45 protein-coding genes and 2 pseudogenes are annotated in these 52,816 nt (G+C 66.4%); 23 read left to right on the top strand and 24 right to left on the bottom strand.

Annotation, left to right across the window (positions count from 1 at the left end; translation table 11 throughout):
* The 9 genes from AC1DS3_RS09190 to AC1DS3_RS09230 form a co-directional block, all read right to left on the bottom strand.
* On the bottom strand, positions 1–757 hold a 757-nt coding region (locus AC1DS3_RS09190; RefSeq protein ID WP_477127072.1), incomplete at its 3' end, for an AraC family transcriptional regulator.
* 402 nt (positions 758–1,159) lie between these two features.
* Positions 1,160–1,498, bottom strand: a complete 339-nt coding sequence (locus tag AC1DS3_RS09195; RefSeq protein WP_441637216.1) for a hypothetical protein — start codon at positions 1,496–1,498, stop codon at positions 1,160–1,162.
* Between the two features lie 360 nt (positions 1,499–1,858).
* The gene (locus AC1DS3_RS09200; protein WP_441637376.1) at positions 1,859–2,611 is read right to left on the bottom strand and encodes an ABC transporter permease; all 753 of its coding nucleotides are present in this window, start codon (positions 2,609–2,611) and stop codon (positions 1,859–1,861) included.
* 38 nt (positions 2,612–2,649) lie between these two features.
* On the bottom strand, positions 2,650–3,840 hold the full coding sequence (locus AC1DS3_RS09205) for an ABC transporter substrate-binding protein (protein ID WP_477127057.1): 1,191 nt from the start codon (positions 3,838–3,840) through the stop codon (positions 2,650–2,652).
* Between the two features lie 43 nt (positions 3,841–3,883).
* Positions 3,884–4,726 carry an ABC transporter ATP-binding protein gene (locus tag AC1DS3_RS09210; RefSeq protein WP_441637220.1) on the bottom strand — a complete coding sequence of 281 codons (843 nt, stop codon included), beginning with the start codon at positions 4,724–4,726 and terminating at the stop codon, positions 3,884–3,886.
* Positions 4,723–5,832 (bottom strand): acyl-CoA dehydrogenase family protein, encoded by a 1,110-nt coding sequence (locus AC1DS3_RS09215; RefSeq protein ID WP_441637223.1) that lies wholly within the window; start codon positions 5,830–5,832, stop codon positions 4,723–4,725. Before AC1DS3_RS09215 ends, AC1DS3_RS09210 begins: the two co-directional genes overlap by 4 nt.
* Positions 5,833–5,858: 26 nt before the next feature.
* Positions 5,859–6,419, bottom strand: a complete 561-nt coding sequence (locus tag AC1DS3_RS09220) for a carboxymuconolactone decarboxylase family protein (protein ID WP_441637225.1) — start codon at positions 6,417–6,419, stop codon at positions 5,859–5,861.
* Positions 6,420–6,558: 139 nt separating this feature from the next.
* Positions 6,559–7,503, bottom strand: coding sequence for a cupin domain-containing protein (locus AC1DS3_RS09225; protein ID WP_477127058.1), 945 nt, complete (start codon positions 7,501–7,503; stop codon positions 6,559–6,561).
* 656 nt (positions 7,504–8,159) lie between these two features.
* Positions 8,160–9,086 carry a LysR family transcriptional regulator gene (locus AC1DS3_RS09230; protein WP_441637229.1) on the bottom strand — a complete coding sequence of 309 codons (927 nt, stop codon included), beginning with the start codon at positions 9,084–9,086 and terminating at the stop codon, positions 8,160–8,162.
* 114 nt (positions 9,087–9,200) lie between these two features.
* Between AC1DS3_RS09230 and AC1DS3_RS09235 the strand changes: the two genes are divergently transcribed.
* Genes AC1DS3_RS09235 through AC1DS3_RS09245 form a run of 3 tightly spaced genes read left to right on the top strand, consistent with a single transcriptional unit; the run spans position 9,201 to position 12,740 of the window.
* Positions 9,201–10,118, top strand: a complete 918-nt coding sequence (locus AC1DS3_RS09235; protein ID WP_477109570.1) for a ferritin-like domain-containing protein — start codon at positions 9,201–9,203, stop codon at positions 10,116–10,118.
* Positions 10,119–10,161: 43 nt separating this feature from the next.
* Positions 10,162–11,112, top strand: a complete 951-nt coding sequence (locus AC1DS3_RS09240; RefSeq protein ID WP_477127059.1) for a Bug family tripartite tricarboxylate transporter substrate binding protein — start codon at positions 10,162–10,164, stop codon at positions 11,110–11,112.
* A 32-nt stretch (positions 11,113–11,144) separates the two neighbouring features.
* Entirely contained in the window at positions 11,145–12,740 is a 1,596-nt protein-coding gene (locus AC1DS3_RS09245) for a gamma-glutamyltransferase family protein (RefSeq protein WP_441637237.1), read from the top strand.
* Between the two features lie 808 nt (positions 12,741–13,548).
* Here the strand turns inward: AC1DS3_RS09245 and AC1DS3_RS09250 are convergent.
* Positions 13,549–15,159, bottom strand: a complete 1,611-nt coding sequence (locus tag AC1DS3_RS09250) for an IclR family transcriptional regulator domain-containing protein (protein ID WP_477127060.1) — start codon at positions 15,157–15,159, stop codon at positions 13,549–13,551.
* Positions 15,160–15,346: 187 nt separating this feature from the next.
* Between AC1DS3_RS09250 and AC1DS3_RS09255 the strand changes: the two genes are divergently transcribed.
* The 5 genes from AC1DS3_RS09255 to AC1DS3_RS09275 all read left to right on the top strand — a co-directional run bounded on the left by AC1DS3_RS09255 (position 15,347) and on the right by AC1DS3_RS09275 (position 19,694).
* A complete protein-coding gene (locus tag AC1DS3_RS09255; protein ID WP_477109569.1) occupies positions 15,347–16,168 on the top strand; it encodes an RraA family protein in 822 nt (273 codons plus the stop codon).
* Positions 16,169–16,195: 27 nt separating this feature from the next.
* The gene (locus AC1DS3_RS09260; protein ID WP_441637243.1) at positions 16,196–16,648 is read left to right on the top strand and encodes a nuclear transport factor 2 family protein; all 453 of its coding nucleotides are present in this window, start codon (positions 16,196–16,198) and stop codon (positions 16,646–16,648) included.
* Positions 16,645–18,150 carry an aldehyde dehydrogenase (NADP(+)) gene (locus tag AC1DS3_RS09265; protein WP_441637245.1) on the top strand — a complete coding sequence of 502 codons (1,506 nt, stop codon included), beginning with the start codon at positions 16,645–16,647 and terminating at the stop codon, positions 18,148–18,150. Before AC1DS3_RS09260 ends, AC1DS3_RS09265 begins: the two co-directional genes overlap by 4 nt.
* On the top strand, positions 18,144–18,449 hold the full coding sequence (locus tag AC1DS3_RS09270) for a Dabb family protein (protein WP_441637247.1): 306 nt from the start codon (positions 18,144–18,146) through the stop codon (positions 18,447–18,449). Before AC1DS3_RS09265 ends, AC1DS3_RS09270 begins: the two co-directional genes overlap by 7 nt.
* 231 nt (positions 18,450–18,680) lie before the next feature.
* Complete coding sequence (locus AC1DS3_RS09275; protein ID WP_441637249.1) at positions 18,681–19,694, top strand: SMP-30/gluconolactonase/LRE family protein; 1,014 nt, start codon at positions 18,681–18,683, stop codon at positions 19,692–19,694.
* An 83-nt stretch (positions 19,695–19,777) separates the two neighbouring features.
* On the opposite strand, the gene AC1DS3_RS09280 is transcribed toward AC1DS3_RS09275, so the two are convergent.
* From AC1DS3_RS09280 to AC1DS3_RS09295, 4 genes are read right to left on the bottom strand one after another with little or no spacing between them, the layout of a single operon-like run.
* Complete coding sequence (locus AC1DS3_RS09280; RefSeq protein WP_441637251.1) at positions 19,778–20,959, bottom strand: L-talarate/galactarate dehydratase; 1,182 nt, start codon at positions 20,957–20,959, stop codon at positions 19,778–19,780.
* Positions 20,960–21,011: 52 nt separating this feature from the next.
* Positions 21,012–21,995: a Bug family tripartite tricarboxylate transporter substrate binding protein gene (locus AC1DS3_RS09285; protein ID WP_441637253.1), complete on the bottom strand. Its 984-nt coding sequence runs from the start codon at positions 21,993–21,995 to the stop codon at positions 21,012–21,014.
* Positions 21,996–22,052: 57 nt separating this feature from the next.
* Complete coding sequence (locus AC1DS3_RS09290) at positions 22,053–23,597, bottom strand: UxaA family hydrolase (protein ID WP_477127061.1); 1,545 nt, start codon at positions 23,595–23,597, stop codon at positions 22,053–22,055.
* A gap of 23 nt (positions 23,598–23,620) precedes the next feature.
* Positions 23,621–25,159, bottom strand: a complete 1,539-nt coding sequence (locus AC1DS3_RS09295; RefSeq protein ID WP_441637257.1) for a UxaA family hydrolase — start codon at positions 25,157–25,159, stop codon at positions 23,621–23,623.
* A gap of 250 nt (positions 25,160–25,409) precedes the next feature.
* Between AC1DS3_RS09295 and AC1DS3_RS09300 the strand changes: the two genes are divergently transcribed.
* Positions 25,410–26,456 carry a LacI family DNA-binding transcriptional regulator gene (locus AC1DS3_RS09300; protein ID WP_441637259.1) on the top strand — a complete coding sequence of 349 codons (1,047 nt, stop codon included), beginning with the start codon at positions 25,410–25,412 and terminating at the stop codon, positions 26,454–26,456.
* Between the two features lie 8 nt (positions 26,457–26,464).
* Complete coding sequence (locus AC1DS3_RS09305; RefSeq protein ID WP_441637261.1) at positions 26,465–27,508, top strand: LacI family DNA-binding transcriptional regulator; 1,044 nt, start codon at positions 26,465–26,467, stop codon at positions 27,506–27,508.
* Between the two features lie 151 nt (positions 27,509–27,659).
* On the opposite strand, the gene araD is transcribed toward AC1DS3_RS09305, so the two are convergent.
* Positions 27,660–29,402: an L-arabinonate dehydratase gene (gene araD / locus AC1DS3_RS09310; RefSeq protein WP_441637263.1), complete on the bottom strand. Its 1,743-nt coding sequence runs from the start codon at positions 29,400–29,402 to the stop codon at positions 27,660–27,662.
* An 18-nt stretch (positions 29,403–29,420) separates the two neighbouring features.
* A complete protein-coding gene (locus tag AC1DS3_RS09315; protein WP_477127062.1) occupies positions 29,421–30,509 on the bottom strand; it encodes a mannonate dehydratase in 1,089 nt (362 codons plus the stop codon).
* Positions 30,510–30,941: 432 nt separating this feature from the next.
* Here AC1DS3_RS09315 and AC1DS3_RS09320 point away from each other — a divergent pair, with 432 nt between their 5' ends.
* Positions 30,942–32,342 (top strand): MFS transporter, encoded by a 1,401-nt coding sequence (locus AC1DS3_RS09320; protein WP_441637267.1) that lies wholly within the window; start codon positions 30,942–30,944, stop codon positions 32,340–32,342.
* Positions 32,343–32,422: 80 nt separating this feature from the next.
* Here AC1DS3_RS09320 and AC1DS3_RS09325 read toward each other — a convergent pair whose 3' ends face one another.
* Both AC1DS3_RS09325 and AC1DS3_RS09330 read right to left on the bottom strand, forming a co-directional pair.
* Complete coding sequence (locus AC1DS3_RS09325; protein ID WP_441637269.1) at positions 32,423–33,025, bottom strand: nitroreductase family protein; 603 nt, start codon at positions 33,023–33,025, stop codon at positions 32,423–32,425.
* Positions 33,026–33,354: 329 nt separating this feature from the next.
* Positions 33,355–33,804 (bottom strand): thiolase C-terminal domain-containing protein, encoded by a 450-nt coding sequence (locus tag AC1DS3_RS09330; protein ID WP_477127063.1) that lies wholly within the window; start codon positions 33,802–33,804, stop codon positions 33,355–33,357.
* Between the two features lie 284 nt (positions 33,805–34,088).
* Here AC1DS3_RS09330 and AC1DS3_RS09335 point away from each other — a divergent pair.
* A pseudogene (locus AC1DS3_RS09335) lies at positions 34,089–34,781 on the top strand (zinc-binding dehydrogenase); the annotation flags it as partial.
* Between the two features lie 98 nt (positions 34,782–34,879).
* Entirely contained in the window at positions 34,880–35,827 is a 948-nt protein-coding gene (locus tag AC1DS3_RS09340) for a PDR/VanB family oxidoreductase (RefSeq protein ID WP_441637273.1), read from the top strand.
* A gap of 290 nt (positions 35,828–36,117) precedes the next feature.
* Here AC1DS3_RS09340 and AC1DS3_RS09345 read toward each other — a convergent pair whose 3' ends face one another.
* The 6 genes from AC1DS3_RS09345 to AC1DS3_RS09370 all read right to left on the bottom strand — a co-directional run bounded on the left by AC1DS3_RS09345 (position 36,118) and on the right by AC1DS3_RS09370 (position 41,149).
* Positions 36,118–36,888 carry an Ldh family oxidoreductase gene (locus AC1DS3_RS09345; RefSeq protein ID WP_477127064.1) on the bottom strand — a complete coding sequence of 257 codons (771 nt, stop codon included), beginning with the start codon at positions 36,886–36,888 and terminating at the stop codon, positions 36,118–36,120.
* Entirely contained in the window at positions 36,885–37,760 is an 876-nt protein-coding gene (locus AC1DS3_RS09350) for a transporter substrate-binding domain-containing protein (protein ID WP_441637275.1), read from the bottom strand. Before AC1DS3_RS09350 ends, AC1DS3_RS09345 begins: the two co-directional genes overlap by 4 nt.
* Before the next feature lie 203 nt (positions 37,761–37,963).
* Positions 37,964–38,776, bottom strand: coding sequence for an ABC transporter ATP-binding protein (locus AC1DS3_RS09355; protein ID WP_441637277.1), 813 nt, complete (start codon positions 38,774–38,776; stop codon positions 37,964–37,966).
* Positions 38,777–38,787: 11 nt separating this feature from the next.
* A complete protein-coding gene (locus tag AC1DS3_RS09360; RefSeq protein WP_441637279.1) occupies positions 38,788–39,654 on the bottom strand; it encodes an ABC transporter permease in 867 nt (288 codons plus the stop codon).
* Between the two features lie 2 nt (positions 39,655–39,656).
* Positions 39,657–40,676 carry an aliphatic sulfonate ABC transporter substrate-binding protein gene (locus tag AC1DS3_RS09365; protein WP_477127065.1) on the bottom strand — a complete coding sequence of 340 codons (1,020 nt, stop codon included), beginning with the start codon at positions 40,674–40,676 and terminating at the stop codon, positions 39,657–39,659.
* Between the two features lie 2 nt (positions 40,677–40,678).
* Positions 40,679–41,149 carry a PhnD/SsuA/transferrin family substrate-binding protein gene (locus tag AC1DS3_RS09370; protein ID WP_441637283.1) on the bottom strand — a complete coding sequence of 157 codons (471 nt, stop codon included), beginning with the start codon at positions 41,147–41,149 and terminating at the stop codon, positions 40,679–40,681.
* 282 nt (positions 41,150–41,431) lie between these two features.
* Between AC1DS3_RS09370 and AC1DS3_RS09375 the strand changes: the two genes are divergently transcribed.
* The 10 genes and pseudogenes from AC1DS3_RS09375 to AC1DS3_RS09420 all read left to right on the top strand — a co-directional run.
* On the top strand, positions 41,432–43,186 hold the full coding sequence (locus tag AC1DS3_RS09375; RefSeq protein WP_477127066.1) for an ABC transporter ATP-binding protein: 1,755 nt from the start codon (positions 41,432–41,434) through the stop codon (positions 43,184–43,186).
* Positions 43,187–43,238: 52 nt separating this feature from the next.
* A complete protein-coding gene (locus AC1DS3_RS09380) occupies positions 43,239–44,936 on the top strand; it encodes an ABC transporter substrate-binding protein (RefSeq protein WP_441637287.1) in 1,698 nt (565 codons plus the stop codon).
* 13 nt (positions 44,937–44,949) lie between these two features.
* Positions 44,950–45,957 (top strand): ABC transporter permease, encoded by a 1,008-nt coding sequence (locus AC1DS3_RS09385; protein ID WP_477127067.1) that lies wholly within the window; start codon positions 44,950–44,952, stop codon positions 45,955–45,957.
* Positions 45,954–46,796 (top strand): ABC transporter permease, encoded by an 843-nt coding sequence (locus AC1DS3_RS09390; protein ID WP_477127068.1) that lies wholly within the window; start codon positions 45,954–45,956, stop codon positions 46,794–46,796. Before AC1DS3_RS09385 ends, AC1DS3_RS09390 begins: the two co-directional genes overlap by 4 nt.
* Before the next feature lie 53 nt (positions 46,797–46,849).
* A complete protein-coding gene (locus AC1DS3_RS09395) occupies positions 46,850–47,941 on the top strand; it encodes an acyl-CoA dehydrogenase family protein (protein ID WP_477127069.1) in 1,092 nt (363 codons plus the stop codon).
* 1 nt (position 47,942) lies between these two features.
* On the top strand, positions 47,943–49,193 hold the full coding sequence (locus AC1DS3_RS09400) for an SfnB family sulfur acquisition oxidoreductase (protein WP_441637295.1): 1,251 nt from the start codon (positions 47,943–47,945) through the stop codon (positions 49,191–49,193).
* Entirely contained in the window at positions 49,194–50,555 is a 1,362-nt protein-coding gene (locus AC1DS3_RS09405) for an LLM class flavin-dependent oxidoreductase (protein ID WP_477127070.1), read from the top strand.
* Between the two features lie 39 nt (positions 50,556–50,594).
* Positions 50,595–51,404, top strand: coding sequence for a MetQ/NlpA family ABC transporter substrate-binding protein (locus AC1DS3_RS09410; protein ID WP_441637299.1), 810 nt, complete (start codon positions 50,595–50,597; stop codon positions 51,402–51,404).
* Between the two features lie 4 nt (positions 51,405–51,408).
* Entirely contained in the window at positions 51,409–52,584 is a 1,176-nt protein-coding gene (locus AC1DS3_RS09415; RefSeq protein WP_477127071.1) for a methionine ABC transporter ATP-binding protein, read from the top strand.
* A pseudogene (locus AC1DS3_RS09420) lies at positions 52,565–52,816 on the top strand (ABC transporter permease); the annotation flags it as partial. The gene AC1DS3_RS09415 and the pseudogene AC1DS3_RS09420, both read left to right, overlap by 20 nt.

Below are 52,816 nucleotides of genomic sequence, written 5' to 3' on the forward strand. Positions count from 1 at the left end.
GCACGGAATAGTGCAGGTCCTGGGCAACCACTTCCAGCGTCGGCATGGCGGGAAGGCAATCGGCGAGGAATTGCCTGACCCGGTGGCAAACCATCTGGTCGGCAAAGGAGACGAAGATCCAATCTTCCGGGGCGCGCGCCAGGAATCTCTGCAGGTCGGCCTTGCGTTGCCGCACGGGCATATCCAGGTAGGCCGCCTCGAAACGCATGCGTGTCTGTGCGCTACCGAACTGAACCGGCCCCGGAAAGAGAAAGAGGTAGTCCGTTGCGTGCGCGGGACGCGCAAAATCGAACTCCGCCGCGATCAGCGGGATCCGCTTCCCAACCAGCCATGACGCGATGCCGTGCACCAGCTTCATGATAAGTTCGCGACCGAGTTCGGTCACGCTGGGGCCCGCCGGATCCACCACCATGGCAACCCAGGCGCCTTCGCCGTCGCGGCCCGAATCCAGCCGGAAATCATCCAGGATCAGGTGGAAGAACTGGCCGAACCGGTGCAGCGCGACTTCCAGCCGCGGGGCGTCGAGCAGGCTCAGGCAAAGGTATTTCAGCGTGCCGTTGCGCAAGGGGCGGCTGAAGATGCCCGGCATTTCGTCGTCCAGTTCGGTCGCGAGCAGGCGATATAGCGTGGAGAACTGCTCCTCGGTCACGCGGGAGCCAGGGCGGCGCAGCAAGCCGTGGGGGATGCCAGAGCACTCCGCCAGCCGCTCAATGGCGGCGGGATCGGCACCCGACAGGAAGCCGTTGACCAGCGAAATGGGAACCGTGCCAGAAATATGACTCAAGGGTGCGTCGACGTCCGGACCGCAACGTCATTTCCGGTGTGACCAGGGGGCATTTATTTTGTCATAAGCTGGACTGGCTCGTCACTTTTTTGGCTTTCCGACGATGAGGGCTCTGTCGCAGTCAGGGAGCGAGGCAAGCAGCGCCCCTGGGGTACAGCTGGCTTATGCTGCCAGTGATTAAAATTGCTCTGCAGCGGACGGATTGGTCCCTTCGCTGCGCCACAGTATCAGCACCGAATCGGATGGACCCGTTAAGGCGGCCCCGCCCTCCTGCCAGCGGGTCAAATTTGCTTGATTATCACCGCAAGTGATTAATTGCATCCCTTGAGAGCGGATATGGATTGCGAACACCGTCGCGCGGGCTCAAATCCTGGCTCAATCTAGCGCAGCGCGAATGAGTTTCTGCACAAGCAATTCATGTTGCTCCAACGCCTCATCAAGCGTGCAGGCTCCATAGCTCTCGTTTTCGTCCGCCACCTTCCCGACAACACGAGTCACGAACAGTGGCGTGTCCCTATGTGCTCGCTCAGACACTCCGCGGAAGCGGGTGGTGACCACGACGCCGCAGTCTTCCAACAGCGTGCGGCGGAAGATCAGTTCGTTTTCAGCCATCCAGCGCGACCACTCGCCCTGGTCCAACACCTGGACAGGCCGGTTCTTCGCATCCAGGATATAGAAACGACTCCATCTGGGTGGTACCGATCGGGATCTCATAGGAAAATGATCGGGGGCGTCGCAGCCCGTCGATACTGAATGATCTTCCTAAAGGGTAGTGGAGAACATGCCCCCACCGAACACTCACAGAGGATATTCGGCACGCTCCCGTGCATCTTATTCGATAGGCGCATGGCTCGGGACAAGTGACCATCATCGAAGCGGATGTGCTGCGAGCACGGGTCCGTACAGGATGTGCCTAGCAACCCGAGCCCGAGGGAAGCCACCGGAGCGCTAGCTTGCGCACCTTCCCCGGCTGCGCGAGGATTTCCTGGCGCCCCTTGATAGTTGATCTGTCACTGATTGAGATGGCGGCCACCACGAGGCAGCGGGGCTCCTCCCCCGCCCCGCACTGGTCTGCTATGCAGGAGCCCACCAACGCTGCAGCCAGCGCGCGCAGCTATCGAGTAGGAAACCCAGCAGCCCGATCATCAGCACGGTGGCAAGCAACTCCGAGTACGCCAGCCGATCGCGCGTATCAAGGATGAAGTAGCCCAGGCCGGCATTCACCCCCAGCATTTCAGCCGGCACCAGCACAATCCATACGACGCCGATCGACAGCCGCAGCCCGGTCAACACGCTGCCCACTACGCCCGGTAGCACCACCCGCATCAGCATCTCCCAGCGCGTGGCGGCCAGGCTGCGGGCGAGCGTGATCCAGCGGGGGTCAAGGTTGCGCACCCCGGCGGCGGTATTGAGCAGAATGGGCCAGACTCCGGCGAAGGCCAGCAGGAACAGCACCGGGCGGTCGCCCACGCCCAGCACCATCACGACCACGGGCATCCAGGATAGCGGCGAGATCATGCGCAGGAACTGGAATGCCGGCGACACGGCGGCATCCACCAGCGCCGCTCCGCCAACCAGCAAGCCCAGCGGCACGCCCACGGCAAGTGCCATCCCCAGTCCCAGCAACACGCGCCGCAGGCTCACCAACGTATTCTGGGCAAAATCGGGCTGGCACAGTAGTTCCGCCACGCTGGCCAACGTGGCGCCCGGCGTGAAGCGCGTGGCCAGCCCTTGTGCCTGCCCGGCACCAGTGGTCAGCCACCACAGCAGGAGCAGCACCGCCAGGCCGGCCAGTCCCGGCCACAGCCGCGCCGCCACCGAGCGCATCATGCCGCTGGCGGACCAGGCATCGTTGGCAGGCTCGTTCACGCTGCAATCTCCTCCTGCCGCAAGAAGCCCTCGCCGAAGCCGAAGGCCTTGAGCCCACCCACCTCGGCCAGGCTGCGGCGCACGAAGCGATCGTCCACCAGCTCACGCGCGGCGCGCTGCGGCTCCAGCCCGGCCAGGAAGGCACTATTGCCCTCGATCAGCGTGCCCTTGAGCCGGCGCACGAGTTCTTCCGTGTAACTGGGGTAGGGATAGGGCTGGAAATCGATGCGCTTGTCGTTCCAGTCGGCATGATGAATGGCGCCGCTGGCCAGATAGCGGGCACGCTCGCCCGCATCGGGAACCAGCACCCGGCGCAACGCGTCCAGCGTGTGTGGCGTGTAGCGGTTGGCGCCATCCTTGGACAGGAGCGCKGCCGCCTCGGCGCGGTTGTCCTGAGTCCAGCGCTGCGCCTTGACAATGGCATTGACAACCTTCTGCGCCCACACCGGGCGCCGCTCCAGATCCTGCTGGTGCATGAACACCACGCAGCAGGCATGATTGCGCCACACGTCGCCAGTGAAGCRCAGTATCTTGCCGATCTTCATCGTCTCCGCTGCGGCGTTGAACGGCTCGGCTACGATATAGCCCTCGATCTGGCGTGAGGCCAACGCGGGCGGCATATCGGATGGCGCCATCACCACCAAGTTGACCTCATTGGACGCCAGCGCCCCGCTCTTGCGGCTCACCGGCACCAGGCCGTCCTTCTTCAGCATCGTCTGCAGCACGACGTTGTGAATCGAATACCAGAACGGGATCGCTACCGTCTTGCCACCCAGGTCGCGCAGCGATCCGACCTGCGGCGCCACCGTCAACCCGGAGCCTCCGACGTGATTCCACGCCACCACCTTGGCGGGAACCTGGCTGCCAAAGCGCGCCCAGACGGTCATCGGCGACAGCAGATGCACCACATTGACCTGGCCGGAAATGAAGGCCTCCACCAACTGTGCCCAGCTGCGCAGCAGCGTGGGCTTCTCGGCTTGAATGCCTTCCTTGTCGAAATAGCCATTGTTGTGCGCCACCAGCAGTGGCGTAGCATCGGTAATCGGCAGGTAGCCGATGCGCACAGGTGCATCCGGCTCGCTGGCCGCGCGTGCGTTCAGTGCATTGAGCAGCGGCAGAGCACCGCCAGCGGTAAAAAGCGCGGAGAGCTTCAGCAGCTCGCGCCGGGACATCGGAACCTGGCACATCGTTGACCTCGTCTTGGTGTTTCGTGGTGTGTGTCGCGCTGCCTCAAATGGTGGCGGTCTGGTGCTGCGGCGCTGGATGCGCTGCCAACGCGGTGGAAGTCCTGCCGCCGGGCCGCAGCAGGCTGCGCAGTGCCCGTACGATCTCCACGCGTAGGGCACCCAGGGCCTCGACCTCCGCCTCCCGCGGATGGGGCAACGCGATGCGCCATTCGCGCAGCACGCTGGCCGGCTCGCCGGGCGCGGCCCCCAATAGGACGATGCGGTCGGACAACAGCAGCGCCTCGTCAATGTCGTGGGTGATCAGTAGCGTCGCCGGGCCGTACTCGCGTACCATGCGCAGCAGCAGCGCCTGCATGTCGGAGCGCGTGATCTCGTCCAGCGCGCCGAAAGGTTCGTCGAGCAGCAGTGCCAGCGGTTGGCGCGCCAGACAGCGCGCCAGGGCCACCCGCTGCGCCATGCCGCCGGACAATTGCGCGGGAAAGAGGTGCTGCGCATGGCTCAGCCCGACGGCAGCCAATGTGCGCGCCACACGCTGATGACGCCCTGCGCACGCCAAGGCTGGCTGATGCCGAAAGTCCAGGCCGAACCCCACGTTGCGCGCCACGGAAAGCCATGGCAGCAGGCAGGCATCCTGGAATGCCACGGCAATGCGTGGATGCGGTGCGTCCAGCACCTCCCCCTGCATGCGCACCCAGCCTCGCGTGGCCGGCTGCAGGCCGGCCAACAGGCGCAGCACACTGGACTTGCCGGCGCCGCTTGGGCCGATCACCGACACCACCTCGCCGGCTGCCAGCCGCAGGTCCACCCCACGCAGCACCGTGCGCGACGCCGCGCCGCTGCCGTAGACCAGCGTCAGGCCCTGCCCTTCCAGCAGCGCTCCGCTCATGCCGCCACCCGGGGGCCTAGCACCGCTTGCCTCGCCAGCTCGGTCTTCAGTTGCACCAGGCTGGGCGTGACGATGGGCAGGAACGCCGCCTCGCGCCAGCGCCGCGCAAAGCCATTGGTACGCGCGTGCAGGTAGGCTGCACCGCCGCGCGCTTGCAACTCCAGTTGCATCGCCGACGCGGCCAGCTCCACCAGGCGAATACGGATGCCAAACAGCGTGCGGGGAGCAGCGAGGAAGTCGCCGACTCCCAGTCCATCATGCAGCGTGCGTGTCTCGCCGACGAGCGCGGCGGCAAGCGCATCGAGTTCTTCATCCAGTACGGAACGACCGCTTTCGACACCGTCGCGTGCCGCCGCAATGCCGCGCCGGGCCAGACCGATCGCCAGGCCGCACTGCAGGCCCAGGAAGGCCGGCCGTACACGCGGCAAGAACTGGTGCGCGTCTTCATGCAGCAACCAGCCGGCATCCAGTGCGACGCCGTCGAAGCGCACCGACGCGGTATGACTGCTGCGCAGGCCGATCAGGTCCAGGTCTTCGCTGCGCGCCACACCCGGCAGGCCCGAAGGAATGGCATAGACGGCGGCACATCCGCCGGATGCGCTGGCCGCAGTCACTGCCACCGCAAAGCCCGCGGGATGCAGATTGGTGGCCCAAGGCACCACGCCATCGATCAGCCAGACGTTGCCCGCCTCGCCGCCGCGCGCGGTCACCTGTAGCGATTCGATGCCGCCAAGGAACTTCATGGCATTGGATAGCCCGGTGGCGCCGGCAAGGCGGCCATCCAGCAGCGCGCGCAGGCAGCGCTGCGCCAGTGCGCGGTTGGGTGTCTGCAGCAGGTATTCGACGAAAGCGCGCTGGCCCCACAACACGAATGCCGCCGTCTGCGAATACTCGGCCACTGCCGCCACTGCCTCGACAGCATCCGAGAGGGTGCCACCATTGCCGCCCAGGATCTGCGGCACGCCGACGCCGAATAGGCCGGCCTGAGCCAGGCGTGGCAGTACCTCGCCCGGGTCGACGGTGCCGTTGTCCAGCCCGTCGGCATGGGCGGCCAGCCATTGCGCCAGATCCGGCGGCAGCACGCTTGAGAATGTGGAGAAAGTCATCGGCGTTCCTCTGCGATTCAGTGACGTCAGGCCGCGGCAGGTGTCCACCGGTACGCTTCCAACTCGGGGTTCAAGGGTGTCTGCGCCAGGCTGTTGCCGAAGTTGCACAGCGTGGCCAGGCTCACGCCCAGCACCACATCCAGTGTCTGCGCCGCGGTGAAGCCTGCTGCCAGGAAGGCATCGAACGCGTCCTGCGGCACCGCGCCGCGCATGCTGATCACGGCGCGGGTGAAGTCGGCCAGTGCCTCCAGCCGGGCTTCGGGCAACGCGGCCTGGGCGCGCAATGCGCCCACCGTGTCAGCATCCAGCTTGGCCTTCTTCACCGCGATTGCCGTATGGCCGGCCACGCAGAAGCCGCAGCCATGCGTGGTGGCAGCGGTGAGCTGCACCACCTCTCGCTCGGCCAGTGTCAGTGAGCCGCGGCTATTGATCTCCGACACGGTCAGGTAGGCCTCCAGCGCCGCCGGCGCGTTGGACAGTGCGGCGATCAGGTTGGGCAGGTAGCCGTTGTTGGCGATGGCGCGCGCCACCAGAGGGCGGCTGGCTTCGGGGGCGGTCTCGGCGGATTGCAGCGGGATACGGTTCATGGCGTCACGTTGGGATTAGGTGGAACACCAGCCGATTTTGCGACGAGTGGCTGCCAGGCGCCATGCGCGAGCGTCGCGATTCCCTGCCATTTCGTCTGCGTTTCGCTGGCCGGTGCGCCATGCCCGCCCAGGGGGAGTGCTACGACAGCGACAGCCGCTGCCCCTGTCGCCGCATGGCTCCCGGCTGCAAGCCGGTTACCTTCTTGAAAGCGCGCGCGAAGGCCGCCTCCGAGCGATAACCAACACGCTCGGCCGCCTGGGCGATGCTGCATCGGCTGCCCAACAGCTGCTCGGCCACTTTCATCCGCAGCAACAGCAGGAAGGCAGCCGGCGACTGCCCGCTAGCCTCGACAAAGCGTTTGCAGAAGGTGGCGCGGGACATATGCACCAACGCCGCCATGGCCTCCACCGTCCACGCCCGTTCAGGATGCCGGATCAGCGCCAGCATCAGGCCCGAGAACTCAGCGCTGCGCAACAGCGGCCACAGCCCCTGCGCCACGTCGTCGCGCGCGGCGAGGTGGCGCACCACATAAAAGAACAGCAGATCGATCAGCCGCGCGATCAGCGGCGAAGGCTCGCTGCCGCCACGCCGTGCCTCGGCGAGGATCAGATCAAACAAGGCGCGGGTGGCAGCCAATCCGTCATCGGCATCGTCACGCTCGCCGCCCTCGCCTCGTAATACCAAGTAGTCGGGGAACGGTGCCAGCAGCACCTCGCTCAGGCCGGGGCGGAAATCGAAGAAGCCGCAGGCGAGTCCGGTCGAGGACAGCGATGGCGGCAAGAGCGCATCCAATGACAACATCTCGCTGTCTGCCACGCAGGCCTGCGGCTCGGCGTGTGGCCCCAGATGGTGTGGCACGTCGCGTAGGAAAAACACTGCATCGCCTGCCCGCAGCTGCACGGGGGCCATATCGCCGGGCAGGTGCAACCAGCAGTCGCCATGCAGCACCAGATRAAACCCTGCACGCAAGCGTCCAGCAACCGAGGCGCGCCAGTTGCCACAATACTGCCCTAAGTGAAAGAGGGTGGTCTCGAGTTCGAGGCTGCTCAGAACCCAATGGACCACGCGATCCGTGTGGTTCATGACGTGCTACAAAGTTTGCCGCGAAGACGAGCGCAGCATGCCTGCCGAACATAACGCAGGCGCCGTGCGGCACGGAAGGTACTTATACGTATTTGCTTATGCGGACTAGCGATAAGGCCAGCTTCGAATTCGAAATCAGAGTTGGCTAGAGAGCCGAAGCCCGGTGTATTCCATACTCCGCCCCTAGTACACACCCGTCCGAGTAAGCGTCTACACAAGTATTCGTAGGAACGTCGTGGGGAGGCCATGCTGGAATCGGCGCTGGAGCGCTTTCCGATTCCAATCGCTCGCGGCGCTGGACGATGCGATCGTTGCTTAGGCGGCGCCGCTAACACTCGGCGTTTCCCTGAGCAGTATCGTGATTCCGAGTGATCCTGCTGGCGGTGAGATTGAGCTGCCGACGTTGCTTGCCGGCGCGCTGCCATTCTCGCCGGGGAAGGAAGAGCCAAGGAAGAAACTATGAGCAGCAAAAATCGCCACTACTTCATGTTCCACTGTGGGTCGATCGGGCCGTGCCGCGCGCCTGTACCTCGACGACACCGTCCCCACCGAACCGCTGCTCTCCCCGCCCTACGCCGACCTGGTCGCGCTGGCCGCGAGCCGAGTTGCACGTCAGACGCGGCGTGCCGCATGCGTGGCGGCGCGCTCTGCCATCATCACGTTGCCATAGGCGCATGCAGAGAACACTCTCCCGCAAGTGACCGCTTAGCCACCGCCCCGAACGCCCCCACCAGTGCATTCTCCGTGTTGGTCAGCGAGGCCATCACCAGGGGATATCGCAACGAAGTACGGGATTCCGTCACGTCGATATAGACCACGCCCAGTGCCTGCACCCTTGTCATGGCCCTGGGCACAATGGCAATGCCCAAGTTCCCGGCAACCAGCGTGATGATGGTCTGCATCTGTGACGCTTCCTGAACCACGCGCGGAAAAAATCCCGCGCGCTGGCAAGCCGCCAGAATTACCCCCGAGTAGCCCGGCCCTTCCGCGAAGGGGAACGCGACGAAGGCTTCGGCCTTCAGCTCTTCCAGTCGCAGGCGCTTGCGCCTGGCCAGCGCATGCGCCGCCGGAACGGCGACCACCAGTGTTTCCTCGCACAGGATATCCAGGCTCAGGTCCCTGGGCTCATACACCGGCGGCACCACGATGGCGACATCCGTATCGCCGCGCCGCAGCAGCTCCAGCTGTTTGCCGCTGCTCTCGCCTGTCAGGATCAGCTTGACCGCGGGGTACTCCTGCTGGAATCGCCTGAGGATGTCCGGCAGCACGTCAAGCGCCGCGCTCGGTACGAACGAAAGCCGCAAGGTCCCGAACATGCCGCTAGCCGCACGCCGCGCCGATTCGACCGCGATCTCGGCCTGGGCAATCGTCCTGCGCGCCTCCACCAGGAAGACTTCCCCGGCCGGGGTCAACCGCACCATATGCCGGTTCCTCTCAAGCAGTTCGGTGCCAATGGTTTCTTCCAGCTTCTTGATGGCCACTGTCAGGGGCGGCTGGGACATGTGCAACGCCTCGGCCGCGCGCCGGAAGCTCAGCAGCTCGGCCACGGCGACAAACTGTTGAAACTGGCGCAAGTCGGTCACGGTGATTCACTTTATGTATCAAGGACAGCTTTGAATAGTATTTGGAATATCAGGGCTTTGCAAACTACAGTGAGCCCATAGAGCAAAAACGCAATAGCCCCACAGGACCACACAATGCGCCCCTCCCTGCTTGAAGAACTCACTCCCGTTCCAAACCCGTACCCCATCGTCTCCACCCTGGCCTACGAAGATGTCTGGGGCCTTTGCGAGCAGGCCCGTGCGCTGGCGTGGGACCCGACGCAGATCGACTACTCGGACTTGGAGCAGGCCGACATTCCTGCGGAAGTGCGCGAGGCTGGCGGCGAGTGGTGGAGCCTGCGCGCCTGGATGGAGCACGGCGCCATTCCCTACGGCGCCGAGCGCTTGCGCGATGCGATCTTCGAGCACCAGCCGTTCGAGGTGAAGCAGCACGTCGTCAACTTCATCGCCGAGGAACTGCGCCACCACGAGGCCTCGTTCCGCGTAGCGCGTGCCATATCCGGCTACCAGGAGTCGCCGCGTTCGGACTACTTCCGCGCCATCATCCCCCGCTTCCACGATGAGCGCGATGAGAAGCAGATGAGCTTTTTCGCCGGCCTGGCGGTGAACACCTTGTTCGAGCAGCTATCCGGCGAACTGCTGCAGGCCCGCTACGAGAACGCGCGCTTTACGTCCATTAGGACGGCCTGCAAGCTGATCCTGCGCGACGAGGCGCGGCATATCCAATTCGGACGCATCATCATGCGGCGTTTCTTCTCGGAAATATCGGCGGACGACAAGGCGCTGCTCGGGCAGAAATTCGCCAAGAAGCTGCGCGGCAGCCTGCTCAATGGGGTCTACGCTGTCGTCAACCTGCCAGAGGACGAGCAGCGGCGCGCGGGCCGGGCACGCGCCCTCGCTGCCGAATACGGCCTGGGCGCCACGCATCCCGAGCAAGAGATGGCGATCATTAAGCGCTCGCTGGATGAGATCCGCGAAGACGTCGGCTGCCATGGCGTGGAGATCCCGGCGATTGCCGAAGTCGACGAAGGCAAAGCCCCGCTGCTGTCCTGAGCGTTCCGCGCCGACCGCGCGTCATTCTTCCTCTGCCTTGCTTATGCTGACATCTCTTTACCGGCTGCTTGCACTCGCCGTAGCAAGCACCACACTGGCCTTGCCAGTGCCCGCCGTCGCGCAAGTTTTTCCGGACCGCGCCATTCACCTCGTCGTGCCCTATCCGCCTGGCGGCACCGCCGATATCCTGGCCAGGTTGCTCGCGCAGCGGCTCGCCGAACGGGTGGGCAAACCTGTGGTGGTGGACAACCGCGCGGGTGCCGGCACCGCCATCGGGAGCAAGTTCGTGGCCCAGGCAGCACCCGACGGCTATACGCTTCTGATGGGCACGGTCAGCTCACATGCGATGAACCCCGCGCTCAATCGTGGCGTGGGCTATGATCCGCTCAAGGACTTCACGCCGATCTCCCGCGTGGCATCCGTGCCGTTTGTCGTGCTGGAGAACCCGTCCGTGCYGGCAAAAACCATGGGCGAACTGATCGCACTGGCGAAAGCCCGCCCCGGCCAGATCACCTATGCATCGGCTGGCGCCGGCACTTCGAACCACCTCGCGGGCGAGCTGTTGGCCAAGGCCGCCAACATCCAGCTGCTCCACGTCCCATACAAGGGTAGCGCGCCTGCCCTGGCCGACCTGCTTGGCGGCCAGGTCAACCTGATGTTCGACCTTCAGGTCACCGCCAAGGCCCAGATCCAGGCCGGCACCGTCCGCGCCCTGGCCGTCACAGGAGCGCACCGCAGCAGCTTGCTGCCGGGCTTGCCCACGGTCGCCGAGTCTGGCGTGCAGGGCTTCGATGTGACCGCCTGGTTTGGAATCTTCGGGCCGGCCGCCATGCCCGCCCCCGTTGTGGAGTCCTCAACCGCCATCTCGTCGCTGTCCTCAAGTCCCCTGAGGTGCGCCAGCAGTTCGCCGCGCAGGGTGCCGAAATCGAATGGAGCAGCCCCGAGGCGTTCAATATCTTCGTGCAAAGCGAGTACACCAAATGGGGCGGCTTGATCCAGAGCAAGCACCTGGCGGCGCAGTAGCCCATGCACGCCCCATCCGCCTCCGCCCCCGAGCGTTACCCATCCTTCAAGGCTGCCGTGCATGGCAGCGAGATGGTCATCGCATCCCAACCGCTGGCCGCGCAAGCGGGGCTCGACATCCTCGCGTGCGGTGGCAATGCGGTGGACGCCGCCATCGCTGCGGCAGCCGCCATCGCGGTGGTCGAGCCTACCAACAACTCGATCGGTGGCGACGCATTCGCCCAGGTCTTCGCTGGCGGCAAGCTGTATGGCCTCAATGCCAGCGGCCGGGCACCGATGGGTATCGACGTCGCTCGTCTTGCCAGGCTGCCCGCGATGCCGCAGCGCGGATGGGATAGCGTCACCGTTCCCGGCGCCGTCTCGGCCTGGACCGCGCTGGTCATGCGCTTTGGCCGGCTCGATCTCGCTACCGTGCTGGAGCCCGCGATGCGCTACGCACGAGCCGGCTTCCACGTCTCTCCCGGTGTCGCGCAGAAGTGGCGGGAACAGGTGCCCAAGCTGCGCAGCCAGCCGGGCTTCGAGGCGGTGTTTCTCCCCGGCGGCGCAGCGCCCGTGGCCGGGGCGCTGTTCCTGCAGCCGACGCTTGCGCAGACGCTCGAACGCGTGGCGCGCACCAATGGCAAGGACTTCTACACCGGCGAGACCGCCAGGCGAATCGCCACGTTCGCCCGCGAAACAGGCGGTGCCCTTAGCGCCGAGGACTTACGCCTGCACGCACCCGAGTGGGTCGATGCCATACAGGCGCCCTACGGCACGCTACAGGTAAGCGAGCTGCCGCCAAACGGCCAGGGCGCGGTGGCACTGTTTGCGCTGGGCGTGCTCGCGCATCACGATGTCGCGCGCTTGCCGGCCGACTCGGCGGCCTCGCTGCATCTCCAGATCGAGGCCATCAAACTGGCGTTTGCCGAAGTCGGGCCGTTGATCGGCGATACGGACTACGCAATCGGGCAGGTACGCGACCGCTTGCAAGCCCCCTGCCTTCAGGCCGCCGCGGCACGCATCAATATGCGGCAAGCTTCGGATTTCGGCCACACGTTCGGACCACTGGCGGGCACGGTCTACCTTGCGGCAGGCGACCGCGATGGCATGATGGTCTCGCTGATCCAGTCTAACTACATGGGATTCGGCTCGGGGATCGTGGTGCCCGACGCCGGTGTTTCGCTGCAGAATCGCGGCGCATGCTTTTCCACCGATGCCGGTTCCCCGTCTTTCCTCAGGCCCGGCAAGCGGCCCTTCCATACCATCCTGCCGGGATTCGCCTTTGCCGGCGACGGCGAGCCGATTGCCTTCGGCGCGACCGGCGGCACATTCCAGCCGCAGGGCCACGTCCAGATGATGGTGCGCCTGGACGATTACGCGCAGAGCCCGCAGGCCATTGTCGATGCACCGCGCTTCAAGGTCGGGCCGGGGCGGCAGGTGGTGCTGGAACCCGGTTTTCCTGCCGATACCGTCTCGGGCCTCGCCGCCCTGGGCCACCACGTGGTCGCCAGAACCGAGAGCACCTGGGACTTCGGGGGCATGCAGATCCTGCTCAGGAAGCGTGGCTCGTATGTCGGCGCCAGCGATTCCCGCAGGGATAGCCATATCGCGGTCAGATAGGGGCTGCTGTCTGGTGGGAGGTGCCCCACGTGGATCTGGCGGGTCAGCATGCGGGACACATTACACAGGCCGGTGCGAAACGGGCACAGGGACTACAAGCCCAACGTGCGGCGCGCGCGTTATCTCAGCCAGCGACTGCGCCGAATCCCAACTGATTTGTCGTGGGGTGCGTGCACCTGCGCGCGTGTAGTGCGCTGCCGAAGCGCGATCCGGGCATCGCATCCCTGCACTCGACGACTGGAATCCATTGCTCCTTGTTGAGCTGCCGCRGACACCATCGCAGCTACCGCCGTCGCGCTCTGCGCTTCCTGCTCCAGGCCTTGCCCTACGCGCCTCTGGCCGCCGACATTTCCTGTTACGGGTTGGGGTGCGATTAATTGCATTTAAGCTGAAGGCAGCACTGTCATCGTAAAACAACCCCTTCAATTCGCCTGCCGCCTTTGTACTCATCGTTGATGGATTGAGCCACGTGCGCGCTGTTGATCGCGGATAGAGGTCTCGGGTGCGTGAACAAGCCCAGATCGGATGCCTGTGCGAAATCGGCTTCGCGCGCGAACACACTGGCCATGATGACAAGTGGGCCGTGTTTCCCTGCCCTTCAACCCATGCCTGGATCAAGATGCGCATAGAACCTCTTCGCGAGAGTCTGTCGACAGATTCCCTTTCGCGACGGATTTCCCCATGCTTTTTGCTCATTCGCCAGCATGGACCTGGAACAAATAAAAAAACAACGCTCACATGGGAAGTGGGGAATGCGGCTATGAGATCCACCACTACAAGTTAGAAGGCACGCATGGTTTCGAGCCGCTCAGACCTTTACTTCAAACAAGCAGCCGGACTGCGGCGCCTTGGCCAGCGTCTCCAGCGGCACCTGCTGACGCGAGGAGGTGATATAGAGCGTGTCCAGGTTCGCGCCGCCGAGCKCCACATCGCTGGGACACGGCACGGGCATGCCCACCACGCGATCGAGCGTGCCGTCACGCGTGAAGCGCACCACGCTCCAGCCTTCGCTCAGCGCCGTCCAGATACCGCCGCTGGCGTCCAGCGCAAGCCCGCTCAGCTTGCCCGCGCCCGGTGGCATGCTGGCCAGCCGGCGCACCGCTGCGGAGCCGGGTTGCAGCATCAGGATGGCGCCGGAGGCGGGCGTGGTGGCGTAGAGCGTGTCGTCCGCCGCGCTCCAGCACAGCGCCTGCACGGCCTCGCCAATATGCCAGCGCACCTCGAGGCTGCCGTTGGCGTGCAGCAGGCCGACCGACGATCCGCCTTCAGCGGACGCCATGGCAGCCCACACCGCTTGCGCAGCTTGCGCGTCGTTGCCAGCATCGCCGCCATCGCAAAACGCCTGCAGTGGCGCGCGGGGCCAGCCCTCCAGCGGGCGGCGGCTGCCATCCGCCGCGATGGCGACCGCGCCATCGTCGTGCATGGCCCATACCTCCTCGCCGCGCAGCAGCATGCCCGTGATGGGCGCTTCCAGCCGCAGMAATTGTTCATCGCGCGCGGGGACTTGCATGGTGTCCAGCACGCGCACCGACGGGGCCAGCACGTCGGCCCAGTACAGCCGCTGGCGCCGCGCGCACCACAGCGGATGCCCGCCCTGGAAGGCCCACGGCCCAGGCACGGCAGTCACCGCGGCGTCTCCTGCCKGGGCGCGTACGCCTTCGAGCTGCGCGCCGATGCGGCGGGCGGCCTGCGCCACCTCGGGGCCGAGCAGCTCCAGCCGCGCGCGCGTGAGGCGATAGGCCGGGCCGGCCACGCTGATGGCGCCGCGCACCACGCCTTCGGGGTCGACGATGGGCGCGCCCACGCAGCGCACGCCCATCACGATTTCCTCGTCGTCGATGGCGTAGCCGCGCGCCGCGGTGATATTGAGCTCCGCGTTGAGGCGGCGGCGATCGGTGATGGTGAGCGGCGTGAGCGCCTTCAATGTCAGGTCGCGCACGATGGCATCGCGCGCCGGGCCTTCCATGGCCGACAGGATGGCCTTGCCCTGGCTGGTGCAGTGCATAGGCTTGCGCTGGCCCAGCACCGCTGCCGAGCGTTCACTGTGGGCGCCGTCGCAGCGCTCCAGCGAGATCACCTCCAGCCCGTCAAGCGTGGCGAGGTAGCAGGTCTCGCCGGTCAGGTCGCGCAGGCCGCGCATCTCGTGCGCGGCGGCGGCCACCAGGTCCGGCATGGTGTAGGCCTGGCGCGCCATCTCGAAGCAGCGAAAGCCCAGCCGGTACACCTTGCGCAGCGGATCGCGGCGCAGCATGCCGCGCGCCACCAGCGTGGCCAGCAGGCGGTACACCGTAGTGCGCGGCAGCGCGAGTTGCGCGGCCAGGTCGCTCTGGCTGACGCCGCCGGGGGTGGCGCCCACCGCTTCGAGCACGTCGATGGCTTTCTCGATTGCGCCGGTACCGTCACCGGGATTCACGGACATGGTGGCTTGTCTCAATATATGGAAAAAACGAAGGAGTCTGGCCGCGCCGCCCCTCTGGTGAGCATTTTAAGTTCTCGGGAAGTTCAATACCATGTAATCAGCCAGCACAGCTGACACGCGGCCAGGTTTGTCCCACCGATTGGGACAAGGGCCGCCCCGACCACTTGCAACCTGGACCGCGCGCATCATGAGCACCAACCCCACCCTCACGCCTCCCCCGCCCCTGGCCAATATCCCGCAACGCGCGCCCGCGCCGTTCGTGCCGGATTCGGTACTTGACCGCCTGGCCAAGGTGACCAGCGGCTCGCTGACCACGCAGCTCTACATCAAGGGCTTTCGCCAGCCGGTATTGCACGGCCTGACGCCGCTCAACCCCAAGGTCAAGCCCTTTGCCGGGCGCGCGTACACCATGCGCTTCATCCCGGCGCGCGAAGACATCGACATCTATGGCAACCTCACCACCGAGCCTTCCGCCGACAACCTGCAATGGGTGGGCGTGGAGCAGATTGAACCGGGCCATGTGCTGGTGATCGACAGCAACCGCGACGGCCGCGCCGCCTCCATGGGCAATATGCTGATCACGCGGATGATGATGCGCGGCGCCCGTGCGGTCATCACCGACGGCAGCTTCCGCGATGGCACCGAGCTCAGCCAGATGGATTTCCCGGTGTGGAGCACGGGCGTGACCGCCACTACGCGGCTGTCCTACCATCACGTGGCAGACCTGCAAGTCCCGATCGGCTGCGCCGGCGTGGCGATCTATCCTGGCGACGTAATCCACGGCGACGGCGACAACATCACCGTGATCCCCGCCCACCTGGCCGAGGAAATGGCCAGCCTGTGCGAGAAGCGCGACGACATCGAAGCCTACCTGGCGCTGCGCGTGCAGGCTGGCGAAGCGCTGTGGGGCCTCTACCCGCCTAGCGAAGCTACGCGCGCCCAGCATCGCGAATGGGTTGCCGCTGGCCGCCCGCCGATCGCGGCAGCCAAGCCCGCCGGCAGCCGCTGAATCCGCCCAACCGGATACCTAACCAAGATGACCAGCAAATTCACCCCTGAACAACACGCCGCGCTGATCCGCCGCTACTTCGACGCCTGCAACGCGGCCGACTACGACGCACTGATGGACTGCTTCACGCCGGACGCGGTGCACTACTTCCCCGCCGGCCTGCCCGAAGTGCCCTGGCGCACCGCTGACACCATCGCCAAAAAATGGATCTGGTGCGTGGAAACGCTCGGCTCGCAATGGACCATCGAGCGCCTCATCGTCAGCCATGACAGCCCGGAGGCGATGATCGAATGGACGCACTGGAAGAACAAGAGCGGCACCGCACTGCGCGGCGCCGAGTGGTACGACTTCGATCCGGAAACCGGCAAGATCGCCGAAATCCGTGCCTACTACGCTTCGCCCGCCGACAAGGCGACGCCCATCAATGAACTGGTGGCGTTCGACTACGCGGGCCGCGGCTATCACCTGAAGAGCGTATGACCATGTCCTCCCTGCTGCAATCCATCGACGCGCGCAGTGGCCAGCCCACCGGCGCAAGCTGGCCGGCCTCCACGCCGGCGCAGATCGACGCCACTGTCGCCGCCGCCGCTGCCGTGGCCGGCCAATGGGGCGCCAGCCCCGCCGCGCAACGCGCCGCCCTGCTGCGCGCGCTGGCCGCCGCGCTCGAAGCGGATCGCGAAACCCTGGTGCCGCTGGCCGACCGCGAGAGCGGTCTCGGCCTGCCACGCCTGAATGGCGAACTGGACCGCACCGCCTTCCAGCTGCGCGGCTTTGCCGATGTGCTGGAGCGCGGCGACGCGCACGCCAGCCTTGACGATCCCGCCGTCGCCGGCGCGCCACCCGCAGGGCGTCCGCGCCTGACGCGCGTGCGTGTGCCCGTGGGCCCGGTGGCGATGTTCTCCGCCAGCAATTTTCCGTTTGCGTTCTCGGTGCTCGGAGGCGACACCGCCGCCGCGCTAGCGGCTGGCTGCCCGGTGGTAGTGAAGGCGCATCCGGCGCATCCGGAACTGTCGCGCAAGACCGCTGCACTGGCGCAACGCGTGGTGGCCGGGCAAGGCCTGCCAGCCAGCATCTTCGGCTTTGTCGAAGGCGCTGGCATCGAGACCGGCGTGCGCCTGGTGCAAGCGGAGGCCATCGCAGCTGTGGCATTCACCGGCTCGTTCAAGGGCGGCACCGCGCTGGCCAAGGTGGCGGCTGAGCGAGCGCATCCGGTTCCGTTCTACGGCGAACTCGGCTCCGTCAATCCGCTCGTGGTATTGCCGGCCGCGCTGAGCGGCAACGGCGCCGCGCTGGCGCAAAACCTGGCCAGCTCGATCTGCCTGGGCAGCGGCCAGTTCTGCACCAGCCCCGGCGTGATCGTGGTCGGCAAGGACGCGGCCGCCGACGCCTTCGTCGGCGCGCTGGCCGGCGCCCTGCACGCGCTCGCGCCGCATGCCATGCTCAGTGCCGGCATTCGCGCCGCGTTTGACCAGGGCGTAGCGCGCTGGCGCGCGTCCGACAAGCTCAAGCCACTGCTTGGTGAAGTGGCGCGAGCGGACGCCGGCGGCCTGCCGCGCCCCTACCTCGCCGAGGTCGACGCCGCGGACTTTATCGCCGACCACAGCCTGCACGAAGAAGTCTTCGGCGCCGCCGCGCTKGTGGTGCGGATCGACTCGCCCGAGCAGGTGCAGCAAGTGCTGCGCGCCGTAGGCGGCTCGCTCACGGTAACGCTGTGGGGCGTGGATGCCGGCAGCGAAGCGCCGGACGCCGCCACGCTGGAACTCGTGCGCGCCGCCACCCAGGTGGCTGGGCGCGTGCTGTTTGCGGGCGTGCCCACCGGCGTGGCCGTGACCGCCGCCCAGCACCACGGCGGCCCCTTCCCCGCGTCGACGCAACCGTTTTCCACCTCGGTGGGCTACGCCGCGCTCGATCGCTTCCTGCGTCCGGTGGCGCTGCAAGATGCTCCAGCCTGGCTGATTGCGCGCGAGGGGGTGCCATGCTGAAGGCAAGAATGCGGCATATCGTGTTGTTCCGGCGCAAGCCGGATGTGCCCAAGGACGCCACGCTGGAAGCCGCGCTCGCCGCGCGCATGGCGGCCCTGGGCGCGCTGATCCCTGCCATACGGAGCTGGCGCTTTGCCGCAAATGAACTGGATCGCGCGATCTGCTGGGACTATGTGCTGGAGTCCGAGGTAGACGACAAGGCGGCGCTGGATGCTTATCTCTTCCATCCCTTGCACCAGGCGCTGGTGGCGGATCTGAAGCCCTATTTCGAGTGGGCTGCGGTGGATTACACGATTTGAGGCGGCGGGGTTTTCCCGCGCATCGGGCGCGACCGTCCCATTGGCTGGGAGTGCGCTGTCGATCCCGCCCCGCGAGCATCGCCAGCGCACCCAAAGCTTCCTATTGTATTGATTCCCGCAAGATCAACACAAAGGAGCCCGGGCATGGAGACACAAGCCGATTCGCACCAACCTGAGGAGCATCCGCTTCCGCTTCAGCAAGCCACTTCGCCTCGGCGTCGCGGCTTCCTGATGGGTAGCCTCGCACTGGCCGCCAGCGCTACCGCCGCTAATGCCACCGCGCAGTGGACGCCATCGCTGCGCTACCCTGACCCCAGCGTCGTCATCCTCGATCCGTCTTTCGCGAAGTACCGCCTGTTCAACGCCAGCGTGGAACAGCTCGCCACTGGCCTGCGCTGGGCCGAGGGCCCGGTGTGGATCGGCGACGGCGGCTACCTGCTTGTCAGCGACGTGGCGTCCAACCGCATCATGCGCTGGGACGAGGCCAGCGGCCAGCTCACGAGCTTCCGCGCGCCCGCCAACTATCCCAACGGCAACACGCGCGACCGCCAGGGCCGGCTGATCACCTGCGAAGGTGCCATCACGCGGCGCATCAGCCGTACCGAGCACAGTGGCAAAGTGGTCACGCTGGCCGACAACTTCGTAGGCAAGCCCTTCAACTCGCCGAACGACATTGTCTGCAAGTCCGATGGCTCCATCTGGTTCACCGACCCGCCCTTCCAGCTCAGCAACAACTACGAAGGCCGCATCGGCAAGCCAGAGCTGCCGCACGCGGTGTATCGCATCGACGGCGAGACCGGCAAGCTCACCCAGGTCATCAACGACGTGGCCGGGCCGAACGGCCTGTGCTTCTCGCCGGACGAGAAAACGCTCTATGTGATCGAAGGCCGTGCCCAGCCCAACCGGCTGGTGTGGGCCTACAGCGTCGGGCCCGATGGACGCCTGGCGAACCGCACCAAGCATATCGACGCCGACGGCCCCAGCGCGCTGGACGGCATCAAGTGCGACGAGGACGGCAACATCTGGGCTGGCTGGGGCAGCGGCGGCGCGCCTGGCGTGGACCCGGCACCGCTGGACGGCGTGATGGTGTTCAACCCCAAGGGCAAGCCCATTGGCCATGTCCGCCTACCGGAGCGCTGTGCCAACCTGTGCTTCGGCGGCTTGGAGAACAACCGGCTGTTCATGGCCAGCAGCCATTCCATTTACGCGCTGTACGTCAACACGCGTGGCGCTGGCGCGGCGTGACGCGAAGCGGGCGTTAAACGCAAGCGGCGCGCCCTGGAGCGCGCCGCTTGCGTATGGCTTAGTGCGCTATCGCTAACGACCGCCTACGGCCTCGCCCCAAACTCCACCTTGTCCGCCGTCCACGCCAGCGCCTGGTCGCTCAAGCTAAACCCAAGACCCGGCCGGCTCGGCACGATCATCCTGCCGTCGCGCAGTTCCAGCCGTTCGTTGAACATCGGCTCCAGCCATTCGAAATGCTCCAGCCACGGCTCCTGCGGATAGGCGGCAGCCAGGTGCAGGTGGATCTCCATGGCGAAGTGCGGCGCCAGCTTCAGGCCCTTGAAGTCCGCCAGGCTCATGATCTGCAGGAAGGGCGTGATACCGCCAACGCGCGGCGCGTCGGGCTGCACGAAATCGCTAGCATGCGCGGTGATGAGCTGTGCATGCTCGCCGAAGCTGGTGAGCATTTCGCCAGTGGCGACCGGCGTATCGAGCGAGGCGGCGAGCGCGGCGTGGCCCTCTATGTCGTAGGCGTCCAGCGGCTCTTCGATCCACGTCAGGTTGAACTGCTCGAGCACGCGGCCGAAGCGCTGCGCGGTGGTGCGGTCCCATTGCTGGTTGGCGTCCACCATGAAGGGGAAGTCGTCGCCCAGCAGTTCGCGCACCGCTTTGACGCGCTTGAGGTCGGTGGCGGTATCGGGCTGGCCGACCTTGATCTTGATGCCGCCGATGCCGTTGGCGCGGGAGGCGTCGACGTTCCTCAGCACCTGGTCCAGCGGCATCGACAGGTAGCCGCCCGAGGTGTTGTAGCAGCGCACGGAATCCCGGTGCGCGCCCAGCAGCTTGGCCAGCGGCAAGCCGGCACGCTTGGCCTTGAGATCCCATAGCGCGATATCGAACGGGGCGATGGCCTGGGTGGTCAGGCCGCTGCGGCCCATCGACGCGCCGGCCCACAGCAGCTTGTTCCAGATGCGGGCGATATCGTTTGGGTCCTCGCCGATCAGCTCCGGCGCGATCTCCCTGGCGTGGGCGTACATGCCGGGGCCGCCGGCACGCTTGGAATAGCCGAAGCCGATGCCTTCGTGTCCGTCGCGGGTACGGATCTCGGCGAAGATGAAGGCAATTTCGGTCAGCGGGCGCTGCCGCCCGGTCAGCACCTTGGCGTCGCTGATCGGGGCGGCCAGCGGCAGGTAGACCAGCGAGACCTTTACCCACGCGATACGGTCGCCCGAGGCTTGTGCCGACGGTACCAGCGCGGCGGTTGCTTGATGTGAAACATTGCTCATGAGTCGTCCTTGTCTGTCTCGAAGTCTGTCTTGCGGCCAGGCGCGTGCGCCATCATTCCGGCTTGATGCCGGCCTCCTTGATCACCTTGCCCCAGCGCTCGGTCTCGGACCGCACGAAGCGCGTGTAGTCCTGCGAACTGGATGCCACCACCACGAAGCCGTTGGCCTCCAGCTTGGCTCGGACTTCCGGCTGGCGGAACGCCTTCATCATCTCCGCCTCCAGCTTGTCGACGATGGCCTTTGGCGTGCCCTTGGGCGCGGACAGGCCAACCCACGACACCGCCGAAAAACCGGGATAGCCGGACTCCGCCACGGTCGGCACATCCGGGAACAGCGCGTTGCGCTGCGCGCTGGTGACCGCCAGCGCGCGCAGCTTGCCGGCTTTCACATAGGGCAGCACCGCGTCCTGGTTCACGAACATGGTGGGGATCTGGTTGGCCAGCACATCGGTCAGGGCCGGGCCACCGCCGCGGTAAGGAATGCCGACCATGTTCAGGCCCGCCGTCTGCTTGAGCAGCTCCATCGCCAGGTGGCCGGACGACGCGTTGGTMACGCCGTAGTTGACCTTGCCCGGGTTGGCCTTGACGTAGTCGACGAATTCCTTGAAGGTCTTGGCCGGAAAGGCGGGGTTGACCACCAGCACGTTGGGACCGGCAATCAGCTGCGAGATCTGGATGAAGTCGCGGCTGGAGTCATAGTTGGGCTTGGGCGACATGCCGTGCGCGATGGCGTTGCTGCCAATGCCGGAGAGCAGCAGCGTGTAGCCATCCGCGGGTGCCTTGGCAGCCTGCTCGGCACCGATGGTGCCGCCCGCGCCGCCCTTGTTCTCCACGATAAAAGGCTGCTTGAGCGCTTTGCCGAGTTGCTCGGCGATCAGCCGGCCCATGATATCGCTGGTGCCGCCGGCAGGGAACGGCACGATCATGCGCACGGGCTTGGTCGGCCAGGTGTCGCCCTGCGCGTTCGCGGTGGCCATGATGCCTGCGAGCGCCAGTGCGCAACCGGCTAGAAACGTTCTTTTGCTGATGCTGGTCATGCTGTGTCTCCTGGATTTCTTTTAATGAGATGCGCAAAAAGCAAGAACTGCAGGGGATCAATCCACCACCCCGATCGGCCAGGGCACGAACTCGTTCAGCCCGACCCCGAGCGCTTCGCTGCAGGTCTTCTCGCCGGAGGCGTGGCGCAGGATCTGCGCGAAGATCCGCTGGCCCATCTGTTCGATGGTGGCATCRCCGTCGATCACCACGCCGCAGTTGATATCCATGTCCTTGACCATGCGCTGGTACATCGGCGTGTTGCTGGCCAGCTTGATGGTGGGCGCGGGCACCGAGCCGAAGCAGGAGCCGCGCCCGGTGGTGAAGCAGATCAGGTTGGCGCCGCCGGCGATCTGGCCGGTAGCGGAGACCGGGTCGTAGCCCGGCGTGTCCATGAACACCAGGCCGTGCTGCGTCACCGGCTCGGCGTATTTGTAGACCTCCATCAGCGGCGCGTTGCCGCCCTTCTTGGCGCCCCCGAGGCTTTTCTCCAGCACGTTGGCCAGGCCGCCCGCGTTGTTGCCGGGGCTAACGCGGCCGTTGATCTGCGTGTCGCGGCCCTTGTTGTACTCGAGCCACCAGTTGATGCGGTCCACCAGCTTCTGGCCTACCTCGGGCGTGACCGCGCGCGCAGTCAGGGTCTGCTCCACGCCGAAGATCTCCGAGGTTTCCGAGAGGATCGCGGTGCCGCCGTGGCGCACCAGGATCTCCATCGCCGCACCCAGCGCGGGATTGGCCGAGAGGCCGGAGAAGCCATCGGAGCCGCCGCATTGCAGGCCGACGGTGATGTGCTCCGCCGAAGCCGGCTCGCGCATGACGGCGTTGGCCGTGGCGAGCATCTGCTGCACCAGCGCGATACCGGCCTCGATGGCGCGGCGCGTGCCGCCGGCGTCTTCGATCACCAACGTCTTCAGCATCGGGCCGGGCTGCAAGCCCTGGTCGGCCAGGAAGGCGGGCAACGCGTTGTGCTCGTGCCCCAGCGCAATCACCAGCGCGCCCGCGGTGTTGGGATGGCGGATATAGCCGCCGAGCGTGCGGCGCAGCAGGTCCATCGGCTCGCCGCTCATTTCCATGCCGCTGCCCTGCTCGTGCRCATAAGGCACCACGCCATCGACATTGGGAAAATCCACCATGCGCTGGCCGTCGAACCAGTTGGCGATCTTGCGCGCCACCGTGGCGCCGCTATGGCACACCAGGAACACGCCGATGTAATTGCGCGTGGCCACGCGGCCGTCCGCGCGCACGATGCCCATGAACTGCGCGCGCTGCGCCGGCGGCACGTATTCCGTGGGCTGGTAGTCCTGGCCGTGGCGATAGTCCTTTACCAGGTCGCCGAAGGCGATGTTATGGCTGTGCATCCAGGTGCCGGGCGGCAGGTCCTCGGCCGCGAAGCCGATCACCGTGTTGTACTTGAGCACCGGCTCACCCTTGGCGATAAAGCGCGCGGCCACCTTGTGGCCGGACGGCACGAGCTGCAGCGTGACGAGGCTTTCGCTGGGTACGGTGGTGCCTGCCGGCACTTCCATGCGCGCCACCACCACATTGTCCTTGGGGTCAAGGCGGATAAAGGGATTGCGCGCGTTGTCCTGCATGGTGGGATTCATCTTGTTGTCCTTTGCGAGTTCGTTCAGGCGAGCACGCCGATGGGCCAGGGCACGAACTCGTTCTCGCCCACCCCCAGCGCTTCGCTGCAGGTCTTCTCGCCGGAGGCATGGCGCAGCATCTGCGCGAAGATGCGTTGCCCCATCTGCGCCACCGTGGCCTCGCCGTCCGCCACCGGGCCGCAATCGATATCGAGGTCATCCTCCATGCGTGTGAAGGTGCGCGTGTTGGAGGCCAGCTTGATGGTGGGCGCAGGCAGCGCGCCAAAGCCGGAGCCGGTGCCGGTGGTCAGGCAGATCAGGTTGGCGCCGCCGGCGATCTGGCCGGTAGCGGAAACGGCTTCATAGCTGGGCGCATCCATGAACACCAGGCCGCGCGCCGTGACAGGACGCGCGTACTCGTAGACCGCCGTCACCGGCGAGCTGCCGGCGCGGCGCACGCCGCTGGCGGCCTTCTCCAGCGCGTTGCTCAAGCCGCTGGCGCCGCCGTCGGCCCGCACGCGGCGGTTGAGCTGGGTATCGCGCCCCGCGTGGTACTGGCGCCACCAGGCGATGCGCTGCGCGAGCTGGCCAGCCACCTCGGGCGTGGCGGCACGGGACGTGAAGCGCTGCCCCAGGCTCACCAGATCCACGGTTTCCGACAGGATCGCGGTGCCGCCCTGCGCTACCAGCAGGTCCACCGCCGCGCCCAGCGCGGGGTTGGCCGAAACGGCACAAAAGCCGTCCGGCCCGGCGGATTGCAGGCCCACCACCAAGTGCTCCGCCGAAACCGGCTGGCGCACATGCGCGTTGGCCGCCGGCAGCATCTGCTGGACGATGGCGATGCCCGCCTCGATGGTGTTGGCGGTGCCGCCGATCTCCTGCATCACCAATGTCTTCAGGGCGGGGCCAACGGCAAGTTGCTCCTGCTCCAGGAAGCCGTAGATATTGTTGCGCTCGCAGCCCAGCGCGATCACCAGCGCGCCGGCGATGTTGGGATGACGGATGGTGCCCGACAAGGTGCGGCGCAGCAGGTCCATCGGCTCGCCGGTCATCTCCATGCCGCAGCCGATTTCGTGCACGAAGGGCACCACGCCGTCGACGTTGGGATACGCGGCCAGGCGCGGCACGGTGAACCAGTCGGCCACTCTGCGCGCGGCGGTGGCGCCACAATTGCCCACCACGAACACACCGATGTAGTTGCGCGTGGCAACGCGCCCGTCGGCACGCACGAAGCCCTGGAAGGTGGCGCCCTGCGCGGCGGGCACGGCTTGCAGCGATGGGGTCGCGCGGACGACCTCGCCTTGCGCACCGCTGGCAGCAGCATCCACCGCCAGATTGTGCGCATGCACCCAGGCGCCGGCGGGCACGTCTTCGGCGGCGCGCCCGATGGCGATGCCGCCCTTGATCACCAGCTCGCCTTTGCGGATGGCACGCGCGGCGAGCTTGTGGCCTGCGGGGATGTCCTGCAATGCGTTGGCGCCGGCTTCCGGCAGGGCCGTGCCTGCGGCGATCTGCGTACGCGCCAGCACGACGTTGTCGGGCTCGGCCAGCCGGACGGTGAGCTTGGATTGGGACTGGTTCATGGTGTCTCGATGAGGCTTGGCGCAGCGTTTTGCCGAACGATGGCGGGCGGCGGCGCGCTCTTATGGATGCGCTTCCATTTTTCGGGATGGTGGCCGACAATACAAGCCTGCCCGGCGCCACCGGGACAGCGGTTTCCCATGATCTGGGACAAAGCCGCAGGTGAATGCGCACTGAAGTGATTCGCACCGATCAAATCAGGGAAAACGCGTAGCGGACGGCGCCGCCCCACCCAACACCGATACCAAGGCAATGGCAACCAGCAAGCCCGCGTCCTCACGGCAAGATGACCCTGCCCCGGGCGGCGGCCGCATGGTCGACGTGGCCCGCATGGCCGGCGTATCGCGCGTGACGGTCTCGCGCGCCATCAGCCATCCACACCAGGTCTCTCCCGCCACACTGGCCGCAGTGCGGGACGCCATCGCCAAGCTGGGATACGTGCCCAACCTGAACGCCGGCAGCCTGGCCTCGCGGCGCTCGCGCATCGTCGGCGCCATTGTGCCGACGCTGTCCAACGCGTGGTTTGCCGAGACCATGGACGGGCTGGGCGAAGTGCTGGAGGACGGCGGCTACCAGTTGCTGCTGGGCCAGACACGCTACCGGCAAACGCAGGAGGAGAACCTGATCGACGCCTTTATCGGCCGGCAAGTGGACGCAATGGTGCTGACGGGCGTGAGCCACACTGGCACGGTGCGCGCCAAGCTGCGCCGCTGCGCAATGCCGGTGGTGGAAACGTGGGATCTCACCGACGACCCCATCGACATGGTGGCGGGCTTCTCCAACCGGGCAGCGGGCGCCGCCGTAGCCGGGCACCTGCTGGCGCGCGGGCACCGCCATCTCGCCTTTATCGGCGCCGAGGAAGATCGGGCGCTCAAGCGGCTGGCAGGCTACAGGGAGACGATCGCCGCGCAAGGCCTGCCCGATGTGGTGGTGCGCACGGTCGAGCCACCCTCCACCATGCTTGACGGCGCCCGCGGCCTCGTCGAACTGGTGCGGCAAAACCCGCAGCTGCAAGCCGTGTACTGCAGCAACGACACCCTCGGCGTGGGCGCGCTGCTGGCCTGCCGCGAACAGGGCTGGGCCGTGCCGGCGCGCATGGCGGTGGTGGGGTTCTCCGACCTGGCCATCGCGGCGGCCAGCGTGCCGGCGCTGAGCAGCGTCAAGGTGCCGTCGCATGAGATGGGCAGGCGTGCCGGGCAGATGTTGCTGGCGCGCCTTGGCGCACCGGGTAGCGCGCTGGGGCGCGAATCCCGCATCGTCGATCTCGGCTTCAGCGTGGTCGCGCGCGAAAGCAGTTGAACCCCGCCATGAAGCACAGCAAACCCTCCGCCCTGCAACCGCAAACGCGACCCGGCGCCGTGCGCATGTCGGACGTGGCCCGCGCCGCTGGCGTGGCGAGCGTGACGGTATCGCGCGTGATCAACCACCCCGACACGGTGGCGCCGGCCACGCGCGAACTGGTGCAAGCCACCATCCGGCAACTCGGCTATGTGCCGGACCTGACCGCCGGCAGCCTGGCCTCCGCCCGCTCGAAGATCGTCGGTGCCATCGTGCCCACGCTGTCCAACGCGTGGTTCGCCGACACCATGGATGGCCTGGCCGCCGCGCTGGCGCCGCAGGGCTACCAGTTGATGCTGGCGCAGTCGAGCTATCACCCGCGCGAAGAGGCAGGCCTGGTCGACGCCTTTCTCGGCCGGCGCGTGGACGCCATCGTGCTCACCGGCGTGAGCCACGAAAAAAGCGTGCGCGACAAGCTGCGCCGGCTCGGCCTGCCGGTGGTGGAAACCTGGGACCTGACCGACGATCCGATCGACATGGCGGTAGGCTTCTCCAACGCGGGGGTGGGTGCCGCGGTGGCGCAATACCTGTGCGAGCGCGGGCACAAGCGCATCGGCTTTATCGGCGCGGATGAGTTGCGCGCACGCAAGCGGCTCGACGGCTTGCAAGCGCGCCTCGCCGAGCTTGGCATGGCGCCTGCCGAGGTGGACCTGCTGCCACCCCCCTCCACCATCGACGCCGGCGCGCAAGCATTGACGCGGCTGCTGGAACGCGCCCCGCGCATCCAGGCCGTCTTCTGCAGCAACGACATCCTGGGCGTGGGCGCGCTGCTGGCATGCCGGCAGCACGGCTGGCAAGTGCCGGGCCGTATCGCCGTGGTGGGCTTCTCCGACCTGGCGATAGCGGCGGCCAGCTATCCCACGCTGACCACCGTGCAGGTGCGGCCGCGCGAGCTCGGCCGCCACGCCGGCGAGGTCTTGCTGCGCCGGCTGCAAGGCGCAGCGCGGCCCGGCCGGCGCGCACAGCGGGTAATGGACCTGGGCTTTCGCATCGTGCCGCGCGAGAGTGCATAAGCGCATCGATCTGGATCAACGTGGCAGCGCGCGCCGAGAGCCGGGAAATCGTGATCGGCGCCTACACCAATACCCAGGACTTCGCGATGCTGCATATCGGAGAGCGCACGCCGACCATGCTGGCAATTGACCGCACCGCAGCCGGCATCGCTCAATATATATCCGGCTCCGGCGTCGGCTCCGTCCCCCGCAGCAACGTGAAGTCACACCCTTCATCCGCCTGCGTCACCTGCTGCGCAAAGATCGCGCCGTAGCCTCGCTGGTAACGCGGCGGCGGCGGCACCCATGCGGCGCGGCGGCGTTCCAGCTCCGCATCGTCCACCAGCAACGCCAGCTTGCGCGCCGGAATGTCCAGCTCGATCAGGTCGCCCGTACGCATGAGCGCCAATGGCCCGCCAACAAACGATTCCGGCGCCACATGCAGCACGCACGCGCCGAAGCTGGTGCCGCTCATGCGCGCATCGCTGATGCGCACCATGTCGCGCACGCCTTGTTGCAGCAGTTTCCTGGGGATCGGCAACTGGCCCCACTCCGGCATGCCCGGCCCGCCCAACGGCCCGGCGTTGCGCAGCACCAGCACGCTGTTGGCGTCGATATCGAGGTCGGGCGCGTCGATGCCGGCGTTCAGCGCTTCGTAGCTCTCGAACACTACCGCGCGGCCGGTATGGCGGTGYAGGTGCGGCTCGGCGGCGGCTGGCCTGATGACGGCGCCGTTGGGCGCGAGATTGCCGCGCAGCACGGCCAGGCTGCCGCCGCTCACCAGCGCGCGCTCAACCGGCAGGATCACGTCGTCGTCATGGACCGGAGCGCCGGCGATGTTGGCGCCTAACGTGCGGCCGTTGACGGTAAGCGCGTCCACCCGCAGCAGCGGGCGCAAGCGTTCCAGCAATCCACGCAAGCCACCCGCATAGAAGAAATCTTCCATCAAGTACTTGCCCGCAGGCCGCAGGTTGGCGATCAGCGGCGTGCTGGCGGCGAGCGCGTCGAAGCGCTGCAAATCCAGCGCCACGCCGGCGCGCCGCGCCATCGCCACCAGATGCACCAGCGCATTGGTGGAGCCGCCCAGCGCCAGCACGCACACCACGGCATTGTCGAAGGCCTCGGCGCTCAGCACCGTGGACGGCGTGAGGTCCTCCCACACCATCTCGACGATGCGGCGCCCGGTCTGCACCGCCATCTGCGCATGGCGCGAGTCCGGCGCGGGAATCGAGGCCGCGCCCGGCAAGGTCAGGCCCATGGCTTCGGCCGCGCTGGTCATGGTGGAGGCGGTGCCCATGGTCATGCAGTGCCCGGGCGAGCGGGCGATGCCGCCCAGCACCTCTTCCCATTCATCGTCCGTGATGGTGCCAGCGCGCAACTCGGCCCAGTTCTTGAACATGTCGGAGCCCGAACCGAGCGTCTTGCCGCCGGCATTGCCGCGCAGCATCGGCCCGGCCGGCATGAAAATGGCCGGCAGGTTCATCGAGGTGGCGCCCATGATCAGGCCGGGCGTGGTCTTGTCGCAGCCGCCCATCAGCACCACGCCATCCACCGGATAGGAGCGCAGCAGTTCCTCGGCTTCCATCGCCAGCAGGTTGCGGTACAGCAGCGCGCTGGGCTTCTGGAACGGCTCGGCCAGCGACATGGCTGGCATTTCCAACGGAAACCCGCCGGCCTGCCAGACCCCGCGTTTGACCTCCTCCGCGCGCGCCTTGAAGTGGGTATGGCAGGGGTTGATCTCGCTCCAGGTGTTGAGGATGGCGATGACCGGCTTGCCGCGATACTCCTCGGCGCCAAAGCCGATCTGCGCCATGCGCGAGCGGTGGTTGAACGTGCGCATCGACGCGTTGCCGAACCAGCGGTGCGAGCGCAGCATCTCGGGCGTCCTGCGGATGGGCTGCTGTGCCTCTGTCATGTTGGGCCGCCGCGATGCTTAGCCGCGCACCGGCGTGGACCACACGCCGGCCGCCTGCAACAGCCCGCGCGTATAGCCCAGCGCGAAGGACATGAAGCGCTCGCGGTTTTCGTCAAGGTCCGACACGGGCACATGGTCCGGGCACAGCGGGCCCTTGTAGCCGCCGCGCTGGTAAGCCTTGATGGCCTGGAACATGTCGACGTCGCCTTCATCCGGGAAGACTTCCTGGAAGTCGAGATAGCCGCCGCGGATATTGCGGAAGTGGACCATGAAGATGCGGCCAGTGGTGGCGAACTCCTCGATCACGGGGATCATCGCGCGGCCCGGCTCCTTGAACATCTCTGCGACGGTGCCCTGGCAGAAGTTCAGGCCGTGGTTGKCGCTCGGGCTGAGTGCGAGGAACTTGCGGATGCCGCCGGCGGAGCCAATCACGTGCTCGATGCCGTTGAGGCCACCCACCGGATAGGCGGGATCGTGCGGATGGCAGGCCAGGCGCACACCGGCGCGGTCGGCGGCGGGCACCAACCCTTCGACCAGGAATTCGATGGCGTCCCAGCCGGCCCTCTCAGTCACCGGGGGCACGTCGCGCGCCATTTTCTGGCCGCACAGCATGGCGGTCTCCGCGTCGCCTTCGTCCTGGTTGGTGGGGTATCCCACGCCCCAGTAGGAGTGCTTGCGGTCGTCGTCGGCCGAGTACTCGGCATAGACAAAGCCGGAGTTCTGCGCGCCGCCGCGTCCCGGCTTGAGGCCGGTGCGGGTGATGCCAACCATCTGCACGTTGTACTTGAGGCAGGTAATGCCTGCGTCTGCCGCCTTCTGGATGTTCTGCGCCAGCACATCGCGCTGCTTGCGCGCACTATCCAGGTCGACCAGCGAATCCAGCAGGATGGAGCCCACATCGAGCGCGAACACGTCGAGCTTCAGGCCGAAGCCCTCCACCCATTTGCGATAGGCAGTGAGCTTGCCGGCATCCCAGGCGCTGACGCCGCCGGGGGCCGACACCAGCGCGGTGCCGCGGTTGTCCAGCACCACGCTCTGGACCCCGAGCTGGGTGGACAGGCGCAGGCGGCGCTCGTCGGGGTTGAGTAGCTGTTCGCTGATGTACATGCTGCGTCTCCTGGATGCGAATGGGGCGCGGGCGTCCTGGCCGCCACGTCGCTCCACGCTGGAGCCGGGCATGTCCACCCGCGATGAACACGTGTCCATTCTTGGGTAAGCGCGGATGCGCCGCAAGCGCGGAACGCGGCTGGCGCACGGCGAACCCGTGCCTTGTCCCAGAGTGTGGGAAAAGCGGCGCAGCAGTAATCCACCCGTGCGGATGACTGCCAATCGGCCCACCGGGCAGGCCGAAGCCACACATTTCCACGGCATTTCCCAAGGGCTGGGACGTGGCCCACCCTGGTCACCGGGCGCCGCTATCTTGTTTCCCGGTCCTTCTCTAGCATGCTGTCCATACGCCCCGGCAGCACCCTGCCTCGGGGACGCGCCGCCATACAAGGCCCGGCGCCTTCGTGCCATCAAACAAGACTGGAGACCGCCATGTCAGTCGTCATGACATCCGCCACCCCGAACGCGGCGGGGTCCGCGTCCGCGGCCGCATCCGCCGCCACATCCACCGCACAGCCGACCGCAGCCGCTGTCGCCACCGGGCGCTACCGCTACCTGATGCTGGCCCTGATCACCATCGTGCTGGCGCTGAGCACCGGCGACCGCGCCACGTTGTCGGTGGCGGGCCCGCATATGGGCAAGGATCTCGGGCTCGATGCCGTGCAGATGGGCTGGCTGTTCTCTTCCTTCGCCTGGGCCTATGTGCTGAGCCAAGTGCCGGCCGGCTGGCTGGTGGACAAGATCGGCGCCAAGCAGGCCATCGGCCTCGGGCTGGTGCTGTGGTCGCTCACCACCTTGCTGATGAGCACGGTGCACTGGTTTGCCTTTGCCTTTGTCGCGCTGCTGGTGCTGCGCTTCCTGCTGGGCGCGATGGAGTCACCGGTAGGGCCATCATCAGGACGGGTGATCGCGGCGTGGTTTCCCTCCACCGAGCGCGGCGTGGCCGGCGCGATCTTCAATAGCGCGCAGTATCTGTCGCTAGTGGTGTTCACGCCGCTGATGGGCTGGCTCGATCATCGCTTCGGCTGGCAGCATATCTTCTCGGTCATGGGCGCGCTGGGGCTGCTGCTGGCATGGGCGTGGTACCGCCTTTACCACGCTCCCGCCGCGCATCCGCGCGTGACACAGGCCGAGATCGAATATATCGAGCAAGGCGGCGCGCTGGTGCATCTCGGCGGCAGGAGCGCCAAGGGCAGCAAGGGTCCAACGCTGGCGCAACTCGGCCAGCTGTTCCGCAGCCGCATGCTGGTGGGCATCTTTATCGCGCAGTACTGCATCAGCGCGATCACCTGGTTCTTTGTCTCGTGGTTTCCGAGCTACCTGGTGAACGGGCGCGGCTTCTCCATCCTGCAAGCGGGCTTTGTGGCCGCGGTGCCAGCCATCTTCGGCTTTGTCGGCGGCGTGTCCACCGGCTTCGTGTCGGACGCGCTGCTGCGCCGCACCGGCTCGCTGACGATGGCGCGCAAGCTGCCTATCACCATCGGCCTGCTGCTCAGCGCCACCATGATTGCCTGCAACTACGTGGACACCGACTGGATCGTGATCGCGCTGATGAGCGTGGCGTTCTTCGGCAAGGGTTTCGGCTCGCTGGGCTGGACCGTGGTGGCCGATACCGCGCCCGCGTCCATCGTGGGCAGCACCGGCGGCGTGTTCAACGCGGTGGGCAACATCGCCGGCATCGTCACGCCGATCGTGATCGGCTACATCGTGGCCGATACGCACTCCTTTAATGGCGCCCTGGTGTACGTCGGCGCGCATGGCCTGCTGGCCATCCTTAGCTACTGGCTGATCGTGGGCAAGATTGAACGGGCAGTATTGCCGGCCCAAGGCTGAGGGAGCCATGCGCGATAAGCGGTCGCCGGCACGGCAAGCTGGAGCCAGCGCACGAAGCCCCCGCCCAACGCACTGGCCGGTCAGCCTTCGAAACCGAATCTTCCCTCTGCGGCGATGGCCTTCATGGCCAGCCGTGAGCTAGGTGCTTCGCGTGACTGCAGGGATGCCGACAGAAAGCTCTTGTCTTCGCTGCGGCGGCCAATGGCAACCGCAGCCTGCACTGTGTAATCAGCCGGAATGCCAAGGCTGCTGCGTGCCAAATCCTTGTCGAAGCCGGCGATGCCATGGGCATGCCAGCCTAGCAGCGTGGCCTGCAAGGCGACGTAACCCCAAGCAGATCCCGTGTCGAACTCGTGACTTGCGTTGGGCGTGGGCGCCGCTGCACCTGGCACTAACGCGCTGTTGGCCGACGCGATGATCAGCAAGGCCGAAGCGCGCTGCGCCCAGCTCTGGTTGAAGACGTTGAGCGTGGCAAACAGCGGCTGCCAGGCCGGAGTGTCGGCCCTGGCGTAGATGAAACGCCAGGGCTGCAAATTGAAAGCCGAAGGCGCCCAGCGGCCTGCCTCGATGATGGCCAGCAATTCCTCCTCGCTGATGCTCTCACCCGTGAATGCACGGGGCGACCAGCGGTCGACGAAGATGGGGCTKACCCCGTATTCCGGTTGGCGGGTCGGTTCTGGCATAGAGAGACTCCTTTAATGTGACCGATATGGAAATGAAGCTGTTTGCCGCACCGGTCGCAGCTCGGTGCGCTGGCGGTGCGTATGCCCGTTCAGGCGTGAAATCTCATGCAAACGAGCACACTTCGCGCTCGACTCCACGATGCAAAGCACAAGGCCAAAAAGTAGATTTACCGGCCATCCTCGAGCGCGAACGCATTCACGAGCCTGCGTGCCTTGCGCCGCCAGAGCACCCAGGCCCGGTCGAGAGCCCAGCAGTTCGCGCCGCTGGCAGCCCGCCCAGAAGGCCGCGCTGTCTGGGTCCGGACGAACACCCGGTGGCAATGGAGACGTCATGCCCCCCTCCTTAGGATGAGCGCGCTGTCGCCGGATTCGCTGCCGACCAGCGCGAACTCGGCATTTCGCACMTGGCGACAACGGCAGCGGTCATAGTCGTGGCCGGTGCTGCACAGGTCGTCGCGCACGCCGCCCTCGCGCAGCTGTTGCACGGCCTCGACAACGTGGCCAAGACCCGCGATGTTGCCCTCTGACAAGTGGCCACCGTGAGTATTGGTCGGGATGGCCCCGTCAAGAGCCAGCTCGCCGCTTCGGACCCGCGCCGCGGCCTGACCCGGCGGCGCAAGGCCGAACTGCTCGATGTGCAACAGCGCCATGCCCGTGAAGGGATCGTAGATCTCGGCGACGTCGATGTCCTCCGCCCGAATGCCGGCCTTTCGGTAAAGCGACTGCGCCAGCGTTCCTGCATGCAGGTCCCAGTGATTTGGGCCGATCCGCGAACGCACCGGCGCACCAAGGGTACCCCCTCGATCGCTCGGATCGTGACCAGCGACGACCGCAGTTGCCGAGCGTCTTCCGTCGACGAGACGACGACGGCCATTGCACCGTCGTTCCATATGCTGCAGTCGAGCAGGCGAAACGGCTCAATGACCCACGGCGACTTCTGGTGGTCCTCAACCGTGATCACTTCGGTCATCAGCGCCTTGCGGTTGAGCCTGGCATTCGCCCGCTGCTGCACGGCCAGCTCGGCGAAATCACGGTTATGCAAGTTGTAGGCATGCATGTACGCGCTGACATCCTGCCAACCGGCTACCACGGTGCTGTGACCGCAGGTGTGCGTCCCGGCTMGACGGTTTATGTCGCCGGCGCTGGTCCGGTTGGTTTGGCAGCGGCTGCATCGGCTCGCCTGCTCGGCGCGGCTGTCACGATCGTCGGCGACGTCAACAAGGTTCGGCTGGCACACGCACGCAACGTCGGCTTTCACACGGTCGACCTTTCCGAAGACGCTTCGCTCGCCGACCAGATTGCGGCCGTCTTGGGGGAGCCTCAGGTGGATTGCGCTATCGACTGCGTTGGCTTCGAAGCTCGGGGTCACGGTCACAGCGGCTCGCATCAAGAAGCGCCTGCAACGGTCCTCAATTCACTGATGGAGGTCACGCGGGCCGCAGGCAAGATTGGTATCCCCGGGCTGTACGTGACGGAAGATCCGGGCGCAACTGACGCAGCGGCGCAGCGCGGAAGCCTGTCCGTTCGATTTGGCCTTGGTTGGGCCAAGTCGCACAGCTTCTTCACAGGGCAAACGCCGGTCATGAAATACAACCGGAACCTGATGCAGGCCATTCTCTGGGATCGGATCAAGATTGCTGACATCGTCAACGTGCAGGTAATCACGCTCGACGAGGCGCCTCAAGGCTATCTGGAGTTTGATTCCGGCGTGCCGAAGAAGTTTGTCATCGACCCGCACGGGCTGCTCGCTAGCTAACAAGAACCCCCAAGGCGCCACGCGCCCAGGCGCGTGGCGCGGAGAACCCTTGATCGCGTGATCGAGGCAGAACGTGTCACGAGAATTGGCAGCCAATCATGAAAGTGAAGATATTGAAGAAGGTCGAAACGGCTACGGATATTTTCTCCTTCGAGCTTGTGGATCCCACCGGAAGACCCTTACCGGGGTTCTCCGCGGGATCGCATATCGACGTCCACGTCGGCAATGGGTTGGTACGGCAGTACTCCCTGAGTAACGATCCGCGCGATACGCACCGCTACGTCCTGGGCGTGCTGCGCGACCCGAATTCCCGCGGGGGATCGATCGCAATGCATGCACAGGCCGAAGGGGCGGAAATTGAGATCAGCCAACCCAGAAATCACTTTCCGCTCGCCAACGAAGCCAGGCACTCGATTCTTCTAGCCGGCGGTATCGGCGTAACGCCAATACTCTGCATGGCAGAGCGACTGGCTCATGTCGACGCATCGTTCGAGTTTCACTATTGCACGCGCGCGCCGGAAAGAACTGCCTTCCGTGAACAGTTGATGCGCCCTGGGATGAAGGACCGCGTCCGAGTCTACTTCGATACGGCTCCGCCCGAGGAGCGTATCGATCTGGAGGCGATTCTCGCGGACCCCGATGTGGACAAGCATGCCTATGTCTGCGGGCCCTCAGGCTTTGTCGATGCCGTGCTGTCGCGTGCGCGAAATGCCGGCTGGCCGGAATCCAACCTCCATCGCGAATACTTCAGCGCTCAGAAAGGAGCCATTGCAGGAAATAGCGCGTTTCAGGTCAGGCTGGCTAGCTCCGGAAGAGTCATAAACGTTAGAGCTGAACAAACCGTGGTGGAGGCGCTTGGTGCGTGCGGCATCGAGATCCAGACCTCGTGCGAGCAAGGCATATGCGGCACGTGTCTCACTCGCGTGCTGGAAGGAGACCCCGATCACCGCGACGCATACTTGACCGATGAGGAACGCACAGCAAACGACCAGTTCCTGCCATGCTGTTCACGCTCTAGAACCCCGATCCTGACGCTGGATCTGTAGATGCGGTGCCCTGGAGACGGCGGCTTTGATTCCGAAGCACTCTAGTTCCAGGGTTGAGGCCTCGGCGCTTGAGGCATCGTGTGGAGAAGCGCTTTAGCTGCGCGTCGAGCGCGCTCGGTGTTGAGTACCACTATTTCGGCGAATGGCGCCCACTAGTTGCGTTAGTGCGCGTGCTCCGCAATTGGGATGGCTGACACAAGACAGCAAACGACACATCTACTCCAGGCCGCCGGCCTTGGCAATAGCTTCCTGCCGAAGGCAGCACGGCTACTGCCTTGTAGCCATTCACCTCAATCGATGCGGATGTCGGCCCGCTGCGGAATGGCCCGCATCTGCGGCAACTCCCATTCGATCTGGGCCGACGCCGACACCGCATTGCCGTAGGCGGGCTCAAAACCGATCGCGGCCGAAGAAGGATGGATCGATTGCGATAACGTTGGCCGGATCGGACGGCCCGTGATCACGCTTGTGCAGCGGCGCGAAGGCACCCCGTTGAGGGTGCCGCCCAACACCTGCGCCAGCAGCGACAGGCCGTAGCCCTTGTGGCTGCCGCCGTCGGGGCTGCCACCCAGCGGCGTCAGGCGATGGGATTGGTGCCMAGCACCGGCTCGGCCGCGCGCGTCGGAACCAGCAGGATGCCCTGGGCCAAACTGGTCACGAGACCGATCAGCCCTTGGCGCGAGGCGATCCGCGCATAGACGCCGGCGGCGCCGAAGTGGTGGGAGCGCGATGCCGAAGGCGCACGCCTTGTCCGCCGCGAGTTGCATGGCCCGCGTCGAAGCCGCATGCCCCAGCCCGGCGCCGCCGTCGAGGAGCGCCGTGGCCGACCCCTCGCGCAGCACACGGGACGGCGCGTCCAGCTTTAGACGGCCGTTGCGCAGCATGGTCTCGTATTGCGCCAGCATCGAGACGCCGTGCGATTCCACGCCGAGCAGGTCGGTCTCGACCATGAGGGCCGCGGTGATCCGCGCAGGCTCGCCGGGCATGCCCCACGCGGTCAGGATGGTCTCCGCCTGGTAGATGGCGCCGAAGAGCCGGTCGGGAAAGTTCTGCAAAATCACTTCCCGGGCTGCTCGAACGGCGCATGGTCGAACTCGCCCTGCTGCGCCTTCTGGTTGCGGGCCTTGATATAGGCATCCGGCACGCCATACTTGCGCGCGGTCCGCAGCAGCAGGCCCGAGCGGTGCCAGTCGCGAATGGCCTGGTCGACGAACGCCTGCGTATCAGCCTCGCCGCGCCGCATCCAGACCACAGTGGGGGACGGGATCAGTTGGTCCTGCGTGGCAAGCTCGTAGTCCTTCCATTCGGCTGCACCCTGGCCGTGCAGCGTCTGGTAGAGCGCCGGCTGAATGTGCACGGAGGCAGCGCAGGAGCCGCCCTTCAGGGCCAGCAACGATTCGGGAATACCACGCAGCCCCTTGACGATGGCGCCGTAGCTTTCCTGCAGCGGCCTGGCGAAATTGCTGCCTTGCGATACGCACGCGATCTTGCCGCGCAAATCTTCCCAGCGATGGATGCCGCTCGATCTGGCCACCATGGCGGCGCCACCGATGAGGTCATAGGGCGTCGGCGCGAAAGAGAGGATCTCGCTGCGCTCCTGTGTCCACTGGATATTGGCGATCAACAGGTCCACCTTGCCGGTATTGAGAAACTGCACGCGCGTGTTGGCGGTAACGGATACGGTCTCTAGTTTCACCCCCAGGCGCCTCGCAATATCGCTCGCCAGGTCGGTCTGGTAACCGCCAACCTTGCCGCTAGCAGTGTCCATGAAGCCAAACGGCGGACTTGCGCCGTCGATGCCGACACTGATCCTGCCGCGCTGCTTGATCTTGTCGAGCGTGGCATCGGCATGGGCGGTGTCCGCCGCCAGGCAAATCAGGGCGCCGGCGGCGGCGATTCGGGGAAAAGACGGGAAGCGGAAGACGGAATTCATGCGGGCCGCACGGCGAGGCAAGTGGAAAGGGAGCGGGCATCTTGCTGGATTGCGCGCGACCACAAGAAAGGGTTTCGGATATGGATATGCGTGGTTCCAGGCGGGGCCCCGGATAGCACTCAGCTTGTCCAAGCCGCGCGCACCCGGCGTGCAGGCGAAAGCTCGGCCGCAATCACCGAAACAGACAAGCGCGGCGTGGAGTGTCAATCCGTGATGGGTCGACAGTCCATTTGCGCCAGGACATCCTCGCGCAGCCGGGCAAGGCGCGGATGTTGGCGCTGCCGCAGGCTTGCGGGGCCGCCAGGTACAGCCGGCACAGGCCCGACTCGTGGCACATCCACCTTGATGGCAGCCACGATGCGCCCCGGATCCGCATCCATCAGCAGTACCCGATCACTCAGGTAGAGCGCTTCGTCCACGTCGTGCGTCACCAGCAGCAAGGTAGTGCCATGGCGCGCCGTCAGCTGAAGTAGCAAATCCTGCAAGCGCATGCGGGTGAAAGGGTCAAGCGCGCTGAAGGGTTCGTCTAACAGCAACAAGCGGGGCTCGGTGAACAAGCCGCGCGCGATGGCCACGCGCTGCGCCATGCCGCCCGACAGCGCCTTGGGATACATGGCTGCGGCATGCGCAAGGCCGACCTCGCCCAGCAAAGCGGCAACGCGCCCGTGGCGCAGCGCCGCGGCCTTATCTAGGCCGGCGGCAAAGCCGACGTTCTCTGCCACGGTCAGCCACGGTAGCAGCCGCGGCTCCTGAAACACGAAACCGCTGCGGCCAGCGTGAGCCGCGGGCGCCTCGCCATGCACCGCCACGCGGCCGGCAAAGCCAGGCTCCAGCCCCGCCACGAGCCGCAGCAGCGTGCTCTTTCCGCATCCGCTGGGTCCCAGCACCGCCAGCACCTCACCGCACCCGACCTCGAACCGCATCGCACCTAGCACGCGCCGCTCGCCAAAGCACAGCGCATCCACGCGCACGGACACAAGCGGCCCTTCCTCCCCGACTCCGGCAACGACCGACATGTCAGCGCTCATCACAACACCGCGCTGTCGCGCCAAGCCAGGCTGCGCGCTTCCAGCCAGCGCAGCAAGCCGTCGCTGAGCTTGCCGATCACGGCCAGGATCAGGATGGCGACGATGACGATATCGGCCCGGCCGGTTTCGCGGCCGTCGCTGAGCAGATAGCCTAATCCGCGCGTGGCGGCGATCAGTTCGGCCGCCACCAGGAACATCCACGCCAGGCTCAGGCCCGTGCGCAGTCCGGTAAACAAATGCGGCAGCATAGCCGGCAGCAGGATGCGCCGCGCCATAGCCGCCCTGCCCAGTCCCGCCATGATGCCCACCTCCACCAGCTTGCGGTCCACGTTGCGGATGCCTGCCTGTGTGCCCAGATAGACGGGAAAGAAGGCGCCGATAGCGATCAGCGTGATCTTCGGTGCTTCGTCGATGCCCAGCCACAACAGCAGCAGCGGCACCCACGCCAGCGACGGTATCGCGCGCAGCGCCTGCAAGGTCGGGTCGAACAGCGCCTCCAGCAGACGGCTGAGCGCCACCAGCATGCCGGCGGCGACACCCAGGAGCGCGCCCAGCGCAAAACCCGCCAGCACCCGTGCGGCACTGATACCCACATGGGCAGGCAATGCCTGGTCGAACAACAGCTCGCGCAGCGTCAGCGCCAGCTCGGTGGGCGGCGGCAACAGGTTGGCGGCGATCCAGCCGATCCGCACCGCGCCCTGCCATAGCAACAACGCGGCCACCGGCACCAGCAGGCCCAGCCAGCGACGTCCCAGGCCGCCGCCACGCGGATTGGGTGCGGCGGTGGCTTTAGTGCTGTTGCTGTTGCCCTGGGCTGCGGGCGTGGCAGCCAGCGTTGCGCGCGTGGCCGGTGCGTTCGTCGCCATCGTCAGCGCACTACCGTGCGTGCATAGCGTGGCTCGATCAGCGCCTTCACCACCTTGCCCACATCGGTGCCGGGCTTGACCAACGACTCCTGTGTCAGGATGGGCGCGGCCGACGTCAGAGCCTGCACCAGTTGCGGCGACGGCACGGGCTGCGTGAAGTCATTGCGCAGCAACTGCACCTTGATCACCGCCAGCGGCAACTTRCTTTCCTCGGAGACGATCTTCGCGGTCTCGGCGGGATTGGCGGCGATCCATGCACGCGCCTTCTCGTAGGCGGCCAGCACGCGCTCTACCGCTCGCGGGTATTTTTCGGCGAAGGCCTCGTTGACGTTGAGCAGCCCGTAGGTGTTGTAGGCCACGTTGCGGTACAGCAGCCGCGAGCCGGACTCCAGCTCGCTGGCTGCCATCAACGGATCCAGTCCGGCCCAGGCATCCACCCTGCCCTGCTCCAGCGCGGCCCGGCCATCAGCGTGCTGCAGGCTGACGATTTCTACATCCGACTTGCGCAGGCCGGCGTCGTGCAGGCTACGTAGCAGGAACAGATAGGGATCGGTACCCTTGGTGGCCGCAACCTTCTTGCCCGTGAGGTCCGCCACCGTGCGGATCGGCGAATCCTTGGGCACCAGTAGTGCGGTCCACTCCGGCCGGCTGTACAGGTAGACGCCCTTGATCGGGTTGCCATTGGCGCGCCCCAGCACCGCGGCCAGGCCTGCGGTGGAACCGAAGTCGATACTGTTGCTGTTGAGAAATTCGAGCGCGCGGTTGCTGCCCTGGCTGAGCACCCAGCGCACGCTGACCTTGTCGGCCTTCAGCGACTCTTCCAGCCAGMCGAAGCGCTTGAGTACCAGGCTGGGCGGAGAGTAGTAAGCGTAGTCCAGGCGGATCTCGCGCGGCAGCGCATCCTTCGACTCCTGGGCGTGCGCGGCGGCTGGCAAGCCAATGCACACGGCGATGGCCAGCGCCGGCGCCATGCATGCCACGCGCACGGAGATGAGGGAACTCGAGGCAACACGGGCAAGCATGCTCAGCAGACGGGCAATGGGACGCATAGGCAGAGGTGTGATGGAGACAGCGGTTGAGGATGGCAGGCATGCCATGCCAGCGTGGTACCAGCGGCATATTCTAGGAGCGCGCGCGCGCCAGAACAAAGAAGCAATGCGCAGATGGATAGACGTCCGCTGCCCTCCCCGGCCGTGCCGGGCCGGTCTGCTATGCCGGCGCCCACCCGCGAGGACGCGAGGCAGCCCGTGTCCTGCGACGGCTGCAGCGCGTGGAAGCCGGCGTACTCGGCGGAAGAAAGCGCCGGCCCCGTGTGGCGCGAAGACACCAGCTGCAGTCCGGGGGCGGCCTCGGTGCGGCCAATCTGGCGCAGCGCGGCAAGACGCTCGGGCAGGTGATCGCGCGCGAACGCCAGCGTGACGCAATCGATGGCGGCGACGTCCACTGTGCCGTTGGCCACCGCGTCGAGCGATGCAAGATGCGAGCCGGTGCGCACCGTGCCAGAGCAGATTGCACGCCACGCAATATTGGGGCGCCGTGCACTGCCCCTCCGACAGAGCTTCGGACTCCTCGCCGAGCCAACTGGCATCAGTTGTGCCGCTAGGCATTCGCTCGATAGCGTACTTCTGTGGCGAGCACAAACACAGAACCGAGTAAGCATCTACGCAAAAATTCGTGGGAAGGTACCGGGGCACCGTGCTGCAATACGCGAATGGTCTACTTAGCGCATCCAGCCTCCAGGCCGGGCAGCCACGCTGCTCCATCGCCCTCCGCAGTCATGCACACCGGCGCACAGGCCCGCACGGGAACCCTGCAGCCATTGCTAAACATCCACGGCCTCAACGTGCACTTTCCCGGCCATCATGTGCTGCAAGACCTGAACCTGCAGGTCGCTGCAGGAGAGATGCTGGCGCTAGTCGGCGAATCCGGCTGCGGAAAATCGACGACGGCCTTGGCGCTGATGCGCCTGCTTCCTGCGCATGCGCGGCTGTCCGGCACAGTCAGCTTCGATGGACTGGACCTGCTTGCGCTGCGCGAGGCGGAGATGAGCGCCACGCGGGGACGCGCTGTGTCGATGATCTTCCAGGAGCCGATGACTTCGCTGAACCCGGTGCTAAGCATCGGCCAGCAGGTCGCCGAGGCCTTGACGCTACACGAGCCGCTGTCGCGCCGCGCAGCACGGGCGCAGGCCATCGAACTTCTAAACCTGGTCCAACTGCCCGACCCCGCGCGCCGCTTCGATGCGTATCCACACCAGTTCTCCGGCGGGCAGCGCCAGCGCGTGATGATTGCCATGGCGGTGGCCTGCAAACCGCGCCTGCTGATCGCGGACGAGCCCACCACCGCGCTGGACGTGACCATCCAGGCGCAGATCCTCGAGTTGATCGATAGTCTGCGCCATGAACTCGGCATGGCCGTGCTGCTAATCACACACGACCTGGGCGTAGTGGCCCAGTATGCAGACCGCGTTGCGGTGATGTACGGCGGGCGCAAGCTAGAAGAAGGCGTCACGCAGAGCGTATTCGCCACGCCCCGACACGCATACACGCGTGGCCTGCTTAGCGCATCGCTCTACGTCGCGCAGGGCCTGCACTACACCACCGACCGGCTGGCCGAGCTCCGCGCTGATGGTCAAAATGGTTTCCAGCTTGTCAAGCCGACGGTAGCGCCTTCCGCAGCCGCGCTGCGCACGCCGGCCGCCAATGCTGCTCCGCTGCTCTCTGTTCAAGGCCTGCGCGTCTCATACACCAGCGGCGAGCATCGGGTGAGCGCGGTCGACGACGTCTCGCTCGACATTGCCGCCGGCGAAACACTCGGACTGGTGGGGGAATCTGGCTGCGGCAAGTCCAGCCTGTCGCGCGCCATCCTGCGGCTGGCACCTGCCGACGCTGGCCGCGTCTCGTTTGCCGGACAGGACTTGCTAGCACTGGCGCCCGCCGCGCTGCTGCCCTGGCGCCGCCGCGTGCAGCTGATCTTCCAGGACCCCTACGGTTCACTCAACCCGCGCCACCGCGTGGAAGACATCCTTGGCCATGCCCTGGCCATCCATGGCGTGCGCGAGCGTGCCGAACGCACGCACCGCATCGACGCCATCCTCGACGACGTCGGGCTGGGCACGCGCGCGCGCAGCCGCTACCCGCACGAGTTCTCGGGCGGGCAGCGCCAGCGCATCGCAATTGCACGCGCGCTAGTGCTGCGCCCTGAGCTGGTGATCTGCGACGAGCCCGTATCCGCACTGGACGTTTCCATCCAGGCGCAGATCCTGAACCTGCTGGTCGACCTGAAAGCAGAGCACGGCCTGACCTACCTGTTCATCTCKCACGACCTGTCGGTCGTGCGCTATATCGCCGACCGTGTGTGCGTGATGCAGGCGGGCCGGATCGTCGAATCAGGTGATTCCGAGACCATCTGGACGCGCCCGCAACATCCCTACACCCGCGCCCTGCTGGCGGCCGTGCCCGGCCATGCCCGGCCGAGCTGTCCTCCGGACGCTGCCGCTCAAGCGCCACTGCCTGCCCCCGCGCACAGCTGAACTCTCGCAGTCTCTCTCCGCAGTTACCGCATCACCGAAACCTCAACGCCCCATGAACGAACACGATTTTCCCTTTGCCAAGCCGGACCCCCTTGCCCTGGACAAAGCTGCCCCGCATAGCGCGCAACGCCGTCAACTACTTGGCGCCACCGGCGCCCTGCTTGCCGGCGGTCTGTTTGGCGGCCTGCTGCCCGAGGCCAGCGCACTGACCAAGCCGCTGCCGAATACCGAAGACGGCGCTCAGCGCGGCGGCTCTCTCGATGCCGTGGTCCACCCCGAGCCACCCACGCTGGCATTTTTCATCAACACCTCCACACCGGGCCGCACCGTAGTCAGCAAGATCTTCGACGGCCTCCTGGACTACGGCCCCGACCTCAAGCCGCGCCCGCAACTCGCGGAGAGCGTCGACGTCTCATCCGATGGCCTCACCGTGCGGCTCAAGCTGCGCAAGAACGTGCTGTGGCACGACGGCAAGCCCTTCACCGCCGCCGACGTGAAATTCTCCGCCGAGGAAATCTGGCGCAAGCACGCGCCTACCGCGCGCCGCGTATTCCAGCACCTGCGCAAGGTCGATACGCCGGACAGCCATACCGTGGTGCTTACGCTCGGCAAGCCGACCCCGGTGATCCTGAACGCGCTCGACGTGGTGGCCGCGCCGATCCTGCCCAAGCACCTGTACGAAGGCACGGATATCCCGAACAATCCGTACAACAACAAGCCGGTCGGCACCGGCCCGTTTGTCTTCAAGGAGTGGGTGCGCGGCCAGCACATCGCGCTGGAGCGCTTCGACAAATACTGGGCGCCGGGGTTGCCCTACCTCGACAAGCTCACCTTCAAGATCATCCCGGATGTGGCCGGCCGCGCCACCGCGCTGGAAACCGGCGCGGTGCAATACGGCGAGCGCAACCCGGTGACCTTTGCCGACGCCGACCGCCTGGCCAAGTCGCCTAACCTGGTGGTCAGCACCGAGGGCTACAACGGCTTTGCCGGTTGGCTCTGGCTGATTCCCAACCTGCGCGACCCGATCATCGGCAACCTCAAGGTGCGCGAGGCCATCCTGTACGCAATCAACCGCGATGCGCTGGCCAAGACGGTGTGGGGCGGCTACGCGGTGCCTGCCACTGGGCCGGTGTCCTCGCTGCTCAAGACCTTCTATACCAAGGACACTGAGCAATACCCGTTCGACCGCAAGAAGGCCGAGGCCCTGCTCGACCAGGCCGGCTTCCCGCGCAAGGCGGATGGGTTCCGCTTCAAGCTCAACCATGACTTCATCCCCTTTGGTGACGATTACCGCCGCACCGGCGAGTTCGTGCGCCAGTCTCTGCGCGCCGTCGGCATCGATGTGAACCTGCGCGGCCAGGACCTGCCTACCTGGACCAAGAACGTGTTCACCGACTACAACTACCAGCTGGTCAGTTCCTGGGGCATCAACTGGCAGGACCCGCAGATCGGCGTGGAGCAGCATTACTGGTCCAAGGCGGAATCCAAGGGCACGCCTTGGCAGAACGCCTCCGGCTATGCCAGCCCCGAGGCCGACAAGCTGATCGAAGCAGCACAGGTCGAGCGTGACCCGGCCAAGCGCGTGCAGCTCTACCAGGATTTCCAGAAGCTGGCGCAGAAGGACCTGGCGCTGCTGAACCTGTTCGAGTTCCGCTGGTTCGGCGTCTGGGACAAGCGCCTGCGCAACGTCACGGATACTTTCGACCACAGCCAGAACAATTTCGCCCGCGTCTGGCTCAGCGCCAAGTGAGGAGGCCGTGCGCATGATCCGACGCCTGCTTCGCCGCCTGCTGCAACTCGTTGGCGTAATCGTCGCTACCGCCGTGCTCAACTTCGCGCTGCTCAAGGCGCTGCCCGGCGACCTGGTGGATGTGATCGCCAGCGAAAGCGGCAGCGTGCCGCCGGAGTACGTGACGCAGTTGCGCCAGCTCTATGGGCTGGACCGCAGCCTGCCGGAGCAGTTGGTAAGCTATCTTGGCCGCATCGCGCATGGCGACCTGGGCTACTCGTTCCGCTTCGGCGAGCCGGTGCTCGATCTCGTGCTCAGCCGGCTGGGGCCCACGCTAGCGCTCGTCGGCGCCGCGCTACTGCTGTCCACGGTCGTCGGCGTGCTGCTGGGCGTGGCGGCGGCAAGGCGCCCGCATGGCCTGACCGACACGGTGCTGTCCGCGCTGGCCACGGTGGGCTACTCAGCGCCGATGTTCTGGACCTCGCTGATGCTGATCGTGCTGTTTGGCGTGCAGCTGGAATGGCTGCCGATCGGCGGGCTGCGCGAAGTCAATGCGGGCTACCACKGCCCGCGGCTGTTGCTCGACTACGCCCATCACCTGGTGCTGCCGGTGCTGACGCTGGCGATCTACTACGTGGCGGTGTACGCGAGGCTGGCGCGTGCGTCGATGATCGAGACGCTGGCCGAGGACTTTATCCGCACCGCCCGTGCCAAGGGTGCGCGCGAGGCGCGGGTGATCTTCGGCCACRCCTTGCGCAACGCCTTGCTGCCGGTGATCACCATGCTGGGCGTGCAAAGCAGCGCCCTGCTGGGCGGGTCGATCGTGGTGGAAACGGTGTTCGCCTGGCCCGGGCTGGGCCAGCTCTCCTTCGAGGCAATCAGGAGCCRCGATATCCCGGTGCTGCTGGCCGTGCTGATTTTCAGCGGCGTGCTGGTGGTACTGGCCAACCTGCTGGTGGACATGGCGCAGGCCGTGCTTGACCCGCGCGTGCGGGCCGGCAAGGCACCCGTGTCTTCAGCGCCACAAGGAGGCGCCGCATGAAGCGCTGGTACCTGCAACCTTCCATCTGGCTCGGCGGTGCCATCCTGCTGGTGGTCTTCRCCGCGGCGGCGCTGGCTGGCGTGGTGTTCCCGGCGGATCCGCTCGATATGGTGGGCGCGCCCTTCGTCTGGCCCGGCGCGGATCCGGCCATGCCGCTCGGCACCGACCTGATGGGCCGCGACCTGCTGGCCGGGCTAGCTCACGGCGCGCGGGTGTCACTGCTGGTTGGCGTGTCGTCGGCCGCGGTAGCGCTGGCGATCGGCGTCACGATCGGCGCGGCGGCGGGCTTCTACCGCGGCGCCGTGGATGCGGTACTCAGCCGCATCACCGAGTTCTTCCAGACCATCCCCGCCTTCCTGCTGGCGATTATCCTGGTTGCGGTGCTCAAGCCCAGCCTCGGCACCATCGTGTTCGCGCTCGGCGTGACCTCATGGACCAGCGTCGCCCGGCTGGTCCGCGCGGAGTTCCTGACCCTGCGCGAACGCGAATACGTGCGCGCCGCCGTGGCGGTGGGCGCCAGCAACGCCCACCTGATCTTTCGCGAGATCCTGCCCAATGCCTGGACCCCGATCATCGTCTCCACCGGCCTGCTGGTGGCCAACTCGATCCTTTCCGAAGCGGGCTTGGCCTTTCTCGGACTGGGCGATCCCAACGTGGTGAGCTGGGGTTCGATGATCGGCCTGGGCCGCGATGCGTTGCGCACCGGCTGGTACATGACCGCCATCCCCGGCCTCGCCGTGGTGCTCACCGTCCTCTCGCTCAACCTGCTCAGCGACGGCCTGCAGGCCGCGCTCAACCCGCGGCTGCGCCGCGTGCGCCGGGCTGCTCCACCGGCCTGAACCGCAGACTCGAACCGCCGGCCTGAACCGCGCGAACCCTACACACGACAGCCATGACCAAACTGAACGATCTCCCCGCCACACCGATTCCCGCGCCACCGGCACGATTGCCGGACCCAGCACGCGTGCGCCGCATCGCCAGCGATGCCGAGGCACTGCAGGCCGCCCACGATCTCGCCGCGGTGTTCGCCGACGGCGCCTCCGAACGGGATCGCGAACGCCGCCTGCCCTGGGACGAGCTGGACCGCTGGTCCGAGAGCGGCCTGGGTGGCATCACCGTGCCGCGCGAGTACGGTGGCGCCGATGTGTCCTACACGACGCTGGCCGAGGTCTTCGTCATCCTTTGCGCCGCCGACCCGGCGCTCGGCCAGATCCCGCAAAACCATTTCGGATTGCTGGGCGTACTGCGCGAAATCGGCAGCGAACCGCAGAAGCGCCGCTTCTACGGCGAGGTACTGACCGGCGCGCGCCTGGGCAACGCCGGCCCGGAGCGCCGCTCCGAGAGCAGCCAGACCATCCTGCAAGGCACCACGCGCCTCACCGGAACCGCCCAAGGCCTCCGGCTGAACGGGCACCGCTTCTATTCCACCGGGGCGCTGTTCGCGCATCGCGTTCCCGCACGAGCGCTCGACGACCAGGGCCGCAGCGTGCAGGTGTGGACGCCGCGCGAGGTACGTGGCCTGAGTATCGTCGACGACTGGTCCTCCTTCGGCCAGCGCACCACGGCCAGCGGCAGCGTGGTCTTCGACAACGTCCCGGTGGCGCCCGAGGACACGCAAGACCCCTACATCATCCAGGACGTGGGCCGCCTGCAGATCGACGTGCACGCCGCGCGCGAAGTGCTGCTCGAAGCCGGGCGCACGCTTGACACCATCGCCGCTGGGCCGCTGGATGCTGAGGCCAGCGCGCGTGCCTCCGTCGCGGTGGCCGAGGCCAAGGTGCTGACCACCGAGATCGCGCTGGAAGCCAGCCAGAAGCTGTTTGAACTCGCCGGCTCGTCCGCCACGCGCGCCAAGCACAACCTGGACCGCCACTGGCGCAACGCGCGCACCCACACGCTGCACGACCCGGTGCGCTGGAAGACCCACCTGATCGGCAACTACCACCTTAACCACGTGCTGCCCGCGCGCCACTCCTGGAACTGATATGTCCGTGCTCCTCTCCCCGGTTCCCACCGATAGCCGGCCCGCGCCTGCCGCACCGCCCGCCCAGCCACCCGAACTGATCCGCGACGATGCGCACGCCATCCTGACGGCTCGCCAGCTCACAGTCCGCTTTGCCCCCGAGGCTGCATTGCGCGACCGCGAGCGACGCCTGCCCTGGGCCGAGCTGGACGCCTTCAGCGCCAGCGGACTGTGGGGCATCACGGTGCCGCGCGAGTACGGCGGCCCCGGCGTGTCCAACGTCACGCTGGCCGAGGTCATTGCCACCATCGCCGCCGCCGACGGCTCGCTCGGGCAGATCCCGCAGAACCATTTTTACGCGCTGGAGGTGCTTCGCGTGGGTGGCAGCGAGGCGCAAAAGCGCTTCTTCTACGAGCGCGCACTCGCCGGCGAGCGCTTTGGCAATGCCCTTGCCGAGATCGGCCACAAGGATTTCAAGCGCCGCACCCGGCTTACGCCGGACGGCGACGGCTGGCGCGTGGACGGCAAGAAGTTCTACTGCACCGGCGCGCTGTACGCCCACTGGATCCCGACGCTGGTGGTGGCCGAGGAGCAAGGCCGCGAGGTCACCTACTTGGCCTTTGTGCCACGCCGCGCCGAAGGCGTGTCCGTCGTCGACGACTGGGACGGCTTCGGCCAGCGCGTCACCGGCAGCGGCTCGGTGTCCTTCGACAATGTCCGGGTCGAGGCGGAGTGGGTGGTGCCCTTCCTGGCCTCCTTCGAGCAACCGACCACGATCGGCCCGGTGGCGCAGATCCTGCACGCGGCGATCGACCTGGGCATCGGCCGCGGCGCCTTCGAATCCACCCTGCCCTTCGTGCGCGAACGCGCCCGCCCCTGGGTGGACGCGGGCGTGGAACGCGCCAGCGACGACCCCCTCACCATCCACCAGGTGGGCGAGGTCTCGGTAAGGCTGCGCGCCGCCGAAGCGCTGGTGCGCCGCGCCGGGCGCATCGTCGATGCCGCCCAGGCGGCCCCCACCGAGCGCAGCGTGGCCGAGGCCTCAATCGCCGTGGCCGAGGCACGCGCGCTGACCACTACGGCATCGCTGCTGGCGGGCAGCAAGCTGTTCGAGCTAGGCGGCACCGCGGCCACGCTCGACCACCTCGGCCTGGATCGCTTCTGGCGCAACGCTCGCACCCACACCCTGCACGACCCGGTGCGCTGGAAGTATCACGCCGTCGGCAACTTCTACCTTAACGACCGGCTCCCCACCCGGCATGGAGCGCTGTAAATGGCACGCAAGGAAATCCTGCTGAACGCCTTCAACATGAACTGCGTCGGGCATATCAACCACGGCCTGTGGACGCACCCGCGCGACCGCGCGACCGACTACAACACGCTGGAGTACTGGACTAGCCAGGCGCGCACGCTGGAGCGCGGCTTGTTTGACGGGCTCTTCATCGCCGATATCGTCGGCGTCTACGATGTCTACCAGGGCAATGTGGACGTGACGCTGCGCGAGTCGATCCAGCTGCCGGTCAACGATCCGTTGTTGCTGGTGCCTGCGATGGCCGCCGTCACGCAGCACCTCGGCTTCGGCGTCACCGTGAACCTGACCTACGAGCAGCCCTACCTGCTGGCACGCCGCTTCTCCACGCTGGATCACCTGACGCGCGGACGCGTCGGCTGGAACATCGTCACCGGCTACCTGGACAGCGCCGCGCGCGCCATGGGCCTCGCCGGCCAGATCGCGCACGACGAACGCTACGACCGCGCGGACGAATACCTGGACGTGCTCTACARGCTCTGGGAAGGCAGCTGGGAAGACGATGCGGTGCAGCGCGACAAGGCCACCCGCGTGTTCACCGATCCGCGCAAGGTGCATAAAATCAGGCACGAGGGCAAGTACTACAAGGTCGATGGCTATCACCTGGCCGAGCCCTCGCCACAGCGCACGCCGGTGCTGTTCCAGGCCGGCAGCTCCGGGCGCGGCCAGCAGTTCGCCGCGCGCCATGCCGAGTGCGTGTTTATCTCGCCGCCCAGCAAGGATGCCGCCCGCAATACCGTGAGGGCGCTGCGCGAGCAACTGGTGGCCGCCGGCCGCAGGCCGGATGACATCAAGATCTTCGCCGGCACCGCCGTCGTACCAGGCAAGACCGCCGCCGAAGCCCGCCAAAAGTACGCCGAGTACAAGGACTACGCCAGCCGCGAAGCCGGGCTGGCGCACTTCGCCGCGAGCACTGGCGTGGACTTCGGCCGCTATGACCTCGACGCGCCGGTTGACTACGGTGGCGGCAACGCCATCGAGTCGGCCACGCGCACCGCGCAGCAGCATGGGTGGACCCGGCGCAAGCTGCTGGAGCTGTTCGAGCTCGGTGGCCGCTATCCCGCCATCGTGGGCGACGCGCAGCAGATTGCGGATGAACTGCAATCCTGGGTGGGGGAAACCGGCATCGACGGCTTCAACCTCAGCCGCACCGTGGTGCCGGAGAGCTACGAGGACTTCGTGGACCTGGTGGTGCCCGAGTTACAGAACCGCGGCATCTACAAGACAGCCTATGCCCAAGGCAGCCTGCGCAAGAAGCTGTTCGCCGAAGACGACCGGCTGCCGGCGCGGCACGCGGCGGCGCGATTTCGCAGTAGCCAGGGCTGAGCCCCGTAGACATCAACCACTCTGAAGGCATCGAAGATCATGAAACTGAAACGACTATTGTTGGCCGGCATCTCCACCTTCGCCCTGGCCGCAGCGGCGCATGCCGCGCCACTCAAGATCGGTGTCACGCCCGGCTCCCTGGCGGACTCTGTCGAAGTAGCCGCAGCCGAAGCGCGCAAGCAAGGACTCGACGTCAAGGTGGTGGAACTGACCGACTGGACCACGCCGAACGTCGCCCTGGCAGCCGGCGACCTCGACCTGAACTACTTCCAGCACCAGGCTTTCCTCGACAACGCCGTCAAGGAGCGCGGTTATGCGTTCAAAAGCGTGGCGGTCGGCGTGCTGCCCAACATCGGCCTGTACTCGAACCACGTCAAGCGCTTTGAGGACATCAAGGAAGGCGCCCGCATCGGCGTGGCCAATGACCCGGTCAACCAGGGCCGCGGCCTGCTGTTGCTGCAAAAGGCGGGGCTGATCAAGCTGCGCGACGGCGTAGGCGCGCGCGGCGGGGTGGACGACGTCGTGGGCAACCCGAAGAAACTCAAGTTCGTCGAGATCGAAGGCCCGCAGCTGGTGCGCGCGCTGGATGACGTGGACCTGGCACAAGGCTATCCGGCGCACTTCGTCAACGCGGGCAAGCCGCAGATCGCCGGCGCCGGGCTGCTCTACTCCGGCGTGGACGACCTCTACTTCGCGATCCGCTTCGTCAGCCGACAGGACAACGCCAGCGACCCGCGTGTCGCCCGCTTCGTCAAGATCTACCAGGAATCGCCGGCGGTGCGGCAGCAACTGAAGAGATCCTTCGCCAATAACGACAAGCTTTATAGCCTGCCGTGGCTGAAGCAGTGACGCCATGGACTCCCTAAGCTCCCTAGGCTCTCCAAGCGCCCTCCATCGGCATGAGCACATCGCGCCGGCACCCTCGCCCGGCGAGCACGCCGCGGTGGGCGGGCGCGCCCCATCAAGGCCTGGGCCGTCCGGCGTGGGCTCGGTTGCATTCGCGCATCTGGGCAAAGTGTACCGCTCGCCGGCTGGCGATGTCCACGCGCTGCATGACATCGACGTGGAGATTCCCGCTGGCGGGATCTTCGGCATCATCGGCCGCAGCGGCGCCGGCAAGTCCAGCCTGCTGCGCACCATCAACCGGCTGGAGCGGCCCACCACCGGCCGCGTGCTGGTGGATGGCCACGACATCAGCGCGCTCGACGAGCGCGGCCTCGTCAGCCTGCGCCGGCGGATCGGCATGATCTTCCAGCATTTCAACCTGCTGTCCGCCAAGACCGTCTGGGACAACGTGGCCCTGCCGCTGAAGGTGGCCGGTGTGCCCCGCGCGGAAATCGCGCAACGGGTGGAAGAACTGCTGGCGCTGGTCGGGCTGGAAGACAAGCATCGCGCGTATCCCGGGCGGCTTTCGGGCGGCCAGAAGCAGCGCGTGGGTATCGCCCGCGCGCTGGTGCACCGGCCAGAGATCCTGCTGTGCGACGAAGCCACCTCCGCGCWGGACCCGGAAACCACGCACGCCATTCTGGCGCTGCTGCGCGATATCCATCGTCGCTTCGGGCTGACCGTCGTGCTGATCACGCACGAGATGCGGGTGATCCGCGAGATTTGCGACAACGTGCTGGTGCTCGAACGTGGCCGGATGGCCGAGCAAGGTCCTGTGTGGCAAGTGTTCGGCAACCCCGGCCACGACGCTACCCGTGCCCTGCTGCGGCCGCTGCAGACGGGCTTGCCGGATGACCTGGCGCGGCTGCTGCAACCCAAGCCCCCCGCGCACGGCGCGTTCGAGCAACTGATCGAACTGCATTTCACGGGCATCGGCGATACGGCGCCCGAGCTGGCCCGCATCGCCACGGCGCTGGGGGGCCGTGCCCGGCTGCTGCACGCCGGCGTGGACCGCATCCAGGGCCATACCCAGGGCCGCCTGCTGCTGGCCGCCGCGGGTGCCGGCCTGTCGCCCGAGATGCTGGCCTCCCAACAACTGTCCCAATACACCAAGGTCCTCGGCTATGTCCCCGCTAACCATTGAACGCATCTGGCTAGGCCTGTTCGACACCCTCACCATGGTGGGCGCGTCCGCATTGATCGCGGTGTTAGCCGGCATCCCGCTCGCCCTGGTGCTGGTATTGACGTCGCCCGGTGGCGTGCTCGAATCTCCGCGGCTGCATCGCGCGCTGGGCAGCGTCATCAACGGATTCCGCGCCACGCCTTTTATCGTGCTGCTGGTGGCGCTGCTGCCGTTCACGCGGCTGGTGGTGGGC

The sequence above is a fragment of the Cupriavidus sp. 01L46 genome, from assembly GCF_056399905.1.

Coding starts and splice junctions, on each gene's coding strand:
- AC1DS3_RS09195 (WP_441637216.1), bottom strand. CDS start 1,498: ATGAGATCCCGATCGGTACCACCCAGATGGAGTCGTTTCTATATCCTG.
- AC1DS3_RS09200 (WP_441637376.1), bottom strand. CDS start 2,611: ATGCGCTCGGTGGCGGCGCGGCTGTGGCCGGGACTGGCCGGCCTGGCG.
- AC1DS3_RS09210 (WP_441637220.1), bottom strand. CDS start 4,726: ATGAGCGGAGCGCTGCTGGAAGGGCAGGGCCTGACGCTGGTCTACGGC.
- AC1DS3_RS09215 (WP_441637223.1), bottom strand. CDS start 5,832: ATGACTTTCTCCACATTCTCAAGCGTGCTGCCGCCGGATCTGGCGCAA.
- AC1DS3_RS09220 (WP_441637225.1), bottom strand. CDS start 6,419: ATGAACCGTATCCCGCTGCAATCCGCCGAGACCGCCCCCGAAGCCAGC.
- AC1DS3_RS09235 (WP_477109570.1), top strand. CDS start 9,201: ATGCGCCCCTCCCTGCTTGAAGAACTCACTCCCGTTCCAAACCCGTAC.
- AC1DS3_RS09245 (WP_441637237.1), top strand. CDS start 11,145: ATGCACGCCCCATCCGCCTCCGCCCCCGAGCGTTACCCATCCTTCAAG.
- AC1DS3_RS09255 (WP_477109569.1), top strand. CDS start 15,347: ATGAGCACCAACCCCACCCTCACGCCTCCCCCGCCCCTGGCCAATATC.
- AC1DS3_RS09260 (WP_441637243.1), top strand. CDS start 16,196: ATGACCAGCAAATTCACCCCTGAACAACACGCCGCGCTGATCCGCCGC.
- AC1DS3_RS09270 (WP_441637247.1), top strand. CDS start 18,144: ATGCTGAAGGCAAGAATGCGGCATATCGTGTTGTTCCGGCGCAAGCCG.
- AC1DS3_RS09275 (WP_441637249.1), top strand. CDS start 18,681: ATGGGTAGCCTCGCACTGGCCGCCAGCGCTACCGCCGCTAATGCCACC.
- AC1DS3_RS09280 (WP_441637251.1), bottom strand. CDS start 20,959: ATGAGCAATGTTTCACATCAAGCAACCGCCGCGCTGGTACCGTCGGCA.
- AC1DS3_RS09295 (WP_441637257.1), bottom strand. CDS start 25,159: ATGAACCAGTCCCAATCCAAGCTCACCGTCCGGCTGGCCGAGCCCGAC.
- AC1DS3_RS09300 (WP_441637259.1), top strand. CDS start 25,410: ATGGCAACCAGCAAGCCCGCGTCCTCACGGCAAGATGACCCTGCCCCG.
- AC1DS3_RS09305 (WP_441637261.1), top strand. CDS start 26,465: ATGAAGCACAGCAAACCCTCCGCCCTGCAACCGCAAACGCGACCCGGC.
- AC1DS3_RS09320 (WP_441637267.1), top strand. CDS start 30,942: ATGTCAGTCGTCATGACATCCGCCACCCCGAACGCGGCGGGGTCCGCG.
- AC1DS3_RS09340 (WP_441637273.1), top strand. CDS start 34,880: ATGAAAGTGAAGATATTGAAGAAGGTCGAAACGGCTACGGATATTTTC.
- AC1DS3_RS09350 (WP_441637275.1), bottom strand. CDS start 37,760: ATGAATTCCGTCTTCCGCTTCCCGTCTTTTCCCCGAATCGCCGCCGCC.
- AC1DS3_RS09355 (WP_441637277.1), bottom strand. CDS start 38,776: ATGTCGGTCGTTGCCGGAGTCGGGGAGGAAGGGCCGCTTGTGTCCGTG.
- AC1DS3_RS09360 (WP_441637279.1), bottom strand. CDS start 39,654: ATGGCGACGAACGCACCGGCCACGCGCGCAACGCTGGCTGCCACGCCC.
- AC1DS3_RS09380 (WP_441637287.1), top strand. CDS start 43,239: ATGAACGAACACGATTTTCCCTTTGCCAAGCCGGACCCCCTTGCCCTG.
- AC1DS3_RS09395 (WP_477127069.1), top strand. CDS start 46,850: ATGACCAAACTGAACGATCTCCCCGCCACACCGATTCCCGCGCCACCG.
- AC1DS3_RS09400 (WP_441637295.1), top strand. CDS start 47,943: ATGTCCGTGCTCCTCTCCCCGGTTCCCACCGATAGCCGGCCCGCGCCT.
- AC1DS3_RS09410 (WP_441637299.1), top strand. CDS start 50,595: ATGAAACTGAAACGACTATTGTTGGCCGGCATCTCCACCTTCGCCCTG.